Here is a 54086-nt window from a genome sequence, read left to right as displayed (position 1 = left end):
ATCCGGCTGCTGACCGAGGGCTATCTCGAACTGCCGCTCTGGATGCTGCAGCTGCTGCTGCCCGTGGGCGGCGCGCTGCTCCTGCCGGTGGTGGCGCTGCAGGTCGCCCAGACGCTGGCGCTCTGGCGCCGCCTGCCCGCATCCGACCCGCAAGCCGACGAGGCCCGCCCGTGATCATCATCGCCATTCTCGCCACGCTGCTGGTGCTGCTTTTCACCGGGGTGCCGATCTTCGCCGGCCTCACCCTCTATGGCGGCGCGCTGCTGCTAATCACCCAGGGCGGCTTCGGCTCGATCTCCGACATCATCTTCCACGAGGTGAACCGCTACCTGCTGGTGGCGATCCCGCTGTTTGCCTTCATGGCCAACGTCATGATCCGCGGCCGGGTGGTCGACGACCTTTACGACGCCGCCTACACCTTCACCCGGCACCTGCCCGGCGGGCTGGCGGTGGCGACGATCCTCGCCTGCACGGTCTTCGCGGCGATCTCGGGCTCCTCGGTGGCGACCGCGATGACCATCGGCGCGGTGGCGATCCCGCAGATGCTGCGCTTCGGCTACGACGAGCGGCTGGCCTATGGCGTGGTCGCCGCCGGCGGCACGCTGGGCATCCTGATCCCGCCTTCGGGGCCGATGATCCTTTACGGCGTGACCACCGACACCTCGATCGGCGGGCTGTTCATGGCCGGCATGATCCCCGGCGCCATGCTGGCCGGCATCTTCATCCTCTGGGCGGTGATCCGCACCGCCACCGCCGGCACCATGACGCGCGAGCGCATGGCACGCCCCGCCGAGATGCTGGCGGCGATCCGCAAGTCCTTCTGGGCGGTGCTGATGCCGGTCTTCGTGCTGGGCGGCATGTATGCCGGCATCTTCACCGCCACCGAGGCCGCCGCCGCCGGCGCCTGGCTGGCGCTCGCCATCACCACCTTCATCTACCGCTCGATCGGCTGGCGCGACGTCTGGGACTCGGCCGCCGAGGCCGCGAAGATGTCGGGGATGCTGTTCATGATCCTCGCCGGCGCCACCGTCTTCAGCCACGTCCTGACCAAGATGCGCATCCCGCAACAGCTGGTGGAGACGCTGGTCGCCGCCGATCTCGGCACGCTGGGCTTCGTGCTGGTGATGATGGTGATGATCCTGATCCTCGGCATGTTCCTGGAATCCGTGGCGATCATCCTGATCACCGCGCCGGTGATCCTGCCGGCGATGATGCATCTGGGCATCGATCCGATCTGGTACGGCGTGCTCTTGGTGGTGAACCTCGAGATGGCGATGATCACCCCGCCGGTGGGGATGAACCTCTTCACGCTGAAGGCGATCACCGGGGCGCCGATGTCCCGCATCGTCGCCGGCTCGGCGCCCTACGTGGTGCTGATGCTGGGGATGCTGGGGCTCCTGATCGCGATGCCGCAGATCGCCCTCTGGCTGCCCTCGAAGCTGTTCTGACCGCGCCCGCGCCCCGGTCCGGGGCGCGGGGTCAGCCCCCCGCCATCAGGTCCTCGAAGGACAGGACCCGCCCGGCGATGGCGCTCGCCACCACCGTGGGCGGGCTCGCCAGCCAGGTCTTGCCGGGCCCGCCGCGGCCGGGGAAGTTGCGGTTGATGGCCGAGATCGTCACCTGCTCGGGCCGCGTCGAGACGCCCGGCCCGCACTGGCCGCAGGCGCCGCAGGCGGGGCCGAGAAGCTCCGCGCCGATGGCCTCGAAGGTCTCCAGGTAGCCCATCTCCCGGCAGTAGTCGCGCACCTGCACGGTGCCGCATTGCAGGTAGAGCGTGACCCCCGGCGCGACCCGCCTTCCGTGCTCCAGCGCCCATTTGGCGACGCGGTGATACTGGTCGAAATCGGCGCGCTTGCCGGCGGTGCAGGAGCCGCCATAGGCGATGTCGGGGCGGATCTCCTCGTCCAGATCCGCGAGCGCCACGCCGTTGCCGGGATCGCCCGGCCGGGCCAGCATCGGACCGATAGCCGAACAGTCGAGCGTGATCGTCGCGGCATAGGACGCGCCCGGATCCGAGCGCATCCAGTCCTCCAGCACGACCTCGATGCCGCGCCGCTCCTTGAGGAAGCGCACCGTTTCCGCGTCGGGCCCGCAGAGGCCGGTCAGCCCGCCGAGCTCGGCCACCATGTTGGTCAGCGTCGCGCGCTCGTCGATGGACATGGCGTCGATCACCGGGCCGGCGAATTCGAAGATCTTGCCGAGGCCGCCGCCCTCCCGGATGACGTCGGTGGCCAGCAGGGTCAGCACGATGTCCTTGGCGGTGACGCCGGCGGGTTGTGCGCCCTCGAGCCGGACCAGCAGCCCATCGGCCATGGTCAGCCGGATCGCCCCGGTCATGAAGGCATTGGCCATGTCGGTGGTGCCGACCCCGTAGGCAAAGCAGCCGACGGCACCCGAATGCGGCGTGTGGCTGTCGGTGCCGACGACGATGCGGCCGGGCAGCGCGTAGCTCTCGGCCATCATGGCGTGGGAGATGCCCTCCGACCCCTCCTCGCCGACGAGGTAGCCGTGATCCTTCAGCCCGTAGGCCTTCGCGAAGTCGCGATGCGCCTGGCTGAGCGCGCGGACCTGCGGCAAGAGCCCCATGTTGACATGGGTGGGCGAGCGGTGGGCGTAGGAATTGTGGTCCTCGAACAGGATGATCTTTTCCGGCTCGTGCAGGCGCAGTGGCCGGCCGAAGCGTTCGTGCAGCATGTGCGCCGCCATGCCGGTGTAATATTCGTGGATGAAGCGGAAATCGGCCCGCACGAAGCCGCCGGTGCCGGGCGCCATGTCCCAGTCGAGCCCGTCGACGTCGAGCGCGAAGCGCGCCACGATCTTCTGCGCCAGCGTCAGCGGGCCTTCGGGGCTCCGCTGCAGCGGCTTGGCGTCGCGCAGGTAGTCCTGCCCGTAGGCCAGGAGCCCGCCGGCGCGCAGAACCGCCTGCGCCAGCGGGTCGCGGTCCGCCACCAGCTCGTCGAGGGAAATCTCCTCGCCGGCACGGATGCGCGCGACGAGGCCGAGATCGGTCGAGGTGAAGAGGCCGAGATTGTCGCAGTTCTGCCGGTAGATGCGCTCGAAGCTCTCGGCGATGACGAGGCGGATGCCGGCGCTCTTCTCCGCCAGCGGCGAATGCTCGCGCGAGGATCCCTTGCCGTAGCGCTTGCCCCCGACGAGGACCGCGAAGCCGTCGGCCTTGAGCGCGCCTTCTCCGATGGGGCGCTCCTCGCCGAACGTCGTGCCGGTATGGGCGTACTGCCCGAGCCGCGCATCGAAGTTCAGGATCACCGGCAGCGGCGTGATCTCGTCGGTGGAGATGTCGCCGCGCAGCGCTCCGGCCTCGGCAAGCCCGAGATCCTCCCCGGCGATCTGCCGGGCCACCGCGCCTGGCGCGGTGCCGAGGATCAGCATGCGTCCGTCAAACTTCATTCCGCCATCTCCTTCGCGTCGCGCAGCCAGACCACGTGCGACAGGCGCTCGGCCCGGGCCCGCGCCCGGTCCTCGGCGCCCATCGCCGCCGCCCGCCGGGTCAGCGCGTCCTCGCGCGCGGCCAGTTCCTCGGCCATCGCCAGCACCTCCTGCGTCACCGCCGCCGGGATCACCACCGCGCCGTCGCCATCGCCCAGCACCATGTCGCCGGGCGTCACCAGCAGAGTGTCGCCCTCCGGCCCCGGCAACGCCACCGGCAGATCCCAGGCCGCGATCTCCACCCGCCGCGCGCCGTTGGCCGGGATCGCGCCCGCGGCATGGACCGGCAGCGCCGCCGCGACCTCCGCGCGGTCGCGCACCAGACCGTCGGTGACGCAGCCGGCGACCGCCATGCCGGCCAGTTCGTCGGCCAAAAGCCCGCCCAGCACCGCGCCGCCGCGGAAGCCGCCGGTGGCCAGCACCAGCACGCCCCCCGCCGCCGCCAGCCCCGGCAGGGCGTAGAGCGGCCGGAGCGCGCCCGCGGCCGCGCCATTGCGCGTCGCCACCCGGCGCTCGGCCCGGACGCAGATGGCGGGCCCGCAGAAGGCGCGCGCCGGCCCGATGGCGGCAAGCCGCGGATCGAGGGTCTGGGCCGGGAACCCGGCCTCGTCGAGCACGTCGCTTACCACCGCGGTGCCGACCGCGCAGAACCGCTCTGCTAGGCTCATCGCGGCACCTCCCCCAGAAGCAGGTCCGGCAGCCCGGTCGACAGCACTGGCAGCAGAGTCAGCGCCACCAGCACCAGCAGCGCCACCACCACGAAGGGCAGCACCCCGCGGGTGCCCTCGGCGATGGAGATCTGGCCGATCTGGCTGGCGATGGCGAGCACGATGCCGATGGGCGGCGTCACCAGCCCGATGCAGAGGTTGACCGTCACCACCACCCCGAAATGGATCGGGTCGACCCCCAGCTCCTGGCTGATCGGGAAGAGCACCGGCAGCAGCATGACCTTGGCGGCGTTGACCTCCATCACCATGCCGACGACCAGCAGCACCGCGTTGACCATCAGCAGGAAGGCCAGCGGCGAGGCGATCCACGACTGGATCCAGCCGCCGAAGGCTTCCGGCGCGTGCACCCAGGCCAGCATCCAGGCAAAGAGCGAGGCCCCGGCGAGGATCAGCATCACCGCCGCGGTCAGCATCGCGGCCGAGGTCACCGAGTCCCAGAACACCCGCCAGGTCAGCTCCCGGTAGACCAGCCCGGAGACCAGCAGCGCGTAGGCCACCAGCACCACCGAGGCCTCGGTCACGGTGAACAGCGCCGAGAGGATCCCGGCGAGCAGCAGGAAGGGCATGGCGATGGCCGGCAGCGCGGTGACGAACTTGCGCCAGAGCTCCGACAGGCCCACCGGCGCCTGCACCGGGAAGTGATTGCGCCGCGCCACGAACCAGGCCGCGGCCATCAGCGCCACGACCCAGAGCACGCCCGGCACCACCCCGGCGACGAACATCCTGAGCACCGACTGGTCGGTGATGTAGGCGTAGATGATCCAGGCGATGGAGGGCGGGATCAGCGGCGAGATCGGCGAGGACGCGGCGGTGATGCCGACCGAGTAGGCCGCCGGGTAGCCGGCCTTTCTCATCGCCGGGATGAAGGTGCCGCCGATCGCCGAGGTATCGGCCACCGCGGAGCCCGAGATGCCGCCGAACATCACCGAGGACAGCACGTTGGAGATCGCCAGCCCGCCGGTGAAGCGCCCGACCAGCGCATTGGCGAAGTCGATCAGCCGGTCCGAGACGCCGCCGCGCGACATCAGCGCGCCGGCCAGCAGGAAGGCCGGGATCGCCATGAGCGAGAACTTGTCCATGCCGGCGAACAGCCGCTGCGGCGCGATCACCGGGTTGGCGCCGCCATGCACGAAGATCGCCGCCATCGAGCCCGCGACGATGGCGATGCCGAGCGGCACGCCGATGACGATGCAGAAGGCGATGACGCCGATCAGCACGGCGGCGAGAAGCGCGAGCTCCATGCCTCAGGCCTCCGCCGGCGCGGCGCGGCCCAGCCGCGTCAGCAGCAGGATCGCCGCCATCAGCGCCGCGCCCACCGGGATCGCGAGATAGGGCAGCGACATCTTCACGCCGAGCCCGGTGGAGGTCTGGCGCCCGCCGATGCCGACCAGCAGCCAGCCGTAATGCACCAGCAGCCCGCAGACGGTGAGCGTGACGGTGTCGCGCAGCAGGTCGACGGCGCGGCGCGGCCCGGGCGGAAGCAGGACGACGAAGATGTCGATGCTGATATGGCCGTTGCGTTCGATCAGCACCGCCGAGCCCAGCATGGTCAGCGCCACCAGCAGGTAACGCGCCAGCTCCTCGGCCCAGACCGTCGGCGCGCCGATCACGAAGCGGGCGACGACCTGCACCGCGATGGCCGAGATCATCGCCAGCATCAGAAGGTTGGCGAGCAGTCCGGCCGCGGCGGCCAGGACCCGGCCCGCGCGGGCAATGCCTTGCATGTCACACCTCTCTCAGGGCGGGGGTCCGGGCCCCGCGGGCCCGGCAAAACGGCGGGGTGAGCCGCGCCGCGGCCCTCCCCGGCGCTTGCATCACTCGACGGCTTGGATCTTCTCGACCCACGGCGCGAGGTCGGGGAACTGCTCCGCCATCGGCTCCAGCCTGGCGCGGAAGGACACCAGATCGGGCTCGACGAAGGTCACGCCCAGCCGCTCGAGCTCGGCCCGGTGGGCTTCGGCCTCGGCCTGTTCCTGCTCGGTGCCCCAGTGCAGCGCCGCCCGGCCCTGCTCCAGCAACAGCGCCTGCTCGGCCTCGGAAAAGGACTGGAACTTGGCGTCGTCGAAGACGAAGCTGTAGGCGCCGTAGACGTGGTCGGTGACGATCACGTACTCCGCCGCCTCGTGGTATTTCGAGCGCAGATGCGCCGAGAGCGGGTTCTCCACCGCGTCGATGATGCCCGATTGCAGGCCGGTATAGACCTCCGAGGACGACATCGGCGTCGGCGCCGCGCCCAGCGTCTCCCAGGTGACGCGGAAGACGTCGATGTTGGGAACGCGGATCTTGAGCCCGGCCAGATCCTCTACCGACCCGATCTCGCTCTTCGAGGCCATCTGCCGCGCGCCCCGGGCGCCGGGGCCGACGAGGCGGAACCCGGTGCGGCCGGCGATCTCGTCGAAGAGCTCCTCGCCCACGGGGCCGTTATAGACGGCGTCGAAATGCGCCGCGTCGCGCAACAGGTAGGGGTAGCTCTCGATCGCCGCCAGCGGGTCGTAGGCGTTGAGCGAGGCGACCACGGTCATCACCACGTCGTTGGTGCCGATGGTCAGCGCCTCCAGCGTCTCGCGCACCGTGCCGGTGGTGCCCGAGAGCGCCAGCTCGATCCGAATGTCGCCGTCCGAGGCCTCGGCCACGCCCTCGGCAAAGCGCTGCGCCGCCTGCCCCCAGATCGTCTCGGGCGTCTCGACCGAGGCCAGCTGCAGCACCGTCTCGGCCGGGGCCGCGCCCCCATCAGGGCCGCAAGCGCGGTGCCGGCGGCCAGTCGTTTCCATGACTTCGTCATCAGGTTCCTCCCTCAAGTCGGCCCGTCTCCCTGTCGGGCTGTCTACCTATTATACCAAAAGACAGGTAGAGACAATGACGGTTCTTTTCGTTAGCCTCGGGGCAAGGAGGACCCGCCTTGCTCAAAACCGAACCGATCAAGAAGCGCCGGCTCTACGAAGAGGTGGTGGACCGCATCGAGGCCTCGATCCTCGCCGGCGATCTGAAGCCGGGCGAGGTGCTGCCGGCCGAGCGCGAGCTCTGCGAGACCTTCGGCGTCAGCCGCACGGCGATCCGTGAGGCGCTCTTCGTGCTGCAGCAGAACGGCCTGATCGAGCTGGAAAACGGCCGCCGCGCGCGCATCGTGGAGCCCACGGCCGAGCGCATGATCGACGAGCTGGCGGGCCCCGCGCGCTACGTGCTGTCGCGCCCCGACCGGCTGCGCCAGCTGCAGGAGGCGCGGATGCTCTTCGAGGCCTTCCTCGCCCGCAACGCCGCCCGCGAGGCCACGCCCGAGGCGCTCGACCGGATCGGCGCCGCCCTCGCCCGCAACGAGGCAGCGATCGGCGACAACCAGGCCTTCGTCGAGACCAACGTCGCCTTCCACCTCGAGATCGCGCGGGTGTCGGGCAACGTCTTCCTCGATTCGCTGCACAGCGCGGTGCAGAAATGGCTCGAGGAGCACCGCCGCGTGGCGATCCGCAGCCCCGGCGCCGCAAAGCGGGCCTATGCCCGCCACGCGGAGATTTACCGCGCCATCGCCGCCCGCGACCCCGATGCCGCGGAAGAGGCCATGCGCCGCCACCTGCAGGAATCCATTGACGCCTACTGGGACGCCCGCAGCGCCCCCGAATGACCGCCGCGGCCGCGCCGGCGCGGGGGGGCGACGGACTTCGCGGCCGCGCTGTTGGCTGGCCCGCCACCCCGAACACCCCGCATGCGCCGGGGCGTGGCGCGGCCCCCGGCGGGCCGGGCGCCGGGGCGCATTGACCGCCGCCGCCGCGCAAGGCTTTAGTCCGGGCATGACCATGCTGATGGACATCAAGGCGTTTCTCGAAAGCGCGCGGGCGGGCAGCTTCTCCGGCGCCGCCCGGGCGCTCGGCGTGGCCCCCTCCGTGGTCACCAAGCGGGTCGGCCGGCTGGAGGACGAGATTGGCTCGCGGCTCTTCGTGCGCTCGACCCGCAGCCTGGCCCTGACCGCCGAGGCCGAACGGCTGCGGCCGCGCCTGCAATACCTCTTGGGCGAACTCGAGGAGGCGCTGAGCGGCGTGCAGCAGGCGCCCGACGGGCTCAGCGGGCTGATCCGGGTGAAATCGCCCACCACCCTCGGGACGCTCTATGTCGGCCAGTCGATCGCCCGCTTCCAGGCCGCGCATCCCAAGGTCACGACCGAGCTGCTGCTTATCGACCGCTCGATCAACCCGTTGGAAGAAGGCCTCGACATCGCGCTCGGCGCGCTGCCGCAATCCTATGCCAGCGTCAACGAGACGCCGCTCTGCCCCTATCACCGGCTGCTGGTGGCGGCGCCGTCCTACCTTGCCCGCCACCCGGCGCCGGAAAAGCCCGGCGACATCGTCGAACATGACTGCCTGGCCTTCATCCCGGCCGGTCTGGTCTGGTCCTTCCAGGGCCCCGGCGGGCCGGTCTCGGTCGAGGTGCGCAGCACCTTCACGGTCAATGACAGCCGGCTGGTGATGGCGGCGGCGGAAGAGGGGCTGGGGCTCTGCGTGGTGCCCGAGTCGCTGGCGCGGGACTCGCTGGCGGCGGGCCGGCTGGTGCCGGTGATGCAGGGCTTCCCGATCCAGCCCTTGTGGCTCAAGGCGATGGTGCCGCGCACCAAGGCGCGGCGCCCCGAAGTCGCGGCGCTCTTGGAGCACCTGAGACGCGAATTCGAGACGCCGCCCTGGGATCGCTGAGCGCGGGGATGCCGCGCCCGGCTCAGTTCATCGTGTTGGGCAGCCAGAGCGAGATCTCGGGATAGGTCAGGATCAGCGCCATGATCACCACCTCGCAGGCCAGGAACCAGCCGATGCCGCGGAAAATCGTCTCGAGCGGAATGGCGTCGCCGACCACGTTCTTGACCACGTAGGCGTTGAAGCCCACCGGCGGTGTCAGCAGCCCGATCTCGATATACTTGACCACGATCACGCCGAGCCAGATCGGGTCGAGCCCGAGTGCGGCGAACATCGGCTGCACGATCGGCAGGGTGAGCAGCAAGACCCCCAGCGGGTCGAGGAACATGCCGAGGATCAGGTAGATCACCGAGATCGACAGCAGCATGGTCACCGGCGACAGCGCCAGGTCGCCGACCATGTCACCCATCATCGCCGGCACCCCGACGAGGGCCAGGAACTTGGTGTACATCACCGCGCCGTAGGCCACGAAGAAGAGCTGCGCCGTGGTCTTGATCGCCTCGAAGACCGAGTCGCGGAAGACGCTGGCGGTGAGCCTCCGCTGGCTGGCGGCGATCAGGCAGGCGAGGAAGGCGCCGGCCGCGCCGGCCTCGGTCGGCGTGACGATGCCGCCATAGAGCCCGCCGATCATGCCGAAGATCAGCACCAGGAGCGGCCAGACCGGCACCAGCGAGCGCCAGCGTTCGCGCCACAGCGCGTCGCGCGCCATGTCGACGCTGATCCGCGGCGCCACGTTGGGCTGCAGCACACTGCGGCCGATGATCATCAGGGTGTAGACCGCCGCCGTCAGCAGGCCCGGGATCACCCCGGCGATCAAGAGCTTGGTGATCGAGACCTCGGCGAAGACGCCGTAGATGACGAACATGATCGAGGGCGGGATCAGCGCCCCGAGCGTGCCCGAGGAGGCCACGACGCCGGTGGCGAGGCTCGGCGCGTAGCCCGCCTTGAGCATCTCCGGGATCGCCAGGCGGCCCATCGTGGCCGAGGTCGCGACCGAGGAGCCCGAGGCCGCGGCGAAGCCCGCCGAGGCGAAGTTGGTGGCCACCGCGAGCCCGCCGGGCAGGCCGCTCAGCCAGAGCCGCGCGGCCCGGAACATGGCCTCGGATATGCCGGTATTGTGGGCGATGGCGCCCATCAGGATGAACATCGGGATCGCGGAGAGGCCCCAATTGGCAGCCACCTCGAAGGGCGTGTTCTGCATCACCGCGAAGGCAACGCGTTCGTTGCGCAGGATCCAGAAGCCGAGGAAGGCCACCACCCCCAGCGCCACGCCGATGGGCATCCGGATGGCGATCAGCAGCAGCACCAGGCCAAGGCTGCCGAAGCCCAGCAGTTCGGGGCTCATAGGCCGTCTCCCTCGGGGTCGGTATGGGTTTCGGGCGAGTTGGGGTCGGGGCGGCCGGTGACGCCGGCGCGCAGGTCGCGGGCGACGAAGACCAGCACGTAGAGGGCCATCAGGCCGAAGCCCGCCACCACCAGCCAGCGCGACGGCCAGATCTCGACGAAGCCGGTGCCGGCCTCCTTGGCCTCGCGGATATGGGTCTTGTCGATGGCGACCTCGATCGCCTTCCAGGTGAAGACCGCGACATAGACGAAGGTGACGATGCCCACCGCGCCGTCGAGCAGCGTGCGCCAGCGCCATTTCATGCCCTGGGTGAACAGGTCGACGATGATGTGGCCGCGCTCGCGGGCGATCAGCGCCAGCGGCAGGAAGGCCAGCGCCGCCATGTTGTAGGCCGAGACGATCTCGACCGTGCCGGTGAGCGGCCGGTTGAAGAAGGTCCGGCCGATCACGTCGGCGGTGACGTGCAGCATCATCGCGGTCGCCGCGAGGCCGCCGATCCAGGCGGTCACCGTCGTGGCGACATCCAGCGCGCGTCGGACGACGTGCATGTATTCCCCTCCCCGATCAGTTTGGCGGGCCGCGGCGTCCGTGCGCCGCGGCCCCGTGGGCGCTCAGAGCGCGCCCGGATCGACCTTGGAATAGACCTCGGACCAGAGCGCGTCGCGGAACTTGTCGCGGTCGCTGCCGACCTCGCTGTCGATGATGCCCTTCCACTTCTCGAAGGCCGCCAGGTAGGCGTCGAGGATCGCTTCGGGGTTCTCGACGCCGGCCTCGCGGGCGTTCTCGGCGTTGAGCCCGTACTGCATCTTGTCGCGTTCCTGCATCGCCGCGTCGAACGGCGCGCCGCCCTCCACGAAGGCGATGCCGCGCTCCTTGGCGGCCGCCACTGCGGCCTCGTCGACGGCGATCTGCGCGTCGAAGGTGGTCATTGTGACGAGGTCGGGCGCGTGGTCGATATGTGCCTGCTGCTCTTCGGGGCTCATGTCCTCCCAGACGTCGCGGTTGACGTACATCATGATCGGCGGGCCGCCCATGCCCATCGGCGCCTGCACCACGGTGTCGGTGACGTCGATATAGCCGTAGCTGGTGAGCCAGGAGACCGCGCCCAGAACGCAGTCGATGGTGCCGCGCTCGAGCGCCGAGGTGGCCTCGGAGGGCGGCATCGAGACCGGCGTCGCGCCGACCAGTTCGGTCATGTTGACGCCGCCGCCGGAGGCGCGGACCTTGAGCCCCTGCATGTCGTCGATCGACTGCACGTCGCCGCGGCACATGAAGAGGTAGGGCGAGCTGCCGTAGCCGGCGAAGCCGACGGCGTCGTTGCGCTCGTACTCGTCGCGGCATTGCGGGCAGCCGAGCATCAGCATCTCGTTCATCGCGCCGACCGAGGCGAGGTAGTCGGTGCCGAGCAGCGACTGGCTGAAGATCAGGTTGGTCGCCGGCAGCATGCGCGGCTGGTAGGGCGCCATGACGAGCCCGGCATCCATCATGTTGGAGCCGACCGCCTCGGGCGTGGCCGGGCCGTTGGCGAGCTGCGCGCCGCCGACCATCTTCCATTCGATGGCACCGTCGGTGGCTTCGGCGACCATCTCGAAATACGGCTCGAGCGCCTCGGTGTTGGTGGCGTTGCTGGCGCCCAGCCATGAGCCGTAGATCAGCTCGCGGGCCTGCAGCGGCGTCGCCGCGAGGCCGACGGCCAGCGCCGCGACGGTGCAGTTCAGTGTCTTGCCTTGCATGGTCCAGTTTCCTCCCTCTGGATATGTGCCGCGCCGCGGAACGGCGCGCGCTATGGCTCGGCTCTGCGGATCACCTCGACGGTGCCGGCATCGGCATCGACGCGCACGATGTCGCCGTCGCGGATCAGCTCGGTCGGGTCGCGGTCGAAATCGGTCATCGACGGCACCCGCGTGACCACCGCGCCGAGCGCGACCTTGGCGGTGGTGACGGTGAACAGCATCGCCGCAGGGGCGCTGCCCAGCCGGCGCGTCATGTGGAAGTAATGCGACCAGCCCGACGACCCCTTGGCACCCTGGAAGATCAGGATCTTGCCGGCGAAGGACTGGCCGACCTTCTCGTGCCGGCGCTCGGTGATGGTGCCGGTGCGGGCGTCGATGCCGCCCCAGCCGGAGATCGTCTCGGTGGTCACGAAGGCCTCGCCCTCGGCGACGCCGCCGACCACGCAGCGGCCGGTCAGCCGCAGGATGCTCTCGCCCGCCTCGGCCATCACAGACCCCCGCTCCAGCGCCCGGTGAGCGCCGCGTCGATGCAGTGCTCGAGCGAGCCGAACCAGCATTGCTTGCCGGTGATCGCCGGCAGGTAATGCGCCTGCTTGCAGCTGTCGGTGGCGATGACCTCGGTGCCCGGCGGCACCGCGCGGTTGATCGCCGGGCAGCTGTCGGACATCACGTGTCCTCCCGCCGCCTCGATCACCGCGGTATAGCCGCTCTCGTCGCAGAGATGGCGGATCTGGCGCGGCGTGTGGACCCAGAGATGGGTGTTCGGGCTGATCTTGCGGCCGTCGAGCAGGGTGGCGATGCGCCACATCTGTTCGGCCGAATTGTGCGGGCAGCCGAGCATGATGAAATCGACGTCGGGGCTCGACGCGTTGGAATTGATCGCCTCGAAGGCGCGCCGGCGCTCGGCCGCGCCGTAGCTCAGTTCGACCTCCGGGGCGCGGCCGCCGAGCGCGGTGTCGAGATCCGGCGCCTCCGGCGTCACGCCCGGGATGTGGTACATCTCGATCCCGCCCGAGGACGCGCCCGCGGCGCCGAAATGCTTGAGATACATCGGCCGCGGCTGGGAGGTCAGCCCGTCCAGCACCGGCACCTCCTCCATCACCATCTCGCCCAGGGCATAGCCCATCAGGCCCCAATCCATCATCGTGTCGACCTCGGTCTCGATGCGGACGCGCTGCCGGGCGAAGCGGTTCTCGGGGCGGTGGAAGCCGAAATAGGGAATGCGCCCGGTGATCGAGGCGGCGCCGGTGCTCTCGCGCCCCTCGGTGTTGGTGCGCGCGCCAAGCACGGAATTGCAGTAGACCACCGCCGAGCTTTCCATCCAGGCGCAATGCTCGCGCTTCACCGGCACGTTGCCGACCTGGTAGGGCGTGCAGGTCGATTGCCACTGCACGCCGCGCTTGCCGAAATAGGCCTCGGACTTCTTCTGCAGCTCGGCCTGGGCGTCGGAGAAGCCCTGAAGCTTGTAGTTGCGGGTGTCGAGACCGTGGATCAGCTGGCAGGTGGAGACCACCGCCTGCGGCGTTTCCACGGTCTCGTCGCTGTCGAGGTTGAAGCGCGAGAACACGGTGTCGAAATCGTCCGGCCGGTCGAGATCGGCCTGCACGAAGGGCGTGGTCGAGGACCAGGTGCCGGCGACGTTCGAGACCTCGACCAGCCGCTCGGCGCCGAGCGCCTCGCCGTAGCGCAAGAGCAGGTCAATGGCGCGCGCCTTGGCCGGCCCCTCGGCGCCGTCGAGCATCGCGCGTTCCGTGTCGGTCAGCCTCATGCCGTCTCCTCCCAATCCGACCCTACCCTCGCGCGTTCCGTGACAGAACGGCCGAAATAGAGCGATAACCTCTCGCGTTTCGCGAAAGCCGGGCGCCTACCCGGCCATCGCCAGTTCCGGCGCCCGGTTGTCGAGCGTCGTGGTGCGGCGCAGCTCCCGGGGCTCGTCGAGATCGAAGGCGCGGCCGCGATGCAGCGTCGCGCGGTTGTCCCAGATCAGCGTGTCGCCGGACCGCCATTGGTGCCGCAGCACAAACTCCGGCCGCGTCGCATGTTCCAGCAGGTCGAGCAACAGCATCCGGCCCTCGGGCACGGTGAGGTCGCTGACCGCGCGGGCATGCACACCGAGGAACAGGTGCTTGCGGCCGGTTGCCGGGTTGGTGCGCACGATCGGCCACCAGGCCGGCTCCACCGCTGCCTTCTGCTCGTCGGTGTAGCTGTCATCACCCAGCAGGAAGCGCGAATGCAGCGCGTAATGCTCGGCCAGCCGGCCCTCCAGCATCTCCTTGGTGCGCTCGTCGAGCGCGTCATAGGCGGCGCGCAGGTCGGCGAACTCGGTGTCGCCGCCCCAGGACGGGTTCTTCACCGAATGCAGCATGGAATACTTCGCCGCGGGCTTCTGGAAGGACGAATCCGAGTGCCACATCTGGTTGGCGATGTTGTTGAGGATGCGCTTGTCGGTGCGCTTGGCGGGCTGGCCGTCGGCGCCGAGATTGCTGATGTCGCCGACCTCCAGATCGGCCACCCGGGCATCCTTGGCCACCACCTTCTTGAAGCCGATGTCGAGCGGCCCGAACTGCCGGGTGAAGGCCAGCTGCTGGTCGCTGCTCATCGGCTGGTCGCGGATCAGCACCACCGCGTGCTCGTCCATCAGTCGGTCGACCTCGGCGATCTGCTCCGCCGAGAGCGGCACCAGAACGTCCAGCCCCCCGGTGATCTCGACGCCGAAAGGCCCGTCGATGCGGCGCGTCTTCAACATGTCCGTCTCCTCCGTCACGGTGCGACCCCGTCGCTGCGGGTCAGGTTGTCCGACACCCGGGCCTGCAGCGCCGCGATGTCGAGTTGATGGACCGACCCGCTGCCGGCGAGGTCGAGCGCGTTGGCCGCGGCCATGCCCTGGGCCATGCAGGGTCCCATCACCCGCACCGAGGACAAGGCCGCCGGGTCGCCGTCGATGCAGCGGCCGACCGCCACGAGGTTGTCGGCCTCGGGCGAGATCATCGCCGAGAACGGCACGTAATGGACGTGATCCTCGTCGAAGGTCTCCCAGACGAAGCCCTCGGGGGCGTTGTGCAGCTCGATCGGCCAGGCGGTGCGCGCGATGGCGTCCTCGTAGCGCACCTGGCCGATCACCTCGTCGGTGGTGATGTGGTGGTTGGCCTTGATCCAGCGGGTCTGCCGGATCCCCGGGAAGCCGTAGGAGCGCACCGAGATGTTGCCGAAGATCGCCGGGAACTCGTCCTTCAGGAGCTGTACGCCGCGATCCACCTGGTCCTTGCCGATGAGGCCGGTGCGGCTCGCCTCGATCGGGTCGAGCGGCGTCTCCACATGGGTCATGTTGAGCACCGCCACCTCCTTGCCAGGGGTGTAGAAGACCAGCCCGTTGCGGCGCACCAGCCCGTATTCCTCGGCCTTCTCGGCGATCCGCCCGGCCAGCTCCTCGCGGGTGGGCTGGGGAGCGTCGAGGTTCAGCCCCTCGATCACCGCCTGCTGGCTGCCATAGACCATCTCGTCCGGCTCGCGGCATTCGAGCCCGGCGAGATAGGCCAGCGCCGCGTCGCCCGAGCAATCGGCAAAGCTCTCGGCGCGGATCGTGACATCGCCGTAGCGCGTCACCAGCCCGACCGCGCGCACCCGCCGGCCCTCGGTCTCGGCATGGCGCAGCACCGCGCCGGTCACCGGGATCACCCCGGCGGCGTCGAGCGAGGTTTCGACCCAGCGGCTGAGCGCGATCTCGTTGTAATGCACCACCGTGGTCATCGGCCCGTGGCGGTAGTAGCAGGCATCCGCGGCCTCGAGATAGGCCAGCATCTCGTCGGCGATGCCGAAGGTCAGGCGATGGCCGTGGGTGCCGTTGCGGTAAAGCCCGCAGAACGTGCCGATCAGCGAATTGACCGCCTGCCCGCCAAGCGCCGGCAGACCGTCGACGATCGCCACCGTCTTGCCCAGCCGTGCGGCCTCGAGCGCGGTGGTGGTGCCGGAAATCCCCGCCCCGATGACGCAGAGATCGACCTCGAGTTCGCGGTGCAGCACGTCGCCGCTGTGGCGGACGAGGCGGGTTCCGGTGTTGATCGGGCGACCGTGAGACATCGTTTATTCCTTGCGTTCCGTGGCGCGCGCGATCAGCGACGCGCCGTTTCTGAGCGGGGTGACGGTGCGCTCGTAGATCGACAGCCAGCCCGAATCCGCGGTCGGCCCGGGGGCCGTGAAGCCGGCGCGGCGGCGCGCCAGTTCGTCCTCGGCGACCACGAGGTCGAGCCGCTTTCCGGCGACGTCGATCTCGATCACGTCGCCGTCCTCGACCAGCGCGATGGGGCCGCCCTCGGCCCATTCGGGCTGCACCTCGCCCACCACCAGCCCCTTGTTGACCAGCCCCGAGAGCTGGCCGTCGGTGACCACCGCGACCTCGGGGCCGAGCCCGGCGCCCTCGATGGCGAAGACCAGCCGCGAGGCGCCGCCCATGCCGGGCCCGCCGCGCACGCCCTGGCCGCGCAACACCACCACGTCGCCGGCGCGGATGCCGCCGGCGCTGAGCGCCGCCTCGGCCTCGGCCGAGCTGTCGAAGACCCGGGCCGGGCCGGTGAAGGACAGCTTGCGGTCCGCGGTCCGGAGCCCGACCTTGACCACCCCGCTGGCGGGCGCCAGCGAGCCGGTCAGCAGCACGATGGCCGCCTCGCGGCCCCAGGGATCGTCGAGCGGGCGGATGACGTCCGCGTCCGCGTCGGCGACCGCGACCCCGGCGAGGGTGTCGGCGACGCTGCGGCCCGAGGCGGTCAGCGGGTCGGTGTCGAGCAGCGGCTCCAGCCGCTTCAGGATGCCTCGGGTGCCGCCGGCGGCCTCGAACTGCTCGATGGAGAGCGGGCCGATCGGGCGCACCGCGGTCAGCACCGGCACCCGGTCGCTTTCGGCATCGAAGGTCTCGTAGATGTCGATCTCCGCCCCGGCCTCGACCGCGATGGCCTGCAGGTGCTTGATGCAATTGATCGACCCGGCCTGGGCGAGATCGACGCGCACGGCGTTGCGGAAGGCGCCCGGGGTGAGGATCCGGCGCGGCGTCAGGTTCTCTTCGACCATCTCGACGATGCGCTGGCCGCTGGCCTCGACATGGCGCCACATGGCCGGCGAATTGGCCGCCACCGGCGCCGCGCCGGGCAGGCACATGCCGAGCGCCTCGGTCACCGAATGCATGGAATTGGCGGTGCCCATGCCGGAGCAGACGCCGGGCGAGCCGATCGCCACCTCGGTCATGCCCTTCAGCTTCTCGAAGCTGGTGCGGCCCTGGGCGTGGTAGCCGGCATGCAGGAAGACCTCCTCGATGTCGACATGCTCGCCGTCGAGATGGCCCGAGGATTGGTAGCCGCAGATCACCATCAGCGCCGGGATGTCGAGCCGTGCCGCCGCCATGAGCTGGCCCGGCACGGTCTTGTCGCAGGAGGTCAGAAGCAGCATGCCGTCGAGCTGCGCGCCCTCGACCTGCACTTCGATATCGTTGGCGATCAGGTCGCGGGTCGGCAGGATGTAGGTGGCGCGGCGGCCGGCCGAGATGATGAAGTCCGAGGGTGCCGAGGTCCGGATCTCGAAGGGCACGCCGCCGGCGGCGCGGATCGCCTCCTTGGCGCGGGCGGCGATGCCGTCGAGATGCGAGAAGCAGATCGCCATCTCGGACGAGGTGTTGACCACCGCGATCTTCGGCTTCTCCATGTCCTCGTCGGTCAGCCCGAGCGCCCGCCACTGCGCCCGGCGCACGGCCCAGCGGGACGTGCCGGGCTCGAAATTCGACCTGAGCTTGCGCGGCTCTTGCGCCATGGTGCCTCCTCGCGGACCCTGGGCGGCACCGGCGGGATGGCCGGCACGCCTGTCTTGCGGGCAAGCCTCGCCTTATTCGTTTCGGCAAACAATGCACCGATTTCCGCGTTCAACATTCGCGATTCGAGAAAGAAACAGCGCGGCGCCCGGGACCGGCGGGCGCGGGCTTGCCGTAGGGCGCGGCGCGGTGCAGTCTCCGGGGGTTCGATCTCACCCCGGCGCGCCGCACCGGCCGTCCGCCAAAGACCGGTCCGCACCCTGCCCGATCCCGCCCTCGACCCCCTGTTCCGCCGCCTGTCGGGATCGCGCTTCCGCGCCCGCTTCCGGCTCGGCGCGCGCGAGGCCGCCTACCTCGCGCGCTGCGGCGCGGCGGCGATCGAAGGGCATGCGGCAGAGTTCGTGGCCGCCCGGCTCGCCCCGGCGGCGCCGAAGAACGACGGCCGTCAGACGCCGATGCGCGGCCACCCGGTCTTCGTGGCGCAGCACGCCACCGCAACCTGTTGCCGCGGCTGCCTGGCGCGCTGGCACCGCCTGCCCGCCGGGCGCGAGCTCGACGCCGCCGAGCAGGCCCGCATCGTCGCGGTGATCATGGAATGGATCGCCCGGCAGCCGCAGCCCTGACCGGCCGGCGCGCCGGCGGGGGTGTCGAGGGCGCCCGGGCCGGTGGCCCGCGCCGATCTAGCGGCTGAGGTCGGCGACCATCTTGTCGACCAGCGCCGGGGTGACCTCGGGGCGCAGCCCGAACCACAGCTCCCAGGCCGGCGGCCCCTGGTGCAGGAGCATCCCGAGCCCGCCCACGACATGGTGCCCGCGGGCCTTCAGCGCGGCCAGGAAGGGCGTCTCGAGCGGCGCATAGACGATGTCGGCGGCGATGGCCTCCTGCGGTAGCGCCGCGCCGGTCAGGTCGAGCGGCGGCTGGCCCACCATGCCGAGGCTCGTCGTGTTGACCGCCAGCGCCACGCCCTCGAGCGCCGCCTCGCGCGCCGCCCAATCCTCCACCCGGATCGGCCCGCCGAGATCGGCGGCCACCGCCTCGGCCCGGGCGCGGGTGCGGTTGACCAGCCGGATCTCCGGCACCCCGGCCTCGATCAGCGCGTGGCAGACCGCGCGCGCCCCGCCCCCGGCGCCGATCACCGTGGCCGGACCGGCCTCCGCCCGCCAGTCCGGCGCGTTCTGGCGCAGGTTGCCGAGAAAGCCGCGCCAGTCGTTGTTGGTGCCGAAGAGACTGCCATCCTCGCGCACCGCGACGCAGGAGATCGCGCCGATCTTCTCGGCCACCGGGTCGATCTCGTCGACGACGCGCAACGCCTCCTGCTTGTGCGGGATGGTCAGGTTGACCCCGGAAAAGCGCAGCGGGTGCAGGCCGCGCAACGCCGCCTCCAGCGTGCCGGGCCGGACCTCCAGCGGCACGTAGGCGCCGCGCAGGCCCAGTTCCGCCATCCAGTGCCCGTGCATCAGCGGCGAGCGCGAATGCATGACCGGAAAGCCCATCACGCCGGCCAAGTGGAGGGTCTCGCTCATTGTCCGTCCTCCAGCTTGGCGGCGAAATGGTCCCAGGTGCGCTGGAAGAGCCCGGGATTGCGCAGCTTGGTCCGGGCGGCGGCGCATTCCTCGTCCGAGAAGACGTAGGGCGTGCCGATCTGCAGCGCCTGGACCTGCCGCTTGGCGTTCTCTTCCAGATAGGTGATCAGCGTGAAGGCCTCGACGATGTCGGCGCCGACGCAGGCCGCGCCGTGCGACTTCATCAGCGCCGCCGGCCCCTCGCCCAGCACCTCGGCCAGCCGCGCCGCCATCTCGGGCGAATTGATCGAGTCCGGCGTGTCGAGCACCCCCAGCGGATGCACCAGCGTGCCCTGCGCGAAGACCGGCAGATAGGGATGCCCGGTCATCGTCAGGTAGGTCGACCATTGCGGATGCGCGTGCACGATGGCGGCCACGTCCGGTCGCGCGCGGTAGAGCCCGGCATGCAGGTGGAATTCCAGCGGCGGCTTGCCCGCGCCCTCGATCAGCTGACCGTCGAAATCCACGAGGCAGATGTCGGCGGCGGTGAGCCGCGAGCGCTGCGCACTGCCGACGTTGATCAGCATGTACTCGCCCACGCGGATGCTGGCATGACCGTTGAAGTCGATGATGCCCTGCGCCTCCAGCATCCTTAGGCAGAGCGCCAGCCGCGCCTTTTCCGCGTCGATGTCCCTGTCGCCTGCCGTCACCATCCGGTCGCCTCCCGCACCTCTTGCCGCCACAGATCCCAGGCCCGCATGCCGGCGCCCTTGTTGGGCTCGTCGGCGAGCGCCCCCTCCTCGGCCGAGAGCGTGGCCAGATCGCCGCCCCCCGCCAGCGCTTGGGCCCAGTGCTGCACCCGGGCGCTGACCTCGGTATAGACCGCGCGGAACACCGCGACCTGCAGGCTCGGCCCGCAGGCGACGGAGCCATGCGCGCGCATCAGCGCCACGTCGGCCGCGCCCAGCACCTCGGCCAGCGCCACGCCCTTGGTGCAGTCACAGACCAGCATGTCGGTGGCGCCGAAGCGCTCGGAGATGTCGAAGACCGGCACCCCCTTGGCGAGGAAGGCGGCGTTGTGAAAGGTCGCGCGCATCGGCACATCGGTCAGCCCGAAGGGAATGACCGAGGGCGAATGGCTGTGCACCACCGCGCCCACGTCAGACCGCGCGCGGTAGATCTCGCCGTGGATGAAGCGTTCGAGGAAGCCCTTGCGGTCGTCGCCGTCGCAGGCCGTGCTGTCGAGGTCGAACTCCATCAGATCGGCGGGCTCCACCAGCGCGGGCGCCATGGCGCGCGACATCACGAAGCGGTCGGGGGCTTCGGGATGGCGGATCGAGACATGGCCGAAGGCGTCGACCACGCCGCGCGCGGCGAGGATGCGGCTGGCGGCGGCGAGGTCGGCGGCGAGCGCGGGCGACAGCGGTCCGGCGGAGGCGGGCATCAGATGATCACCTTGGTGTTCACGCTGTCGGGGAAGATCTCCTCGGGCGTGAATTGCCGGTGCGCGATGCCCTGCTGGTGCGTGTAGAGGCCCATCATCTCCCAGGTCTTGCGGTTGGGCTCCACGCCGAACGGGAACGGGTCGCGGCCGAAGATGCCCTGCATCTTGCGCCCGTAGGTCGGCAGCCAGGCCAGCGGGTAGCGCGACACCGCCGGGTCGAGAAGACGCGCGACGCTGCGGTCCTTCGACTCGAGAAAGGCGTTGAAGAGGTTGCGCGCGACCCAAGGGTGCGCGTCGTGGACCGATTTCTTCATCGCCACGATGTGCATGATCGGCCAGATGCCGGTCTCGGCGTAGTAATCCTCCTCCATGCCGACGAAGTCGGGATAGAGCCGCTCGACATCCGGGTGATCCTCGAGAAAGCAGGTCGGCGGCCGCGCGATGATGGCGCAATCGAGCTCTCCCGAGGCCAGCATCTCGGACAGCGACTTGTCCTTCACGCGGGCGATCTCGATGCCGTCGGGCAGGTTCAGCTCGACCTTCTCCTCGCGGCCGGGCGCGTTGGCGCCGGCCTGCACCCAGTTGATCTTCGTCAGGTCCATGCCGAGGTCGTTCTGCATCCAGCCGCGGATCCAGACGGCGGCGGAATGCGCCCATTCGGGCGAGCCCACCGACTTGCCGATCAGGTCCTCGGGCCGTGTGATGCCGGCCTTGCGGTTGACGTAGAAGGACGAGAAGCGGAACAGCCGCGAGCAGATCACCGGCAGGCCGATCAGGTCGCTGTCCGGCCGTGTGACCTGGGTGGAGAACTTGGCGAAGGACATCTCCGACAGGTCGAATTCGCGGTTCGCGGTCATCCGGGCGAAGCATTCGTGGTGCCCGAGCAGCAGCCAGTTGAGGTCGATCCCCTCGGGGCGCACCATGCCGGTGCGGATGTCGCGGAAATGGTCGTAATCGGTCGTCGCGATGGTGAGCGGCAGCTGGGTCATGGCGCGTGAGGGATCCGTCGCTTGAGGTTTGGCGCGCGGCGGCGCGGGCGGCCGGCGCCGGCCCCCGGCAAACGCGCCCGTTGGCCCGAGGCTAGGCGGGCCGGCCGGGGGCATTCAAACAAAAGTGGACCGGCGTTCCTTTAGGCAGAACGGCCCGCCTTCCCGGATTGCCTTCCCAACGCACCGCCGCACCCTGTGCGCCAGCCGGGCGCGGCGCCCCGGCGGCGACAGGGGAGGAACGGCATGCAGGTGGGAATCGTCGGTCTCGGCGCGATGGGTCTGGCGATGGCCGGGCATGTGAAACGGGCCGGCCATGCGGTCACCGGCCTCGACACCGACGCGGCCCGGCTGGAGGCGGCGCGGGAGGCGGGGCTCGGCACCGCCGCGGGGCTGGACGAGATCGCCGCCCGGGCCGAGGCCATCCTCGTGGTGGTGGCGACCGACGCGCAATGCCGCAGCGTGGTCGAGGCGCTCCTGGCCGCCGGGCCGCAGCCGGGCTGCGTCATTGCGGTGGCCGCCACCACCCATCCGCGCACCATGATCGATCTCGGCGCGGCCTGCGCCGAACGCGGCACGGGCCTCATCGACGCGCCGGTCTGCTACGGGCTGAAGGGCGCGCAGGACGGCGATCTGGTCTCGCTCTGCGGCGGCGCGGAGGCCGACATCGCCACCCTCCGCCCCGTGCTCGAGGCCTATTCCCGCAGCGTCGAGCATCTTGGCCCGCTGGGCGCCGGGCAGCTCGGCAAGACCTGCAACAACATGATGCACTGGGCCGCCTGCGTGGCCAATTACGAGGTGCTGGCGCTGGCCCGGTCCTGCGGCCTCGACGCCCAGGCGATGCGCGAGACGCTGCTGAAATGCCCAGCCCGCAACACCACGCTGGAACGCTGGGACACCACCCGCTTCACCTGGCACGAGAAGGACCTGGACGTGGCGCTGGAGCTGAGCCAGCAGGCCGGGCTGTCGCTGCCGCTTTTCGGCGCCGTCGACCAGCTGGTGAAGCGCCTCGGCCCCGACCGGGTGCGCGAGCTGCTGCACGAGGACAAGGCGGAATATCTCGGCCTGCCGATCACCGCCCGGCCGCTGTCGGAGGTCACCAGGCAGGGCTGAGCGCCGTTCTGCCATACGAAACGTTGTGCCATTGACGGGAATGGCGCCCTCTCGCTACGCTCGCCCCGAAGTCACAGGGGAGGACACCGGATGTCAGAGACCTCCGAGACCGACGCCGGCGTCGGGCACAACAGCGAGAAGCGCGAAAAGGTCGTCTGGGAGCGCTGGACCAAGAAGCGCACCTTCGTCCGCGCGCTCGAGGGCACCTACGGCCAGCTCAAGGAAGAGCTTTACCAGCAGCCGCGGGTCTACCGGACCTCGGAGATGAAGTGGAAGGGCGGGCCGCAGAACTTCGGCAAGAAGGTCATCAACCCGCAGGCCAACCGCATCGCCCAGTCGATCGAGGCGCATGTCGATGTCTACGCCCCGCACGGCTACGGCCAGACCCACGGCCACATGAACTCCGCGGTGTTCTTCGTGCTGAAGGGCAAGGGCTACGACATCCATGACGGCCGGCGGCTCGACTGGGAGGCCGGCGACGCGCTGATCGTGGAGAATGCCTGCGTCCACCAGCACCTGAACGACACCGACGAAGAGGTCTACGTGCTGGTCCTGAAGGCCAAGCCGCTGTTTCTCTTCATGCACATGATCTTCCAGAAGATGGTGCATTTCCCGCCCGAGGAGCCGGTGCCGGGGCACGAGGACTACACCCCGCCGTCCAGCCTGTGAGGAGAGCGAGATGAGCATGGATCCGACCACCTTCGCCGACGCCATCGAACGCCAGCGGGCCAAGTCGCAGGGCCCCGAGGTCAGCTTCTACAACGACGCGCTGAAGGCCAGCCAGGCGTTCCGCAAGGAATATCCCGAGCGGCTGAACGTGGTGAAGCACGACCAGATGCCGATGGAGCGCTCGGCCGACGGGCTGATCAAGCACGTCATCAACGAGGCGATGGACACCAAGGAATGCTGCATCGACATCTACATGCAGTTCATCGCCGCCGGGAAGGCCACCGGCACCTCGCGGCATCTGTCCGAAGAGATCGCCTTCGTCATCGAGGGCTCGGGCTATGACGAGCATTTCGACGTCCATTTCGAGTGCAAGGAAGCCTTCGAATGGAGCTGGGACACCACCCCCAAGCGCTACGATTGGGGCCCGGGCGATTTCATCTACGTGCCGCCCTACGTGGCGCACAAGCGGTTCAACACGTCCCAAATCGAGGCCCGCGTCATCGTCTGCAACAGCCGGGTGATGAAGGCGATCGGGCTCGACTGGTTCGACCAGCTGGAGCCCGCCGAGGGGTTCGAGGATGTCTGGGTGCCGCCCGCCGACGAGTGAGCCGCCGGAACGGAAGCGATCAGAGCGCGGACCGCGGGGCGGTCCGCGCCCTTTGCGTTTTGGGGCGTCCGCAGATCGGGTTGGTGGGCCGTGCGGGACGAAGCCGCCCGTCGGCCGAAGGGCGCCCGCCACGCAGGATGGCCGGGCACGGCCCTGTGCTGCACCGAGCGCCCTGCCACGGGTCTGGCGGTGGCTCCGGCAACCGCGGGTTCCGAACGCCGCTCACCGGGCGCACGACGTGCCGCAGCTCGATCCGCTGGCAGGTATCCGGCCTCGGAGGAGCGGGCGGCCTGCGGGGTTTATTCCGTCGGGATCATCAGATGGGCATAGGGCGTTCCCGGCCACATGACCCACGGCTGACCTCCGCCTTCCGGAACCTCGGTCGGATAGGCATCGAACAGCGGCCCGGCAGCCGAGCCGACGATCATCACGTGCGGGCCCGCAACCACCCACTGGTTGTCGGCTGTCTCTCCTTCCGCATAGGGGTCCGTGTTGCTCGCCCCCTCGTCGCCCAACAGCATGTAGACGAAGCCCAGGGTGTCCGGAGGATCCTCTTTGGCCATCCAGGCCTGCAGGAAAGTCATCGACGCTTCGTCCGCGCACATCGGATCGGTTCCGGGGTACATGCATGTCCATCCGTTGGTGCCTTCCCGGAGCACCTCGATCTCACCCTCCCCGGTGATGTTCAGCAGCGTGGAGTTTTCGAGCACGGCCGCCGGCGCAACGCCATCGAGTCGGTCCATCAAGCCGTCGACGGTGACATCGGCGGTCTGGCTCATGGCCGAGCTAGCCAGCAGGATGCCTAGTCCGGCGCTCACAGCAATTGTCAGGTTTTCCATGGCAGCGCTTTCCTCTTCTGGGACACGCTATCGCCATCCGGACGCCAACCGCCCGATGGCGGTAGTCCGGGCATCATACGCCTGTCGGACGCATTTATTAAGAAAAGTCCGCGCTGCGGCGAGGCCAGCGCGCGCTCCACCCGGCCCGGCCCGTCCGTTTCGCGCTCGAAGCCCGCGTCGGCGCGCGGTCCGTCGTGACACCGGTTCGGGAACGGGACGGCGCTGCCGATCATCTCCGGCCGCAAAACGAGGTCGAGATCGAAGCACGGGTGTTTTCCGTGACTTCGACCTGCACGGGGCGCAGCGTCTTGCTCTGGAAGGCGGCGACGCGGTCGCGCATGCAGGCGCCGAGAACGCGGCCGGCGACCCTGCGCCTGACGCGGTCACAGCCGCGCCGCTTGCTGTCGATGGCAAGGGTGAACGGCGCGAGATCGCGGAGGTTGCCCGCGCGGATCGCCCCGACCGGCTTTGGCGGGAGTGGGCGTTTCTGGCCGGCGAGCCTGCCACGGCTCCAGCGCCGCGTCGGCCTGGTGATCGGGCGCTTGCTGTCGGCAAGAGATCTCCTCTATCCGCCCCTCCGGCCCAAGCCTCGCCCCCGCGTGACCGCGCCCGTGCAGGCGAGGTCGCGAACGACCGGTGATGAAGCCGAGCGCCGGCGCTCCACCGCCGCGCTGCCGCGGAACGGCTCCGAGTGCGTACCGACCGGTCGTGCGGCGTCCCTGTGCGGCGGGACTGCGCATCTAGCTGACGTCAGACGTGAATTGTGCTATTATGTTTCCATTAAAAATTGCATTTCAGGGGATGAATTATGACACCTTGGGAACTCCATGGCCACGAACTGGCGAATTGCAATTGCGCGACAGGTTGCCCTTGTCAATTCATGGCACTTCCGACACGCGGCAACTGCGAAGCGGTTGCCGCATTTGCTTTCGACAGCGGGCATTACGGCGATGTCGACCTGAGTGGCACGAAGTCGGCACTGGTCGCGCATTGGCCCGGCGCCATTCACGAGGGCAATGGCACGATGCAGTATATCGTGGACGAGGGCTGCACGGCCGAACAGCGGGACGCGCTCTTCAAGATCATGAACGGAGACGACACCGAGGACATGGCGACCATGTGGTGGGTGTTCTCGATGATGTCACCAACGAAGCTGGAAAAGCTGGTCAAGCCCATCGAGCTTGAAATCGACATGGAAGCGAGAAAGGGCAGCGCCCGGGTTCCCGGTGTCTTCGAAACCACGGCCGTTCCGATCACCAACCCAGTGACCGGGGCCGAACACAGGGCGCGGATCAACCTGCCGCACGGCTTCGAGTTCCGAATTGCCGAAATGGCAAAGGGCACGACGACGACTAGCGGGGCCATCGAATTGAAGAACAATCGGGATTCGCACGTGCATATCGTCGAAATCCACCTGTCCAACAAAGGCGTGCTCGACGCCGCCTGAGCGAAGCAAGCCGATGGCGGATCATGGTTTGACGGAACGCCTGCTGCGACGCGACCGCAGCCTGCTGATCGCCATGATCGGCATGCTCATCGTATTGGCGGGTCTCTACACGGTCCACGGCGTGGGCATGAGGATGAGCGCGCTGGAGATGACGGCCATGCGCGGCATGCGCGACATGCCGGGTCCGCAAATCCCCGGCGACTGGACATTGGGCTATGCCGTCCTCGTCCTGCTCATGTGGTGGGTGATGATGGTCGCGATGATGCTGCCCAGCGTGGCGCCCACCGTGCTGCTGCATGCCGGATTGATGCGCCGCAGCGGACACGCGGCCGACGTTCCGACGATGTCGGCCGCGTTTCTCGCAGGCTACCTGTTGATCTGGGGCGTCTTCAGCCTGGCCGCGACGGGCCTGCAATATGGCCTTGAGGCCGTCGGTATCGTCTCGGCGACCATGATGACCCTGATCGGCACCGTGCCTGGCGGGTTGGTTCTGATCGCGGCGGGCCTCTTCCAGTTCACGCCACTCAAGCGGGCCTGTCTCAGCCATTGCCAATCGCCCGCCAGGTTCCTCACGAAAAGGCGGCGACCGGGGCACCGGGGGGCATTCAGGATGGGCGCCGAACACGGGATGTATTGCCTCGGCTGCTGCTGGTTCCTGATGGCGCTACTGTTTGTCGGCGGGATCATGAACCTCTATTGGATCGTGGGGATTGCCGCCTTTGTCGCCTTCGAGAAGCTGACGCCCTATGGCGGTCCGATCGGCAAGCTCGCCGGTGCGGCACTCATCCTCTGGGGCAGCTGGGTCGCAATTTCGGCGCTGTAGCGCCGGCCGATGTCGTCTCCCATTTCGGGTCCGTTTGCCGCCATTGAAGAATACATTGGGGCAAGAGCGGCTGTCCGAACAGCCGCTCCCGCTTGAATGCCGGACGGCGCCCACATCCCTTGCGGCATTCTGCTCATCTTAAAGCGCATCTGTGCTCGGAAGAGACAGCGACCGTCGACATGGGCTCCGCGGCGCGTGCCTCAGCTCGTGCAGAACTCGCAGATCGTTTCCTCGAAGAAGGCGCCCCGCGCGTCCACGGGCAGCGAGGACAGGCCGGCACCGGTCCAGTCGGCCTCGAGCCGGTAAAGCGCCTTGGCATCGATGCCATGCCCGAAGATGTAGGCTTCGACATAGCCCTCGTTCTTCGCTTCGAGCACGATGAAATGGGCGCCGTTGATCTCCACGGCGTCGATCTCGCGGACATCCAACGTCGCAAGCAGGCCCTGGGAGGCGCCGGTCACGGGCTCGTCTGTCCGGATCGCGAACTGGTCCGCCGAAGCGGCGCCGGTCGTGGCAAGGACGAGGGCGATGGCGGCCGGGGTCGGTGTCATGCGTTTCATGTGTCGTTTCCTTTCGGGCACGGGTTCGGTATCATTCCCCCGGCACGGTATCTTCTTTGGACAGGCCAATTCCGACATGCGGGGCGGCGGTGGCCTTGATCGGAGGTCAGGGAGGTGCGTTTCGTCAAACGAAGAGAGGCGAAATCCTCTGAAATCGACCTTGGGACAGCGGTTCTCGACCGCTCCGTCGGGCGGCTTTTTTCCCATGACGACAAGGAGCTGGACCTGCGGCACCAGTCGCGCGAGGTGCTCATGGCGCTGGCCAGGGCGCCGGGTGAAACGGTCAGCCAGGATGCGCTGATCGAAGAGGTCTGGCAGGGCCGCGCGGTAACCACAGACAGCGTCGCGCAATGCATCGCCGAGATACGGCGGGTCCTTGAGGACACCGACAAGCGCATCGTCGAAACCGTGCCGCGCAAGGGGTATCGGCTGGTTCCGCCCGCCCCGGCCGCGCCGGATCGGTCGCCGCGCAGGCGAAAGCTGGCCCTGCTGGCCGTCATGGTGCTCGGCGCCTGCGCGCTTGCCTTCGCCCTGCTGCGCCCCGCAGAGCCGCCAGGGCCGCCGGTGATCGCGGTCCTGCCGTTCGACGACTTCAGCCCGCCGGAATACCAAGGCTACCTGAGCGATGCGGTGAGCGACAACATCACGACCTTGCTGGCACGCTACCCGCAGTTCCTGATCATCTCCCGGAGGTCCAGCTTTACCTTCCGTGACTCCGAGCTTGCCGTGTCGGACATCGCGGAACGGCTCGGCGCCGATTTCGTGCTGGAAGGCAGCCAGCAATACGACGGCACGCATGTGCGCACGACGGCCCGGTTGATCGACGGTGCGACGGAGGCAAACCTCTGGGCCGACGAGTTTGACGTGCCCCTGGACGAGCTGTTGCGCGCGAACAGCCGGATCAGCCGCAAGATCGCCAACGCGGTGGGGGAAAAGGTCGTCGACATGGCCGAGCCCCAGATGTCGGACGGCGATGTCAGCGCCCTGCTGATCGCGAACGCGGCACAAAGCCGGATCATGCGCAATTTCTCCCGGGATAGCCTGCTGGTCAACATCGCGGAGCAGGAGCAGTCCATCCGGGACTATCCCGATTCCGCCTGGGGCCCGGTGGGCCAAGCCCTGTCGCTTCGCATCGGGCTGCGCTACGGCTGGGTCGAAGGCGACGAGACTGCGATCCGCCAGCGGATGGGCGATCTTGCCCGCAAGGGGGTGGAGCTCGACCCCAACAATTTCCTCGCCTTTCACGCCTTGGGGCGCGTGCTGATGTTCAACCGTGATGTCGAGGGTGCCATCAGCGCCTTCCACCGCGCGGTGGAGTTGAATCCGTCCTCGTCATTCGCCCGAAACGCCTTGGCGCAGGCGCTGGCCTTTGTCGGCAAGACGGACGAGGCGCTGGAAGAGATCGCCGATATCGAGCTGATCGATCCGCTTTACGGGCACGACACGAACTGGACCAAAGCACGGATCCAGTGGCAGAAAGGCGTCTGCGACGCGGCGCTGGACACGTTCACAGCCGCGCCGTCGATGCCGGTGGCCGCGAACAAGACGCTGGCCGCGATCCACCTCTGCCTTGGCAACCCGGTCAGGGCGGAGGCCGCGATGGCGGCTTTCCTAGGCGAAAACCCCGACTGGACCGTGGCGCGCGAACGGGCAGTGATCACGGGCATGTGGACGGCGCCGGGGCTGGCAGATCGCTGGCTGGCAGCGCTGGAGGCCGCGGGCATGCCCCTGTGAGATGCGCACGGGCATTATGGCACGGCGTGTCCTGAGGCTCTGGTGACATCCACCGGTCGCATCCGCCGCGGAAAGGCGGATAAATGTCGGCTCCTCGCTCCGAACGAAGTCGTCCCCCGCAAGTTGCGGACACCCCCTTGCGTTTCGGGGGGCCTTGCGGGGGTGCCCTACTCGACCGGGTTCGGGGTGCCGAAGCCCGCGATGAGCCCCACGAGCATCGCCAGGATCCCCGCCGCGAAGGGCACGGCGAGGACCGAGACGGCGCGCAGCCGCAGGAAGGACGCGCCCATCAGCGGCAGCTCGTAGATAAAGATGCGGTGCGCCGCGTAGACCGCCCAGGAGGTCACGAAGGTCACCAGCGCCGCCGGCGCCGCGCCGGCCTTGGCGAAGACCGCGGCGATGGCGAAGGCGATGACCGGCCCGGCCGGCACCAGCAGGCCCGCCGCGGCGGCGACCGGCAGGGCCAGAAGCCCGGCATCGGTGCCGAGATGGGCCGAGATCGCGCGCTGCGGGATCAGCTCGGCGATGAAGCCCGCCGCCACCAGCGCGCAGAGCATCCGCGGCACCAGCTTGGCGAATTGCTCGATCAGCCGCTGCACCACCGGCCCGGCCGCCACCCGCCGACGCACGGCGAGGACCAGGAGGCCCGCCAGCATCGCGAGAAGGACGAGAAAGCCCGCGCTCATGCCCGCGCCGGCCGCCTGTCGCCGTCCCCGGGCGGCTCTTCCTTGAGCCGCAGCGTGAAGGGCAGCCGCCGCGCGAACAGCCCGGCCAGGACCGGCAGCGGCAGGCTGACGAGAATGCGCAGGAAGGCGAATTCGGCCCCCATGAAGGGCACGTCCCAGACCAGCACGCGCTGCAGCCCGAGCGTCGCCCAGGAGGTGATGTAGGCCACCATGGCGCCGCGATCGGCGCCCGAGGCGGCCAGCACGGCGAGCAGCGCATAGGCCGAGGACGGCCCGCCCGGCGTCACCGCGCCGGCGGCGGTGGCGATGACAAGGCCCATGATGCCGCTCTCGGTGCCGACCAGCGCCGAGATGCGGTCGCGCGGCAGCAGGAACCAGATCAGCGCGGCGATCGACAGCGCCACGATCACCCGCGGCATCAGGTCGACGACCAGCGCACCGTCATGCAGGATGGCGCGCATCACCGCCTCGGGCCCCTTGACCGCCCAGCACAGCGCGCCGGTGCCGACGGCGACCGCCGCGAAACCCCAGAAGCCCTTGCCGAACCCGTCGATCAGCACCTCGCGGCGCCAGTCGGGATCGGACAGGAAGGCAAAGCGGGGCACGGCGGGGCGGCCTCCTTCAAAAATCGATCAATGATGGTGGTGGGAATGGTCGTCGTGGCTGTGGCCGTGATGGTGGTCCTGTTCGGCGCGGTGCGCCGCGGCGAGGCGCTGCGGCTCGGCATGGCCGGCGCTCACCGCCTCGATCAGCGCGCGGAAGAGATCGGCCTCGGGCGGCAGTTGCCCGGCGAGGTAGCCCGCCAGCCGCGCCAGCGCGATGGCCTGGGCGGCCAGCGCGTCGACCGTCTCGTCCTCCTCGGCGGCGGCGATGTCGGCCATGGCGCGGGCCAGCCCGTCGCGGAAGACGGCTTCCATGTAGGCGGCGCGGCCCTCTGCCTCGGCGAGGCCGCGGGGCGCGGCGCCGGGCGCTGTGCCCGGCTCCAGCCCCTGCCGGCGGGCCATCACCCGCATCTGCTCGAGCAGGTCCTGTCCGACCTGCACCTGTTCGTCGATCTCGCCGCACATGGCCCTGACCCTTCTATGGGGCGCGCCCTAGAGCGCGCCGAAGCTTTCGACGGCGAGGCTGCCGCCGACCCAGACCGCGAAGACGCCGATCCCGGCCATCGCCACGGGGCGCATCCAGCTGGCGCCGCGCTCCAAGAGGCCGAGCGGCAGGCTGGCCGCGGCGCTGAGCGCCGCCATGCCGGCCAGCGAGCCCAAGCCGAAGATGGCGCAATAGGCCATCGCCTGGGCCAGGCTGTCGGTCGCCGCCACGGTCAGCACAAGCAGGCCCGCGGACCCCGCCGCGCCGTGCACGAGGCCAACCCCGACGGTGCCGAGATGGCCCGGCGCGCGGTGGCTGTGGCCGTGCGGCGAAGCGGCGTGCTCGCCCGTCTCGCCGGCATGGCTGTGGGCATGGATGTGGCGGCGGCCGTCATGCTCGTGCACGTGGATGTGCACGCGGTCGCGCCGCAGCCGCCACAGCATGCGCAGGCCGAGCCCCGCGATCATCAGCCCGACGGCGAATTCCAGCCCGGCCTCGAGCCGGCCCGAGATGGTGAGCCCGAGCGCGATCACCGTGGCACAGATCGCGAACAGCGCCAGCGTGTGACCGGCGCCCCAGGCCATTCCGCGCAGGATCAGCCGGCGCGGGCCGTCCTCGCGCCCGGTCATCGCCGCCACCGCGGCGAGGTGGTCGGCCTCCAACGCATGCGCCATGCCGATGACGAAGCCCAGCCACAGCACGGCCCAGCCGCCCCACAGCCCGAGTGCCGCGCCGGTCCCGGCGATCAGCACGCCGCCCAGGATCAGGGCGGTCTTTCTCCCCACGCCGCTCATGCCCGGAGCGCCGTCAGCATGGCGGGGATGAAATCGTCGTCCTGCGCCACCACCAGGACCCGCGCGAAGCGGCGCATGGCGTTGACCACCGCCGAGACGTCGCGGTCGCCGCGGCCCTGCGCCAGGGCCAGGCCCGCGCACATGATCCGCCGCTCGAAGCATTCGCGCGCGATCACCTCGGCCGCGCCCTCGCCGCTGCCCTCGGTGGCCAGCAGCACCACCATGTCGGCGCCCTCCAGCTCCTCGATCAGCGCCGCGGCGGAGCCGTCGGGGTGGCTGAGCGGCAGGTCGGCGGCTCGGGTCTCGGGATCGACCGCGGTGGCGCCCAGCGTCAGGAAATGCGCGTCGTTCCACGGCGCCTCGGTGACGCCGTACATCGCTTCCGCCGCCGCCGGGTCGAGTGCGAAGATGCGGCTCGACCGGGTGCGCGAATTCGGATGCTGGATGCGGAAGCGGGCCTCCTCGGCGGTCGCCGCGCGGGCGCAGGCATGCAGCATGGTCGGATGGTCGACCGGGCCGCGCCCTTCCCGCGTGGCGTTGTCCGCCTCGAAGATGTCGTCTGAATCGTGCGGCATGCGGGGGGGCGTCCTTACACCGAGGTCTGCTTGACGCCGTGGCGGACCGTCAGATCCTCGGCCATGGCGTCCTGGAAGGGCTCGTCCTGCGGCAGCACCCGCGCGGCCGAGCGGACCATCTGGTGCTCGGGCACCCGGCCCGGCGGGTCGATGCCCTTGTCGCGCAGCGCGGTGACCGCCTTCTTCAGCCGGTGCCGCGCCATGATGATGCCGTTGTCGGTCGACACGAGGTTCTCCTTCGTCCGGTCGACGATCGGCCCCATGCTTTCCTGCAGGCTGGCATCCTGCATGGCAATGCCCCAGATGCCCGAGAAGCTCTCGCCGCTCTTCTGCGCCTCGCGATCCATCAGGTAGTCGTTGTCCTTGTTCTGGAGCGGGCGGAAGGTGCCGGGCACGTACTGGTTGTGGATGCCGTAGCCGTCGATCATCGCCTGCCGCTCCTCGTCGGTGAGCGCGCGGGTCGGGTGGTAGTCGAAGGACCAGGCCCAGCAATTGTGATCGTCGATCGGGATCCAGAAATGGCCGTGCACCGGGTGGTCGCCGCGCGGCGGCACCATGGTGAAGGACGGCATGACCCAGGGCGTCACGCGCCAGTAGTAATGCCCCTCCTCGGCCATGCGCCGGGCTCCGATCATCAGGCCGCCATCGGACTGCACCACCTCGAAGACCGGCTTCTTGTCGTTCTGGTTGTACTGGTTGCCCTTGGCGCCCTTGAAGAGCGGGTCGCTCTTCAGCCCGCCGGAATGCAGGAAGGAGACGTGCGAGCTGTCGATGCCGCCCTCCATCGCCTGCAGCCAGTTGCATTCCTGCCAGCGCTTGGAGGTGTAGGTCTGCTCTTCGGGAACGGTGGCAAACTCCCAGGTCGGCTCGGGCGGCCGGTCCTCTTTGTCGCCCATATGGGTCCAGAGCACGTCGCCGATCTTGATCAGCGGGTAGGCCCGGAGCTTGATCTTCTCGCAGAAGCCCGATTCTTCGGGCTCCGAAGGCACCTCGATGCACTGGCCGGTATAGTCGTATTTCCAGCCGTGATAGGGGCAGCGCAGCCCGCCCTCCTCGTTACGGCCGAACCACAGCGACACGCCGCGATGGGCGCAGAACTCGTCCATCAGGCCGTAGCGGCCCTTGCTGTCGCGGAACGCGATCAGCCGCTCGCCGAGGAGCTTCACGCGCACCGGCGGGCAATCGTCCTCGGGCAGCTCCCGCGCCAAGAGCGCCGGGATCCAGTATTTCCGGAACATGTCGCCCATGGCGGTGCCCGGGTCGGTCTGGGTCAAGAGATCGTTGACATCCTTGCGCAGCATGGCGCTCGCTCCTTCCCTAAGTCCTGCGCGCCCGCGGCGGCGCGGGGCGCTGTGCCCGGCCGCCGCGGCGCCCGTGTGATCCGGTCCCTCGGACCGCGCCGCCTCAGCCCTTGGGCGGCAGGTCGGCCTTTTCGGCCTCGTAGGCCGCGTCCATCTTCGAGGACAGGCCGTTTTCCTTCAGCGCGTCGGCGAACATGGTGCGCACCAGGTCGCTCTCGTCGGCATAGTCGATCTGGTCGCCGCCGATGCGCTGGCTGATCCACGCCTTCGGCACGCCCTGCTCGTTGCGGATCGCCACGCCCTCGTACTTGAAGGCCAGATAGCGCGCCGGCGTGGTGCCGGTGTTGAAGTGCTGGTGATACCACATGTTGGGCGGCACGATCATCGAGCCCGGCTTCCAGTCGTAGCGCTTGGGCTCGGCGCCCTCGGGCCACATCAGCGAATAGCCCTCGCCCGACAGGATGATGACATGCGCGCCGGGGCCGTGGCGGTGGCACTTCTTGTAGGTGCCGACCGGGAACTGGCTGATATGGCTGTTCATCGAGCACTTGGCGAGCTGGAAGCGGATATGCCCGCCGCCGGCGCCGCGCTCCTTGGCCTCGACGAGCGGCAGGTTGACCGCGTCGGCGACGTAGTTGGTCTCGAGCAGCAGGCCCTGCATCTCCTTCTGCTCGGCGAAGTAGTCGGGCTCGCCCGAGAACCGGCCCTTGAAGTCGTGCGACGTGTTGAAGATGAAGTCGGGCTCTTCGTAGACGTTCATGATCGGCGGCATGTTGGTGACGCCGATATAGCGCGCGGGCTCCGAGCCCGAGCCGTTGAAATGCTGGTGGTTGGCGTTGAGCGGGATGCCGAAGATCGCGCCCGGCCCCCATTCGAAGCTCACCTTGTTGCCGGCATCGTCCCAGACCACGGTGGAGCCGCGGCCCGACAGGATCAGCACCGTCTCCTCGAAGAGCTGGCGGTGCGGCGCCAGCTTGCCGCCGGCGGGGATCTCCATGACGTAGCAATCGTTGGTGGTGCGGCTGGCGTCGTGGTTCATGAACACCGCGTTGCCGCCGCGCCGCGCCCAGGGCTTCAGCTCCACCTCGTGCAGCGACGGCACGTAATTGCCGTTGATGATGTCGAGCCCCTCGGCCTTCAGGAAACGCGTATAGGGCGTCTCCTTCTCGGTCTTGAACTTCTCGGCCAGCTTGTCGGACACCCGTGCATGCGTGTTCATCGTCACTCCCTCCCCCGGTGCCTGCCCGTCGCGGGCCCCGGACTTTTTCGGTTGCATGAACGATAGGCTCCCGGCTACGGTCGCGTCAATGGACCACCGGTCCACATAAAGGAACGCGTGATGGCCGACGAGAAGCGACCCGAGAGACACACGATCGACGATCACATGTTCGGCGATTTCTACCCGCACGAACATGGCCCGGACGCCGATCACGATCACGACGACATCGATCCGGGCCCGCTCGAGGAGAACCCGATCTGGCAGCGCGACAACGTGGCGCTGACCAGCGTCGGCATCGATATCGGCAGCGCCGGCACACAGGTGATCTTTTCCACCATCCATCTGCAGCGCGTCGCCGACAGCCATGCCTCGCGCTACGTCATCGTCGACCGCAAGACCGCCTATGAGAGCCCCGTCGCCTTCACCCCCTATGCCGGCGAGACCGAGATCGACGCCGCGGCGCTCGGCGCGATCATCGATGCCGCCTATGCCGAGGCCGCGGTGCGCCCCGCCGACATCGACACCGGCGTGGTGATCCTGACCGGCGAGGCGCTGCGCCGCGCCAACGCCGAGGCGATCGCCGGCGTGGTCTCGGAAAAGGGCGGCGATTTCGTCACCGCCACCGCCGGCAACCACATGGAGGCGATGCTGGCCGCCTACGGGTCCGGCGCCGCCAAGGCGAGCCATGACGGGCAGTCGCGCATCCTCAACGTCGATATCGGCGGTGGGACGACGAAGCTGGCGCTCTGCGTCAAGGGCGAGGTCGTCTGGACCGCCGCCATGGGCATCGGCGGGCGGCTGATCGCCACCGAGGACGGCGCGGTGCGCCGGCTGGAGCCCACCGGGCGCCACCACGCCGCCGCTGCGGGGCTCGACCTGGCGCTCGGCGCGCCCTGCCCGCCCGACGCGCTGGAACGCGTCGCGGCGCACATGGCCGACCTGTTGGTCGCCGCGGTGACGCGGCGGCCCCTGCCGCCGGAGGTCGCGGAGCTGTTCCTGACCGACATTCCCGACGACATCGGGCAACTCGACGCGATCATCGTCTCGGGCGGGGTCGGCGAATACGTCGCCGGGCGCGAGGACCGCGATTTCGGCGATATCGGCTTCCATCTCGGGCGCCTCCTGCGCGCCCGGCTCGATGCCGGCGACTTCGGCGCACCGCTGCGCGAAGCCGCGGCCTGCATCCGCGCCACCGCGCTCGGCGCCTCGGAATATTCGGTGCAGCTCTCGGGCCAGACCTCGACCATCACCCGCCCCGGCAAGGTGCTGCCGCGGCGCTCCATGCAGGTCCTGAAACCGGCGCTCGACCTCACCGGCGAGCCAACGCCGGACGAGATCGCCGAGGCCATCCGCCACCATTTCGAGGCTTTCGACCTCGCGCCGGCGACCGACGAGGTGGCGCTCGCCTTCGAGTTCGACCGCGCGCCCGAATACGGCGCCATCCGCCGCCTCGCCGACGGCATCGCGTCCGCCCTGCGGCCGCGGCTCGACGCCGGCCACCCGCTGCACGTGATGATCGACGGCGACATCGCGCAGACCCTGGGCGGCATCCTGCGCGACGAGATCGGGCTTGCGAACGACCTGCTGATCCTCGACGGCATCGCGCTGCGCGATTTCGACTATATCGACCTCGGCAAGGTGCGGCTGCCCTCCTTCACCGTGCCGGTGACGGTCAAGTCGCTGCTCTTCTCCGAGGATCCGCGCGGGCCGCGGCGGCAGGAGCGCATCCAGTTCCAGCCGGCGCACGGCCACAGCCACCCGCACGGCCATCACCACCACCAAGGCCACGACCATCACCACGGCCACGGCCACGGCCACGGGCACGCGCACGATCACGGGCACCATCACCACGATCCCGACGCGGAGCGGTCGTAATGGCGGGGATGCGATTGACAGGTAACGCCGCCGTCCCGAAAACTGGAAAGCGGTTCTATCCAGCGGAACGGAGCGCATGATGTCGGACGAAGTCGAAGCCAAGCCCGCCGGGCGGAAGGAGATCAACCGCAACCCCCGGCGCGACAGCTCGCGGCTGTCCTCGGTGGCGACCGCGATCCATCTCCTGAAGACCTTCACCGAGGAGGATACCGAGCTCGGCATCTCCGAACTCGCCAAGCGGCTCAACGTCGCGAAAAGCACCGTGCACCGGCTCGCCGGCACGCTGCTCGACGAGGATCTGCTGCAGCAGAACCCCGAGAACGGCCGTTACAGCCTCGGCGTCGGGCTGTTCTCGCTGGGCGCGCTGGTGCGCTCGCGGCTCGACGTGACCTCGGAGAGCAAGCTGATCCTCAACGAGCTGCGCGACGTCACCCAGGAGAACACCCGCCTCGCGGTGCTGGAGCGCGACCGGGTGGTCTTCCTGCACGATTTCGAAAGCCCGCAGACCCTGCGCCTGCGCTCCGGCACCGGCCAGCTCAAGCCGGCCTATTGCACCGCCGAGGGCCTGTGCCTGATCGCCGGGCTGCGCGAACCCGAGCTGGCCAAGTTCCTCGCCATGCCGCGCACCGCGCGCACCGACAAGTCGGTCACCGACGAGGACGAACTGCGCGCCCGCATCCGCAAGACCAAGCGCCAGGGCTACGCCGTCGAGGACGAGGAATGCGACGAGGGCACGCGCTGCATCGCCGCGCCGATCCACAATGCCGACGGCCGCGTCATCGCCGCGGTGGGCATCGCCGGCCCGCGCGTGCGCATCCGCAAGAGCATGTTTCCCAAGCTCGGCCCGGTGGCCATCGAGGCGGCGGCCAAGATCTCCGAACGCCTCGGCTATATCCGCCGCCAGCCGATCTACGTCTGATCCCGACCCCAGGAGCACCCCAGCCCCATGCCCACGATCACGCTTCAGTCCGACGGCACGCAATTCCCCTGCGCCGAAGGCGACACGATCCTGCGTGCCGCCCTCCGCGCCGGGCTCGGCGTGCCCTATTCCTGCAACGTGGGCGAATGCGGCAATTGCAAGTTCCAGCTGATCGAGGGCGAGGTGCGCCACCAGCGCGCCGAGCCGCCCGCCTGGTCGGAGAAGAAGGACGCCAAGCGCGCCCGCTGGCTGGGCTGTCAGGCCGAGCCGCTGACCGATTGCACGATCAAGCTGCGCCCCGACGCCGACGCCGCACCGCGCGACCGCCCGGCGAGGCAGCAGGCGGAACTGGTGCGGGTGACGCCGCTGACCCACGACATCGCCGCCTTCAGCCTCCGGCTCGAGGGGACGGACGGCTTCCGGCCCGGGCAATACGCGCTGATCGCCCCCGAGGGCGTCGAGGGCGGGCGGGCCTATTCCATGTCGAACCTGCCCGGCGAGGGGCTCTGGGAGTTCCTGATCAAGCGCAAGCCCGACGGCGCCGCCACCGGCGCGCTTTTCGACGCGCTGACGCCCGGCGACCGGGTGACGCTGGACGGCCCCTACGGCACCGCTTGGCTGCGCGAGGACAGCCCGCGCGACATCGTGCTGCTGGCCGGCGGCTCGGGCCTGTCGCCGATGGTCTCGATCGCCCGCGGCGCGGCCCGGGCGGGGATGCTGGAGGACCGCAAGCTGCACCTCTTCTACGGCGCCCGCGGCGAGGCCGACCTGTTCGACCCCGCGGCCGCGCTGGGGCCGGAGCTCGCCGGCCGCATCGCCTTCACCCCGGCCCTGTCGGAGGCCGGCGCCGGCTGGACCGGCGCACGCGGCTTCCTGCACGAGGCGGTGCAGGCCGAGATGGGCGCGGCGGTGGCGGAGTGCGAGCTCTACTTCGCCGGCCCGGCGGCGATGAGCCAGGCCGTGCAGCTGATGGCGCACGAGGCCGGTCTGCCGCCCGAGCGGGTGCATTTCGACGAATTCTACTGATCCCCCGGCCCCGCTTGCGGCACCGCGCGCCCGGCCCCGGCCGGACGCGCCGCCGCCTGCGCCGGTCCCCCATCGAGGAGAGAGCCGCATGAGCGTCACCATCCCGCAGCTGCACCAGATGAAGCGCGATCGCGAGAAGATCTTCGGCGTCGTCGCCTGGGACACCCACATGGCCGCCATCGCCGACCGGGTCGGGGTGGAGATCGTGTCGGTCGGCGACACCGTGGGCAAGAACCTCTGGGGCCGCGACACCATGTTCGAGATCAGCATGGACGAGATGGTGATCGTGACCAAGGCGGTGCGCCGCGGCGTCAAGCGCGCGCTGGTCTCGGCCGATTTCCCTTACGGCCCGCTGCAGGAAGGCGTCGATGCCGCGGTGCGCGCCGGCATCCGGCTGGTCAAGGAGGCCGGCATCGACCTCTTGAAGCTCGACGGCGCGGCCGAGTACCCCGATGCGGTGACCGCGCTGGCGCGCGCCGGCATCCCGGTCTGGGCGCAGTTCGGCCTGACGCCGCAGACCGCGCTCGCCATGGGCATCCCCTACGAGAACCAGGCCAAGGCCGGGTCCGACCTGGTGGCCGGCATGGAAGACCGGATGATCGCCGAGGCGAAGATGCTGGAAGAGGCCGGGGCGGTGCTTCTGGACTTCACCAATTCCGGCCCGGTCGTGGGCCCCAAGGTCGTGGAGGCGGTCTCGATCCCAGTGATCGGCGGTTTCGGCGGCGGGCCCTGGCTCGACGGCCGGGTGCGGCTGGCGCAGGCCGCGGTGGGCTACGACGCTTCGCTCGTGGGCCAGGAGGCCAAGGGCTACGCCAACGTGGCGCAGGTGATGCACGATGCGCTGGCCGAATGCGCCGGCGACGTGCGCGGCGCGCGCCAGATCAAGGGACAACCGGGGAGGTAAGGCGATGCCAGTCGCGGAAACGGACGGGATTTCCACCCGCTACGAGGTCATGGGCTCCGGCCCGCCGCTGTTGATGTTCTCGCCCGGCGGGTTCGATGCGCGGATCGAGAAATGGAGCGATCTGGGTGTCTACAAGCGCATCCGGCTGCTCGAGCATCTGCCAAAGCACTTCACCTGCATCCTCTTCGACCGACGCGAGAACGGGCAATCGGGCGGCCGGGTGGAGCGCATCACCTGGCAGAATTTCGTGCGCCAGGCGGCGGGGCTGCTCGACCATCTCGGGCATGAGCGCGCGCATCTGATGGGCGGCTGCATGGGCTGCTGCCCGGTCGCGGCCTTCGGCGTGGCGCTGCCCGAACGCACGCTGTCGATGGTGCATTACTGGCCGGTGGGCGGGGCGAATTACCGGATCTCCGGCCACCAGCGCTTCGCCCGCCACCTGGCCTTCGCCGAGGAGAACGGGCTGGGGGCGGTGGTCGAGCTGGCGCGCAGCCACGACAAGAACTTCTCCGCCGATCCCCGCCCCGGCCCCTGGGCGCAGCCGATCCGCAATTCCGACGCCTTCGCGGAGGCCTTCGCGGCGCTCGACCTGAAACGCTACCTGCTGACGGTTACCGGCATGGTGCGCGGGCTGATCGACCGCGACACCGCGCCGGGGGCCGAGCCCGAGGACCTGATGCGGCTCGACATCCCGGCCCTCGTGGTGCCCGGCGCAGACGGCTTCCACGCCACCTCGGCGGCGCGCTACCTGCAGGAATGCCTCTCGGGTTCGGAATACTGGGACGTCGCGGTCGACGACCAGACCGAGGAGACCGCGCCGGCGCGGGTGATCGAGTTCCTGACCTCGGTCGGCTGAAGGGTTGGCGACCCCCCGTAACGGAGGGCCACGGACAGGGGGCTGTCTGCCCCCTCTGGGCCTGCGGCCCATTCACCCCCGAGGATATTTGGCTCAGAAGAAGCGGGGCCGGGGTCAGCCGGCGCGCTCCAGAAGGTCGCGGGCGAAGAGATCCGCGAGCGGCAGCGGGCGGTCGACGATCTTCTGCGCCACCACATGGGCCATCAGCGTGTCGAGCACTTCGCGGTTCGGGGCGAGGCCGTAGGGCAGCGGGTCGCGGCCCAGGTCGCGCACCGCCTGGTGCACCTTGTCGGTGGCGGCGGGCGCGGCGATGCGGCCGGCGCCGAGATCGTCGAGATAGAGGCGCTTCGAGGCCACGAAGGCGTCGAAGAGCTGCTCGGCCAGGCCGGGATGCGCCTCCAGCACGTCGTCGCGCACCACGATGAGATGGTTGATCGGGTAGAAGCCGCGGTCGCGGCAGGCGGCGAGCCCGGCCGCTAAGGCGTCGGGGATGAGCGGCGCCAGCCCGTCCGCCTTGGCGGGCAGGCCGACGCCCGCCACCGGGTCGCCGGCCTGGATCTGCTCTTCCAGCGTGCCGCTGCCGCCGAGTTCGGTGACATTGGCGGGCGGCACATACTCGGCCACATGCTCGTCGTCGGAGCGCGCCCAGGTGACCTGGTCCAGATCGAGCCCGTGCTCCTCGGCGAGGATGGCGCGGGCCCAGACCCCGGTGGTCACCGTGTAGCCGCGCATCACGCCGACGCGGCGGCCCTCGAGATCCTTCGGACCCGCGAGCCCGGCCCGGGCATTCATCGCCATCGATTTGTGGTGGAAGTCGCGCACCAGGAAGATCGGCAGCCCGGTGAGCTTCGCGCCATGGGCGCGGGCGCAGAGGAAGGTGGTCAGCGCCATTTCCGACACGTCGTAAGCGCCCTCCCGCACCATGCGGCGGAAGGCCCGGGGCAGCGGGTTCACCTCCTCGAAATCGAGCTCGAAATCGGGCAGCGTCACCGCCCCCTCCTTCAGGGCGCGGTTGTTGCCCTGGGTGCGGCTCACGGCGGTCAGGCGGGTCTTGGGCATCGTCGTCCTTTCGAAAGATCAGCAGCAATCGGCCTCGCCGTCGTCGCGCAGGCTCGGCAGCAGCCAGGCGACCGGCAGATCGGTCTCCGCGACTTGGGCCGCGGGGGTGAAGAGGGTCAGGCGGTAGCGCTCAGGCCCGATCCAGAAGCGGATCACCGTCTGGCGCGGCGGGAAGCCCGGCAGCCGCCCCGGCTCCTCGCGCACGAGCACCAAGGATTCCGCCGGCAGCCCGTAGCGGACGCGCAGGGCCGCCTCGATGCGCCTAAGATGCGCGAGGTTGCCGGGATCGCCCGAAAGCCGTCCGAACATCGCCTGTGCCGCGCTCCGCCTGAATTCGTGACTTGCGTTTGGATCGTTCCCATATATGGAACATCGTTCTTGATTGCAGTCTGGCCCTTTGCTACCCCTGTCGTCAACAGCGAAGCGCGAGGGGAGGATCGCCGATGTCCGAGAAAGTGGTTGCCGCGGTCCGCACCGGCCCCGAGATCACCGAGTTCCGCGAGTTCGACATGCCGGACGTGCCCGACGATTGCGCGCTGCTGAAGGTCGAGGTGGCGGGCATCTGCGGCACCGACGTGAAGTTCTATGCGAAGCCGCCGATCGACGAGCCGGTGATCATGGGGCACGAGAATATCGGCACCATCGCCAAGGCCGGAAAGACCTTCCAGAAGCGCCGCGGCCTGAAGGAGGGCGACCTGGTCTTCGCCGAGCATTACGTCGGCTGCATGGCCTGCGAGCATTGCCACCGCGGCGATTACCGGCTCTGCATGGCCACGGACTGGCGCAAGAACCCCGAGGGGCTGCGCTTCGGCTACACGCCGATGACCCGCGCGCCGCATCTCTGGGGCGGCTTCGCGCAATACATGTTCCTGCCGTGGAACGCGGTGCTGCACAAGGTGCCGAAGGGCTTGTCGCCGGAGCTCGCCGGCGTGGTCACGCCGATGGCCAACGGCATCCAGTGGGCGCTCTTCGATTGCGGCGTGGGCTACAACACGCGGCTGCTGGTGCAGGGCCCGGGCCAGCAGGGGCTGAGCCAGGTGGTGACCGCGAAACAGGCCGGCGCCTCTCTGATCATCATCACCGGCACCGCCAAGGACAAGAAGCGGCTCGAGGTGGCGAAGCGGCTCGGCGCCGACGTCACCATCAATGTCGACGAGGAAGACCCGCTCGAGGCGATCATGCAGGCCACCGGCGGCGAGGGCGTCGACGTCGCGCTCGACTGCACCGCCGGCGCCGGCACCATTCCGACGCTCCTGGGCATCGAGGCGCTGAAGCGCAAGGGCGGCACGCTGCTGATCCAGGGCGAGGGGCTGGCCGAGTTCCCGAACTTCCCGTTCGGCAAGATCGCCAACAAGTACATCACCGTGAAGGCGGCGCGCGGGCACAATTACCAGAGCTGCGAGCTGGCGCTGCAGCAGTTGAACTCGGACCGCTTCGAGCTCGACCTGATCACCACGCACCGCTTCGGGCTGGAACAGACCCATGACGCGATCAAGGCGGTCGGCGCCAGCGGGGAGGCCATCCACGTCTCGCTGATGCCCTGGGAGTGAGGCCATGGCCGATCCCCGCCTGCCCGTCACCGTGATCACCGGGCATCTCGGGGCGGGCAAGACCACGCTGATCAACCATCTGCTGCACCAGACCGGGCGGCGCCTGGCGGTGATCGTCAACGAGTTCGGCGATGCCGGCATCGACGGCAGCCTGATCGAGAGCGGCGACGAGGAGCTGGTAGAGCTGAGTTCGGGTTGTCTGTGCTGCGTGGTGCGCGGCGACCTGATCCGGACGCTGCGCGGGCTTCTCGACCGCGGCGACGCGCTCGACGGCATCGTCATCGAGACCACCGGCCTCGCCAACCCGGCCCCGGTGATCCAGACCTTCACCGCCGACCAGGTGCTGGCGGCGCAGCTCCGGCTCGACGCCGTGGTGACGGTGGCCGACGCGCTGCACATCGACGCGCAGATCGACGCCAGCGCCGACGCCGCTTCGCAGGTCGCTCTGGCGAGCGTGCTGCTCCTGAACAAGTCCGACGAGGCAGCCGGCATCGAGGCCACCGAGGCACGGCTCGCGGCGCTGAACACCAGCGCGCCGATCTACCGGATCAACCGCGGGCGCGCGCATCCCGACCGGGTCTTCGGCGCGCGCGGCTTCGATCTCGAGGCGGTGGCCGACCGGCTGCCGGAGGCCGACGGCGCCGGGCATCATCACCACGACCACACCGCCGGCATCGGCTCGGTCACGCTGACCTGCCAGGGGCCGCTCGACGCCGCCGCGGTGGAGCGCTGGCTCACCGACCTGCTGACCGTCCGGGGCGAGGACATCCTGCGCACCAAGGGCATCCTGTGGGCCGCGGGCGAACGCCGGCGCCTCGTGGTGCAGGCGGTGCACATGCTGCTCGAGGGCGATCTGGTGACGCCCTGGCCGGGCCCGCCGCCGCACCGCAGCACCCTGGTCTTCATCGGCCGCAACCTCGATGCCGAGACCCTGCGCCAAGGCTTCCTGGCCTGCCGCGCCCCCGTTCCCGCCTGAAGGAGCCACCCATGCCCGTCTGCGTCACCGACATCACCCGCGCCGACCGCGAAGCCGCCGATGCGCTGGCGCGCTACGGCGTGGCCACCGTGCACGAGGCGCAGGGCCGCACCGGGCTCATGCACCAGCGGCTGCGGCCGATCTGGCGCGGGCCGGCGATCAGCGGCACCGCCGTGACCTGCACCCTGCCGCCGGGCGACAACTGGATGATTCACGTCGCCGCCGAACAGTGCCGCGAGGGCGACATCCTCGTCGCCGCCGCCATCGGCGAGGCGCATGCGGGTTATTTCGGCGACCTCCTGGGCACGCTCTACCAGACGCGCGGGGTGCGCGGGCTGGTGATCGATGCCGGCTGCCGCGACGTCGACGACCTCGAGAAGATGGGCTTCCCGGTCTGGTCCCGCTCGATCTGCGCCCATGGCACGGTGAAGGAGACGCTGGGCGACGTGAACGTGCCGGTCTCCTGCGGCGACGAGCTGGTCCATCCGGGCGACGTGATCGTCGCCGACAATGACGGCGTCGTGGTGGTGCCGCGCCGCGACGCGGCCCGGGTGGTCGAGCTGGCGCAGGCCCGCATCGACCGCGAGGAGAAGATCCGCGCCCGCTACGGCGCCGGAGAGCTCGGCATCGACATCAACAACATGCGCCCGCGTCTGGCCGAGAAGGGCCTGACCTACATGACACAGGCGGAATACCGGGAGACTTGCGGATGATCATCGACTGCCACGGCCATTACACCACCGAACCCAAGGCCTTCATGGACTTCCGCAAGGCGCAGGTGGCGCATTACGAGGATCCGAAGGCCAACCCGAAGCCCGACCTGGCCGAGATCTCCGACGACGAGATCCGCGACAGCATCGCCAACAACCAGCTCAAGGCGCTGAAGGACCGCGGCGGCGACATGACGATCTTCTCGCCGCGCGCCTCGGGCATGGGACACCATGTCGGCGACGAGGCGGTGTCGAAGGAATGGAGCCGCGCCTCCAACGACATGATCCACCGCGTCACCCAGCTCTTTCCGGAGAACTTCATCGGCGTCTGCCAGCTGCCGCAGAACCCGCAGGCGCCGATCGCCAACGCCATCGAGGAGCTGGAGCGCTGCGTCGATATGGGCTTCGTCGGCTGCAACCTGAACCCCGACCCGTCGGGGGGCATGTGGACCGGCGTGCCGCTGACCGACCGCGCCTGGTATCCGTTCTTCGAAAAGATGGTGGAGCTCGACGTGCCGGCGATGATCCACGTCTCGGGCTCCTGCAACCCGAACTTCCACATGACCGGCGCGCATTACATCAACGCCGACACCACCGCCTTCATGCAATTCCTGCAGGGCGACCTGTTCTCCGACTTCCCCGACCTGCGGCTGATCATCCCGCATGGCGGCGGCGCGGTGCCCTATCACTGGGGCCGCTACCGCGGGCTGGCCGACATGATGGGCAAGCCGCCGCTGTCCGAGCACGTGATGCGCAACGTCTATTTCGACACCTGCGTCTACCACCAGGCCGGCATCGACTGCCTGTTCGAGGTGATCGACGTCGACAACATCCTGTTCGCCTCCGAGATGTTCGGCGCGGTGAAGGGCGTGGACCCGGAGACCGGGCACAATTTCGACGACACCAAGCGCTATATCGACGCGCTCGATCTCAGCGACGCGGACCGCGCCAAGGTCTTCGAGGGCAATGCGAGGCGCGTCTATCCGCGGCTCGACAAGGCGCTGAAATCGCGCGGTCTCTGAGGGGTCTCGCGGAGGGTTGCACCTTTCGCATGGCGGTTGCCCGGTCCCGGATCGGGCGTTGATTTCTCAACTCCCCTGCTTATGTTGCACTGCAGCAAAAGGGGAAACCGTTATGACCATGTTGACCAGCAACTCCCCCGCCCGGCCGTTCCGTCTGCGCGACCTGGCGGGCTCGATCACCCCGCGCGCCGTGGCGCGTTATCTCTCCGGCCTGACGGCGGGCTACCAAGCCTACCTCGTCTACGCGCGCCTCTCCGCCGAGAGCGATGCCGAGCTGGCGCAGCGCGGCCTGACCCGCGCCGACGTGCCGGGCGCCGCGATGGACGCGATCCGCGCGCATCCCGCCGCCTGATCGTGACCGCGGCGCCTCAGAGGCGCCGCGTCACCGGGCCCGACGCGGCGTGCAGCCGGTCGGCCACCGCATCCACGAAAGCATCGATCTCGGGCCCCAGCCCGGCCGCCGCGCGGTCGCGCGGGGTCAGGAAGGCCAGCGTGCGCACCACCGCCGGCGCGGTGATCGGCCGCGCGCGGAAGAGCCCGCTGCGCAATTCGCCCTCGGCCGCGCCATAGGGCATGATGGTGGCGGCGACGCCCTTGGCCACCAGGTCCTTGACCGCCCGCAGCGACTGCACCTGATAGGCGACGTTCAGCCCGATCCCGAGCCGGCCGGCGATCTGCTCCACGGCGCGGGTCACCACGTCCTGCTTGGCGGTCAGGGCGAGGTCGTAGGGCGCGATGTCGCGGAAGGCAATCGGCGCATCGCCGGCGGGATCGTGCGCCGGCACCATCAGGAACAGATCCTCCTCCAGCAGCGCCCGGCGGTCGTAGCGCGGGTCGAGCTCGGGCGAGAAGCTGAGCGCGCAGCAGAGCTCCCCGCGCGCCATCTGCTCGGCCAGAACGAAGCTGAATTCCTCGATCAGGATCAACTCGGTCCCCGGCAGCATCCGGGTCAGGTCGGTCAGGATGGCGTCGCCCACCAGCCGTACGATGGAGGGCGTGAGGCCCAGCCGGACGGTCGCCGCCGAGAGCCCGGCCCGGGCCCGCACCGCGGCCTTCGCCGCCTCGATCCGCTCCAGGATGTCGCCGGCATGGCGGTTCAGGATGCCGCCCGCGGCGGTGGCGGTGACGCCCCGGGCGTGACGCTCCAGCAGGGTGACGCCCAGCTCCTCCTCGAGGTTGCGGATCTGCAGCCCCAGCGCGGTCTGCGCCACGTTCAGCGCCTCGGCCGCGCGGGTCAGGTTGCCGGTCTCCAGCGCCTTGCGGAAATAGATCAGCTGCTTGAGGTTGATGGCACCACCCTCCCCGCGTGCGGCCTCAGACCAGCGGCGCCGCCAGCTGCAGGATCAGCGCCTCGGGCAGGCCGAGGATGGTGAGCAGCATCGTGGTGTCGCCGGCCAGCGCCACCGCGCCCAGCACGGCCAGCAGGATCGAGCCCACCACCCAGGCGTCGAAGACCTCGTGCTCGCGGTTCAGCATGGCGTTGAAGATCAGCCGGAACACCACCGACAGGCGCTGGATCGGCACCACCACCGCCACCGGCGCCACCGCCAGTGCGAGGTAGCGGAAGAGCTGCGACAGCGCCACGAAGAGCGCCGAGGCCAGGAACCAGCCGCGCGAGCCCGCATCGAGCCCGCCCATGTAGCTGCGCCCGCCGGCGAGCATCACCAGCACCGCCACCAGCACCGTCGCCGCCACGTAGGAGACGAGCACCCCGCCGACGCTGTCGGCGAGCCCGCCGCCCGCCGCCTCGAGCCCCAGCGCGATGAAGAGCGGCGAGGCGCCGTATCCCAGCGCGCAGACCGCGCCCCAGGCCATGCCGGCCGGGTAGTCGGGGTCGAACCCCTTGGCACCGCCGGTCCTGGTGGCGGCGCGGCGGCGGCGCATCACCATCATCGGCCCGACGATCACCAGCACGATGCCGGCGAGGTTCACCGCGTTCACCGTCTCGCCCAGAAAGGCGAAGCCCAGCCCCAGCGCGATCAGGATCGAGACCTGCTGGATCGGCGTCGACAGCGTGGCGCCAAGCGCCTGGGTGGCGCGGTAATTGCCGTAGCGGCCGATGACGAAATGCACGAGCCCCGCCGCCACCATCCAGCCGAAGGTCGAGACCGGCCAGGCGGCCATCGCCTCGAACCCGCCCATCAGCAGCGCGAAGCCGAGGAACAGCGGCACCCCCAGCGGCACGGTGATCGCCATGCCCTGCAGCACCGTGGACTTGAGCACGCCGCGCCGCACGGTGGCGTTGTTGAGGCCGAAAAAGGCCGCCGAAGCAAAGGCCAGCGCCGCGCCGAACATGGGCAAATCCGTCTGTTGTGAATACGTCGAAGGCGCCGCCCCGGCGCGGCTCGGGCGTCCGGGGCGGCTTCAGGCTCAGCGCGTGCCGCGCAGGAAGTCGCGGATGATCTCGGGCGTCAGGGTCAGGCCGGGCTGGTATTCCGGCGCGTCCTCGATCTGTTCGAGATCGTTCAGGCCGCATTGCTTGAAGATGCGGTTGATGGTCGAGATCAGCCGCAGCGGCCGGTCCGGATCGGCGTTGAAATGCTGGTGGATGGTGTTGGGCGGCACGTAGATCACGTCGCCGGCCTCGTATTCGAACTTCTTCACCTCGTCCTGCGGCTTCCAGAAATACTCGTCGGTGATCTCGACGTCGCAATCCTGGTGCAGGTCGTAACCGCGGCCCTCGAGCACGTAGAGGCATTCCTCGGCGAGGTGCCGGTGCTTGCCCGATTTCGACCCCGGCGGGATGATCTGCATGTAGGCGTCGACGGTCTCCATCCGGGTGTTCATCGCCTCGTTGATGAGGTGCTTGAGCAGCCCCTGCCGCGACATCTCCCACGGCATTTCCTCGGGATGAATGACCTTCTTGCGCTTGGCGTCGCGGGCGGGCCGCGCCGCGGCGTCGTCCAGCAGGTCCTGGTAGAGCGGCGCGTTCTCGGTGCCGTCGATCCAGACGGAGGTTTCGCCCCAGGCCATCAGTAGCCCCCCTCGGGATGGTTGTGATCGTCCTCTTCCTCGCGCACCTCGAAGCCCTCTCCGCCGGGCGCGGGCTCGGTCGAGCGCGGCTCCACGGTCTTCTGGAACAGCATGTTCATGAAGACGAACATCGGCTTGGTCTTCAGCACCAGCGCGCGCGCCGGCTTGGTGTCGGAGGCGTTGAAATGCTGGTGCACGCAATTGTTGTGCACAATCGCCACGTCGCCGGCCTTCCAGTCGTAGCGCTGCTCGTCGTGGATCTCGTAGCCCTCGCCGTCGAGGATGTAGAACGCCGCCTCGTTGACGTGGCCGTGCTTCTGGCTCTTGCCGCCGGGGCCGTATTCCTCGAGGTGGATGTGGAACAGCTGGGTGATGTTGTCCTTGGGCTCGACATAATGCCGGCTGTAGGCCTGCGGGCCGTCGACGAACTTGATCTCGCTGGCCTTGCGGACCCGCGGCTGCGCGCGGAGCTCGTCGAGCTTCTGCTGCAGGTTGTACTCGCCCTGGATCGCCCGGACGAAGATGCGGTTCTTGTTGGAATGGTAATAGCCCTTGGGACCGATCTCGGTGCCGTCCTCGGCGGTCTCGGTCTCGGGGGCGCTGTCGGTTCGCTTGTCCATCGTCTGACCTCCCGTGTCCCCCGATCTGTAGCAACGGGATTTCGCCAAAACAACATTCCCGCATGCGGAACGGCGGTCGGTTTCGGGGCGGATCGGCGGGCGATCCGGCACGCAAGTAATTGATTTTATTTGTATGCGTTCGGGGCGCGTCGGGAACTGCGCCCGCGCGGCGCGTCCCGTAGAGCGGAAAAAGCTCTCGTCATTTCTTGCATATGGAACGTCGTTCCTACATTTTCTCCCGAAAGACCGAATGAGGATGGATGATGTCCGACACCGAAAATCTGATCGAACTCTGCGCCAAGGACGAGATCCCCGAGGGTGAGGTGATCCGCGTCGACACCGACGACCTTGAGCTGGCCGTCTATCATGTGGGCGAGCATTTCTACGTCACCGACAACCAGTGCACGCACGGGCCGGGCGAGCTCTCCGAGGGCTATCTCGAGGGCCACGTGATCGAGTGCGACTTCCATGCCGGGCAGTTCGACATCCGCAACGGCGAGGTCGTGGCGCCGCCCTGCATCCTCAAGCTCAAGACCTACAAGGTCGTGCCGCACGACACCGCCGTGGTGATCGAGGCGCCGCAGGACTGACGCCTCAGCGCGCCAGCACCGCCTCGAGCGCCGCCGCGGCGGCGCTCAGCGGCATCGCCGCGCCGTTGGCCGCCGGCACCAGCGCCGCGTCGTGCGGCGGGCCGGGTTCGGGTTCGCCGGGCCGCCACAGCGCCGCCTCTGCCAGTGCCCGGGGGGCCGCGGCCTCGGGCCGGGCGGTCAGCCGCGGCGCCAGCCCCAGCGCCCAGAGCCGCGACGCCACAGCGTCGGGGATTGCCGCCGCGTCGGGCGCACCAATCGCCGCCGCCAGCTCCGGGGCGATATGCGGCCGCGCCGCCAGCGCCGCCGGCAGCGTCACCGGCAAAAGCGCCGCGATGGCGGCGCCGTGGCTCGCCCCCGTGGCGCCCTCGAGCGGCCGTGCCAGCCGGTGCGCGAGGCCCAGCCGCGCCTGACCGCAGGCCATGTTGGCCAGTGCCGAGCCCAGCAGGCAATCGATCCGCGCCGCAGGCTCGCCGGGATCGAGCGCCGCCGCCGCGGCGCCCGCCAGGAGCCGCAGCGCCCGCAGCGCCAGCGCGTCCGAGACCGGGGTGGCCTTCTGCGAGGTCGCGGCCTCGAGCGCGTGCGACAGCGCATCGGCCATCGCCGCCGCCGCCACACCGCGCGGTGCGCCGTCGAGCGCCCGCGGGTCGAGCAGCGCCACCCGGGCAAAGGCCGAGGGCCCGCCGATGGTAAACTTGCCGGCCGCGTCGCGCAGGATGGTGTAGGGCGAGACCTCGGTGCCCGACCCGGCGGTGCTGGGGATCAGCACCATCGGCAGCGGCGGCGCCGGCAGGTCCGGCGCGCCCTCGAGCCGCCGCAGGTCGGTGCCGCAGGTGGCGGCGATCGCCGTGGCCTTGGCGGTGCAGAGCGCCGAGCCGCCGCCCAACCCCAACACGCCGTCGCAGCCCGCCGCGCGCAGGCGGTCGCAGGCCGCGGCGATGTCCTCGGCCCGCGCATCGACGCCGCAGCTATCATGCAGCGCCGCCTCGGGCAGCGCCGCGCGCAGGAGCCGCCCCGCGGGCCCGGCGAGGATCGCCGGGTCGCTGACGATCAGCGGCCGGGTGATGCCGGCATAGGTCAGGCATTCCGCGAGGTGGGAGAGCGCCTCGGCCCCCCAGATCAGCCGTACCGGGCAGTGGAAGCTGCCGGCGGCGCTCATGCCGCCGCCCGGCGGAACAGCTTCACCTTGCGCAGCGACGGCAGCAGCAGCGTCAGCACGATCAGCGCGATCAGGATCAGCGATTGCGGCCGCGCCGCCATGAAGCCCAGCATCTCGCCGTCCGAAATCATCCGGGTCTGGTGGAAGGACCGCTCGGCGGTCTCGCCCAAGACAAGCGCGATGACCAGCGTCAGCCGCGGATAGTCGAAGCGCAGCATCAGGTAGCCGACGATGCCCATCACCATGGCGAGGATCACGTCGCCCATCCGCCCGTCGAGCACGTAGACCCCGGTGAGCGACACCGCGACCACCACCGGCACCAGGAAATGCACGTTGATGAAGGTGATCAGCACCAGCCAGCGGGCGAAGATCAGCCCGAGGATCGAGGCGCCGATGGCCGACAGCGTCAGCGCCACGATCAGGCCGTAGACCTCGCGCTGGTTGTCGAGAAGGATCGTCGGCCCCGGATCGATGCCGTGCAGCACCAGGATGCCGAGGAACAGCGCCGTCTCGGCACTGCCGGGGATGCCGAAGGCCACGGTGGGCACGAGGCTGCCGCCGTCCTTGGCGTTGTTGGCGGCCTCGGGCGCGATGACGCCGACGATGTTGCCCTTGCCGAAGCTTTCGGGGTCGCGCGAGGATTGCACCGTCGAGGTATAGGCGATGAACGAGGCCACGGTGCCGCCGAGCCCCGGAATGGCGCCGATCAGCGTGCCGATGGCCGAGCCGCGAAGCAGCACTGTCCAGTGCCGGAACACCGCCGCGGCGCCGGCCCAGACGCCGGTGATGCGCTTGCGGCCCTCCTCCACGGAGCCGGCGACCGAGCCGCCCTTGAGGCCGAGCTCGATCATCTGGCTCAACGCGAACATGCCGGTCAGCGTCGGCACCAGCGGGATGCCGTCCCAGAGATAGTCGCTGTCGAGGGTGAAGCGCAGCTCGCCCGACACCGTGTCGGAGCCCACGAAGGCCAGCATCAGCCCGACGCCACCGGCGATCAGCCCGCGCAAGAGCTTGCCGCGCGCCGAGACCGCGATGGCGGCGAGGCCCAGCAGCGTCAGCAGGAAGAACTCGGCCGGGCCGAAGGCCAGCACCAGTTCGCGCGCCACCGGGATCACCAGCAGCAGCGTGAAGAGCCCGATCAGCCCGCCCATGGCCGAGGCGGTGGCCGAGGCGCCGATGGCGAGCCCCGCCTTGCCCTGCCGCGCCAGCGGGTAGCCGTCGAAGGTGGTGGCGGCGTTGGGCGCGGTGCCCGGCGTGTTGAGCAGGATCGCGGTCAGCGACCCGCCGAAGGAGGTGGCGCCCATGACCCCGCCGGCGAGGTACATCGCGTCGAGCGAATCCATCGCGAAGGTCACCGGGATCAGCAGCGCCAGCGCCGTGGTGCCGCCCAGCCCCGGGATCACCCCGAAACAGAGCCCCAGCATCACGCCGAGCGCCACGTAGATGGCCGATCCGCCGGTAAAGACCGTCAGCAGCGCGTCGAAGAGAACGTCGAGTCCCATGATCCCCCACCTCTGGGCTGCGGTCCGGGGCCGCGCGCGGCGGCCCCGGTCCCTGTCCGGCCGATCACTCGGCCAGGATGTCCTTGTACTGGCTGTAGAAATCCATCAGCTCGGCCATCTCGGCCGCGGCCTCGTCGGCGCCGATCGGATCGAGCGGCCGGTTCGAGCTGGCGGACCATTCCTGCACCGTCTCGGAATTCGCCGCTTCGATCAGCGCGTTCGAGAGCTTCTGCTGGATCTCGGCCGGGATGCCCGGAGGGCCGCCGACGATGCGCCGCAGGTTGAACTTGGCGAACTGCTCGTAGCCCAGTTCGGTGGAGGTCGGCACATCCTCGAGCGAGCGCTCGTCCTCGAGCGTCATGAGCAGTTCCACATCGCCCGACTCGACGTATTTCATCAGCGAGGCGATGGGCTTGATGGTGGCGTCGACCTCGCCGCGCATGAGCCCGATGATGGTGTCGGTCGAGCCCTTGTAGCCGGTGACGTTCTGGATCGGGCAGTCGATCAGGGTCATGGCGATCTTGGCCGTCACCGACGAGGTCGAGGCCGGACCGGTATCGGAATGCTTGAACGGCTCGCCCTGGCTGCACAGCGCCTCGAGGCTGTCGAACTCGCTGCCCGACTGCACCGCCAGCGCGTAGTTGGAGCTGGCGAGGTTGCCGATCCAGGTCACGTCGGTCAGGTCGTAGCCCGAGGACTGGCCCAGAAGCTGCGGCACGGTCAGGCCGGGCACGTTCCAGATGCCGATCGTGTAGCCGTCGGGATCGGCGCGGTAGACCGTGGAGGCGCCGCGCTGGCCGCCGGCGCCAGGGATGTTCTCGACCACCACCTCGGTGCCGAGGATGCGCTCCATCTCGGGGGCGACGGCGCGCACGTAGCTGTCGAAGCCGCCGCCGGGGCTGTAGGGCACCACGAAGGTGATCGGCTCGGACGGCCAGTCGTCCTGGGCCAGCGCCGGGCCGGCGGCCAGCGCCGCCAGCGCCGCCGCCGCGAGGGCGCGATGGGGAATCTTGGTCATTGAGGTCTCCTCCTCTCTATACGGAACGGCCGCCTGCCACGGCTTCTTGTGTTGTGATCGGATCTCGCCGCATCCTGCCGCCCATGACGGACACTCAGGATTTCGAGGCGCTCTGGCGCGCCTATCTCAGCGACACGGACCGCGCGGTGCGCGATGCGGCGGGCTACGGCGCCACCGGCGCCGCGCCGCTCCGCCCGGCGCTGCTGGTGATCGACATGACGCGCGATT

Annotated in this window: 57 protein-coding genes (1 of these 57 cut by a window edge); 22 read left to right on the top strand and 35 right to left on the bottom strand. The window is 69.4% G+C overall.

What is annotated here, in order from left to right; all coding sequences use genetic code 11:
- On the top strand, nt 1-174 hold the 3' portion of the coding sequence (locus ACXYMW_RS02850) for a TRAP transporter small permease (RefSeq protein WP_459033777.1). The gene continues 423 nt to the left of window position 1, outside the view; only the last 174 of its 597 coding nucleotides appear in the window; its start codon lies beyond the left edge, outside the window; it ends in the stop codon at nt 172-174.
- A complete protein-coding gene (locus tag ACXYMW_RS02845; protein WP_459033776.1) occupies nt 171-1448 on the top strand; it encodes a TRAP transporter large permease in 1278 nt (425 codons plus the stop codon). Before ACXYMW_RS02850 ends, ACXYMW_RS02845 begins: the two co-directional genes overlap by 4 nt.
- Before the next feature lie 31 nt (nt 1449-1479).
- Here ACXYMW_RS02845 and ACXYMW_RS02840 read toward each other — a convergent pair whose 3' ends face one another.
- The 5 genes from ACXYMW_RS02840 to ACXYMW_RS02820 form a co-directional block, all read right to left on the bottom strand.
- On the bottom strand, nt 1480-3408 hold the full coding sequence (locus ACXYMW_RS02840) for an aconitase family protein (RefSeq protein WP_459033775.1): 1929 nt from the start codon (nt 3406-3408) through the stop codon (nt 1480-1482).
- Nucleotides 3405-4115 carry an RraA family protein gene (locus tag ACXYMW_RS02835; protein WP_459033774.1) on the bottom strand — a complete coding sequence of 237 codons (711 nt, stop codon included), beginning with the start codon at nt 4113-4115 and terminating at the stop codon, nt 3405-3407. The genes ACXYMW_RS02840 and ACXYMW_RS02835 overlap by 4 nt, the downstream gene beginning before the upstream one ends.
- The gene (locus ACXYMW_RS02830) at nt 4112-5416 is read right to left on the bottom strand and encodes a TRAP transporter large permease (protein WP_459033773.1); all 1305 of its coding nucleotides are present in this window, start codon (nt 5414-5416) and stop codon (nt 4112-4114) included. The genes ACXYMW_RS02835 and ACXYMW_RS02830 overlap by 4 nt, the downstream gene beginning before the upstream one ends.
- A gap of 3 nt (nt 5417-5419) precedes the next feature.
- Nucleotides 5420-5899: a TRAP transporter small permease gene (locus ACXYMW_RS02825; protein WP_459033772.1), complete on the bottom strand. Its 480-nt coding sequence runs from the start codon at nt 5897-5899 to the stop codon at nt 5420-5422.
- Between the two features lie 90 nt (nt 5900-5989).
- Nucleotides 5990-6946, bottom strand: coding sequence for a TRAP transporter substrate-binding protein (locus ACXYMW_RS02820; protein WP_459033771.1), 957 nt, complete (start codon nt 6944-6946; stop codon nt 5990-5992).
- Between the two features lie 128 nt (nt 6947-7074).
- Here ACXYMW_RS02820 and ACXYMW_RS02815 point away from each other — a divergent pair, with 128 nt between their 5' ends.
- Complete coding sequence (locus ACXYMW_RS02815; protein ID WP_459033770.1) at nt 7075-7791, top strand: FCD domain-containing protein; 717 nt, start codon at nt 7075-7077, stop codon at nt 7789-7791.
- Nucleotides 7792-7957: 166 nt separating this feature from the next.
- Entirely contained in the window at nt 7958-8851 is an 894-nt protein-coding gene (locus ACXYMW_RS02810) for a LysR family transcriptional regulator (protein ID WP_459033769.1), read from the top strand.
- Nucleotides 8852-8873: 22 nt separating this feature from the next.
- Here ACXYMW_RS02810 and ACXYMW_RS02805 read toward each other — a convergent pair whose 3' ends face one another.
- The 8 genes from ACXYMW_RS02805 to ilvD all read right to left on the bottom strand — a co-directional run bounded on the left by ACXYMW_RS02805 (nt 8874) and on the right by ilvD (nt 17719).
- Nucleotides 8874-10193, bottom strand: a complete 1320-nt coding sequence (locus tag ACXYMW_RS02805; protein ID WP_459033768.1) for a TRAP transporter large permease — start codon at nt 10191-10193, stop codon at nt 8874-8876.
- The gene (locus ACXYMW_RS02800) at nt 10190-10741 is read right to left on the bottom strand and encodes a TRAP transporter small permease (protein ID WP_459033767.1); all 552 of its coding nucleotides are present in this window, start codon (nt 10739-10741) and stop codon (nt 10190-10192) included. The genes ACXYMW_RS02805 and ACXYMW_RS02800 overlap by 4 nt, the downstream gene beginning before the upstream one ends.
- A gap of 63 nt (nt 10742-10804) precedes the next feature.
- Nucleotides 10805-11926: a TRAP transporter substrate-binding protein DctP gene (dctP, locus tag ACXYMW_RS02795; RefSeq protein WP_459033766.1), complete on the bottom strand. Its 1122-nt coding sequence runs from the start codon at nt 11924-11926 to the stop codon at nt 10805-10807.
- A gap of 50 nt (nt 11927-11976) precedes the next feature.
- Complete coding sequence (locus ACXYMW_RS02790) at nt 11977-12414, bottom strand: aconitase X swivel domain-containing protein (RefSeq protein ID WP_459033765.1); 438 nt, start codon at nt 12412-12414, stop codon at nt 11977-11979.
- A complete protein-coding gene (locus ACXYMW_RS02785; RefSeq protein ID WP_459033764.1) occupies nt 12414-13694 on the bottom strand; it encodes an aconitase X in 1281 nt (426 codons plus the stop codon). The genes ACXYMW_RS02790 and ACXYMW_RS02785 overlap by 1 nt, the downstream gene beginning before the upstream one ends.
- A gap of 96 nt (nt 13695-13790) precedes the next feature.
- Nucleotides 13791-14672, bottom strand: a complete 882-nt coding sequence (locus ACXYMW_RS02780; RefSeq protein ID WP_459033763.1) for a TauD/TfdA dioxygenase family protein — start codon at nt 14670-14672, stop codon at nt 13791-13793.
- Nucleotides 14673-14686: 14 nt separating this feature from the next.
- Nucleotides 14687-16003 (bottom strand): FAD-dependent oxidoreductase, encoded by a 1317-nt coding sequence (locus ACXYMW_RS02775; protein ID WP_459033762.1) that lies wholly within the window; start codon nt 16001-16003, stop codon nt 14687-14689.
- Between the two features lie 3 nt (nt 16004-16006).
- Entirely contained in the window at nt 16007-17719 is a 1713-nt protein-coding gene (gene ilvD, locus ACXYMW_RS02770; RefSeq protein WP_459033761.1) for a dihydroxy-acid dehydratase, read from the bottom strand.
- A gap of 36 nt (nt 17720-17755) precedes the next feature.
- On the opposite strand from ilvD, the gene ACXYMW_RS02765 reads away from it, so the two are divergent.
- Nucleotides 17756-18340, top strand: coding sequence for a DUF4186 domain-containing protein (locus ACXYMW_RS02765; RefSeq protein ID WP_459033760.1), 585 nt, complete (start codon nt 17756-17758; stop codon nt 18338-18340).
- A gap of 57 nt (nt 18341-18397) precedes the next feature.
- On the opposite strand, the gene ACXYMW_RS02760 is transcribed toward ACXYMW_RS02765, so the two are convergent.
- Genes ACXYMW_RS02760 through ACXYMW_RS02745 form a run of 4 tightly spaced genes read right to left on the bottom strand, consistent with a single transcriptional unit; the run spans nt 18398 to nt 21652 of the window.
- Nucleotides 18398-19240, bottom strand: a complete 843-nt coding sequence (locus ACXYMW_RS02760; protein ID WP_459033759.1) for a shikimate dehydrogenase — start codon at nt 19238-19240, stop codon at nt 18398-18400.
- Nucleotides 19237-19932 carry a class II aldolase/adducin family protein gene (locus tag ACXYMW_RS02755; RefSeq protein ID WP_459033758.1) on the bottom strand — a complete coding sequence of 232 codons (696 nt, stop codon included), beginning with the start codon at nt 19930-19932 and terminating at the stop codon, nt 19237-19239. The genes ACXYMW_RS02760 and ACXYMW_RS02755 overlap by 4 nt, the downstream gene beginning before the upstream one ends.
- Nucleotides 19926-20663 (bottom strand): class II aldolase/adducin family protein, encoded by a 738-nt coding sequence (locus ACXYMW_RS02750; protein ID WP_459033757.1) that lies wholly within the window; start codon nt 20661-20663, stop codon nt 19926-19928. The genes ACXYMW_RS02755 and ACXYMW_RS02750 overlap by 7 nt, the downstream gene beginning before the upstream one ends.
- Nucleotides 20663-21652, bottom strand: a complete 990-nt coding sequence (locus ACXYMW_RS02745) for a substrate-binding domain-containing protein (protein ID WP_459033756.1) — start codon at nt 21650-21652, stop codon at nt 20663-20665. Before ACXYMW_RS02745 ends, ACXYMW_RS02750 begins: the two co-directional genes overlap by 1 nt.
- A 243-nt stretch (nt 21653-21895) precedes the next feature.
- On the opposite strand from ACXYMW_RS02745, the gene ACXYMW_RS02740 reads away from it, so the two are divergent.
- The 3 genes from ACXYMW_RS02740 to ACXYMW_RS02730 all read left to right on the top strand — a co-directional run bounded on the left by ACXYMW_RS02740 (nt 21896) and on the right by ACXYMW_RS02730 (nt 24038).
- Nucleotides 21896-22762, top strand: a complete 867-nt coding sequence (locus tag ACXYMW_RS02740) for an NAD(P)-dependent oxidoreductase (protein WP_459033755.1) — start codon at nt 21896-21898, stop codon at nt 22760-22762.
- Nucleotides 22763-22852: 90 nt separating this feature from the next.
- Nucleotides 22853-23431 carry a cupin domain-containing protein gene (locus ACXYMW_RS02735; protein ID WP_459033754.1) on the top strand — a complete coding sequence of 193 codons (579 nt, stop codon included), beginning with the start codon at nt 22853-22855 and terminating at the stop codon, nt 23429-23431.
- A gap of 10 nt (nt 23432-23441) precedes the next feature.
- Nucleotides 23442-24038, top strand: a complete 597-nt coding sequence (locus tag ACXYMW_RS02730) for a cupin domain-containing protein (RefSeq protein ID WP_459033753.1) — start codon at nt 23442-23444, stop codon at nt 24036-24038.
- A gap of 299 nt (nt 24039-24337) precedes the next feature.
- On the opposite strand, the gene ACXYMW_RS02725 is transcribed toward ACXYMW_RS02730, so the two are convergent.
- A complete protein-coding gene (locus tag ACXYMW_RS02725; RefSeq protein ID WP_459033752.1) occupies nt 24338-24877 on the bottom strand; it encodes a hypothetical protein in 540 nt (179 codons plus the stop codon).
- Nucleotides 24878-25685: 808 nt separating this feature from the next.
- Between ACXYMW_RS02725 and ACXYMW_RS02720 the strand changes: the two genes are divergently transcribed.
- Together ACXYMW_RS02720 and ACXYMW_RS02715 are read left to right on the top strand one after the other, a co-directional pair.
- The gene (locus ACXYMW_RS02720; RefSeq protein WP_459033751.1) at nt 25686-26324 is read left to right on the top strand and encodes a DUF1326 domain-containing protein; all 639 of its coding nucleotides are present in this window, start codon (nt 25686-25688) and stop codon (nt 26322-26324) included.
- Between the two features lie 13 nt (nt 26325-26337).
- A complete protein-coding gene (locus ACXYMW_RS02715) occupies nt 26338-27147 on the top strand; it encodes a DUF2182 domain-containing protein (RefSeq protein WP_459033750.1) in 810 nt (269 codons plus the stop codon).
- A 200-nt stretch (nt 27148-27347) separates the two neighbouring features.
- Here the strand turns inward: ACXYMW_RS02715 and ACXYMW_RS02710 are convergent, their stop codons facing one another.
- Nucleotides 27348-27707 (bottom strand): hypothetical protein, encoded by a 360-nt coding sequence (locus tag ACXYMW_RS02710; protein ID WP_459033749.1) that lies wholly within the window; start codon nt 27705-27707, stop codon nt 27348-27350.
- 114 nt (nt 27708-27821) lie between these two features.
- Between ACXYMW_RS02710 and ACXYMW_RS02705 the strand changes: the two genes are divergently transcribed.
- The gene (locus ACXYMW_RS02705; RefSeq protein WP_459033748.1) at nt 27822-29441 is read left to right on the top strand and encodes a winged helix-turn-helix domain-containing protein; all 1620 of its coding nucleotides are present in this window, start codon (nt 27822-27824) and stop codon (nt 29439-29441) included.
- A 167-nt stretch (nt 29442-29608) separates the two neighbouring features.
- Here ACXYMW_RS02705 and ACXYMW_RS02700 read toward each other — a convergent pair whose 3' ends face one another.
- From ACXYMW_RS02700 to ACXYMW_RS02670, 7 genes are all read right to left on the bottom strand, one after another.
- Nucleotides 29609-30127 carry a hypothetical protein gene (locus tag ACXYMW_RS02700; RefSeq protein ID WP_459033747.1) on the bottom strand — a complete coding sequence of 173 codons (519 nt, stop codon included), beginning with the start codon at nt 30125-30127 and terminating at the stop codon, nt 29609-29611.
- A complete protein-coding gene (locus ACXYMW_RS02695) occupies nt 30124-30732 on the bottom strand; it encodes a hypothetical protein (protein WP_459033746.1) in 609 nt (202 codons plus the stop codon). Before ACXYMW_RS02695 ends, ACXYMW_RS02700 begins: the two co-directional genes overlap by 4 nt.
- A 27-nt stretch (nt 30733-30759) precedes the next feature.
- The gene (locus ACXYMW_RS02690) at nt 30760-31194 is read right to left on the bottom strand and encodes a hypothetical protein (protein ID WP_459033745.1); all 435 of its coding nucleotides are present in this window, start codon (nt 31192-31194) and stop codon (nt 30760-30762) included.
- Nucleotides 31195-31221: 27 nt separating this feature from the next.
- On the bottom strand, nt 31222-32007 hold the full coding sequence (locus tag ACXYMW_RS02685) for a hypothetical protein (protein ID WP_459033744.1): 786 nt from the start codon (nt 32005-32007) through the stop codon (nt 31222-31224).
- Entirely contained in the window at nt 32004-32582 is a 579-nt protein-coding gene (locus tag ACXYMW_RS02680; protein ID WP_459033743.1) for a hypothetical protein, read from the bottom strand. Before ACXYMW_RS02680 ends, ACXYMW_RS02685 begins: the two co-directional genes overlap by 4 nt.
- Before the next feature lie 14 nt (nt 32583-32596).
- Nucleotides 32597-33883: a Rieske 2Fe-2S domain-containing protein gene (locus tag ACXYMW_RS02675; protein ID WP_459033742.1), complete on the bottom strand. Its 1287-nt coding sequence runs from the start codon at nt 33881-33883 to the stop codon at nt 32597-32599.
- A gap of 103 nt (nt 33884-33986) precedes the next feature.
- Nucleotides 33987-35102 carry a cupin domain-containing protein gene (locus ACXYMW_RS02670; protein WP_459033741.1) on the bottom strand — a complete coding sequence of 372 codons (1116 nt, stop codon included), beginning with the start codon at nt 35100-35102 and terminating at the stop codon, nt 33987-33989.
- Between the two features lie 120 nt (nt 35103-35222).
- On the opposite strand from ACXYMW_RS02670, the gene ACXYMW_RS02665 reads away from it, so the two are divergent.
- From ACXYMW_RS02665 to ACXYMW_RS02645, 5 genes are all read left to right on the top strand, one after another.
- Nucleotides 35223-36977, top strand: a complete 1755-nt coding sequence (locus ACXYMW_RS02665) for an ethanolamine ammonia-lyase reactivating factor EutA (RefSeq protein ID WP_459033740.1) — start codon at nt 35223-35225, stop codon at nt 36975-36977.
- A gap of 79 nt (nt 36978-37056) precedes the next feature.
- Entirely contained in the window at nt 37057-37896 is an 840-nt protein-coding gene (locus ACXYMW_RS02660; RefSeq protein WP_459033739.1) for an IclR family transcriptional regulator, read from the top strand.
- Between the two features lie 27 nt (nt 37897-37923).
- Complete coding sequence (locus ACXYMW_RS02655) at nt 37924-38922, top strand: 2Fe-2S iron-sulfur cluster-binding protein (RefSeq protein ID WP_459033738.1); 999 nt, start codon at nt 37924-37926, stop codon at nt 38920-38922.
- Between the two features lie 88 nt (nt 38923-39010).
- Nucleotides 39011-39826: a 3-methyl-2-oxobutanoate hydroxymethyltransferase gene (locus ACXYMW_RS02650; protein WP_459033737.1), complete on the top strand. Its 816-nt coding sequence runs from the start codon at nt 39011-39013 to the stop codon at nt 39824-39826.
- 4 nt (nt 39827-39830) lie between these two features.
- Nucleotides 39831-40682, top strand: a complete 852-nt coding sequence (locus ACXYMW_RS02645; RefSeq protein WP_459033736.1) for an alpha/beta fold hydrolase — start codon at nt 39831-39833, stop codon at nt 40680-40682.
- Nucleotides 40683-40796: 114 nt separating this feature from the next.
- Here ACXYMW_RS02645 and ACXYMW_RS02640 read toward each other — a convergent pair whose 3' ends face one another.
- Nucleotides 40797-41741 carry an ABC transporter substrate-binding protein gene (locus tag ACXYMW_RS02640; RefSeq protein ID WP_459033735.1) on the bottom strand — a complete coding sequence of 315 codons (945 nt, stop codon included), beginning with the start codon at nt 41739-41741 and terminating at the stop codon, nt 40797-40799.
- 18 nt (nt 41742-41759) lie between these two features.
- Nucleotides 41760-42050, bottom strand: coding sequence for a hypothetical protein (locus ACXYMW_RS02635; RefSeq protein ID WP_459033734.1), 291 nt, complete (start codon nt 42048-42050; stop codon nt 41760-41762).
- A 134-nt stretch (nt 42051-42184) separates the two neighbouring features.
- Here ACXYMW_RS02635 and ACXYMW_RS02630 point away from each other — a divergent pair, with 134 nt between their 5' ends.
- From ACXYMW_RS02630 to ACXYMW_RS02610, 5 genes are all read left to right on the top strand, one after another.
- Nucleotides 42185-43291: a zinc-dependent alcohol dehydrogenase gene (locus ACXYMW_RS02630; protein WP_459033733.1), complete on the top strand. Its 1107-nt coding sequence runs from the start codon at nt 42185-42187 to the stop codon at nt 43289-43291.
- A gap of 4 nt (nt 43292-43295) precedes the next feature.
- Entirely contained in the window at nt 43296-44267 is a 972-nt protein-coding gene (locus ACXYMW_RS02625; RefSeq protein ID WP_459033732.1) for a CobW family GTP-binding protein, read from the top strand.
- 11 nt (nt 44268-44278) lie between these two features.
- A complete protein-coding gene (locus tag ACXYMW_RS02620; protein WP_459033731.1) occupies nt 44279-44980 on the top strand; it encodes a 4-carboxy-4-hydroxy-2-oxoadipate aldolase/oxaloacetate decarboxylase in 702 nt (233 codons plus the stop codon).
- A complete protein-coding gene (locus tag ACXYMW_RS02615; protein ID WP_459033730.1) occupies nt 44977-45999 on the top strand; it encodes an amidohydrolase family protein in 1023 nt (340 codons plus the stop codon). The genes ACXYMW_RS02620 and ACXYMW_RS02615 overlap by 4 nt, the downstream gene beginning before the upstream one ends.
- A 112-nt stretch (nt 46000-46111) precedes the next feature.
- Complete coding sequence (locus ACXYMW_RS02610; protein WP_459033729.1) at nt 46112-46351, top strand: hypothetical protein; 240 nt, start codon at nt 46112-46114, stop codon at nt 46349-46351.
- Nucleotides 46352-46367: 16 nt separating this feature from the next.
- Here ACXYMW_RS02610 and ACXYMW_RS02605 read toward each other — a convergent pair whose 3' ends face one another.
- The 4 genes from ACXYMW_RS02605 to ACXYMW_RS02590 all read right to left on the bottom strand — a co-directional run bounded on the left by ACXYMW_RS02605 (nt 46368) and on the right by ACXYMW_RS02590 (nt 49592).
- Nucleotides 46368-47270 (bottom strand): LysR family transcriptional regulator, encoded by a 903-nt coding sequence (locus ACXYMW_RS02605; RefSeq protein ID WP_459033803.1) that lies wholly within the window; start codon nt 47268-47270, stop codon nt 46368-46370.
- Nucleotides 47271-47313: 43 nt separating this feature from the next.
- Complete coding sequence (locus ACXYMW_RS02600; protein ID WP_459033728.1) at nt 47314-48294, bottom strand: EamA family transporter; 981 nt, start codon at nt 48292-48294, stop codon at nt 47314-47316.
- 75 nt (nt 48295-48369) lie between these two features.
- Nucleotides 48370-48972, bottom strand: coding sequence for a cupin domain-containing protein (locus ACXYMW_RS02595; protein ID WP_459033727.1), 603 nt, complete (start codon nt 48970-48972; stop codon nt 48370-48372).
- Entirely contained in the window at nt 48972-49592 is a 621-nt protein-coding gene (locus tag ACXYMW_RS02590) for a cupin domain-containing protein (protein WP_459033726.1), read from the bottom strand. Before ACXYMW_RS02590 ends, ACXYMW_RS02595 begins: the two co-directional genes overlap by 1 nt.
- Before the next feature lie 263 nt (nt 49593-49855).
- Between ACXYMW_RS02590 and ACXYMW_RS02585 the strand changes: the two genes are divergently transcribed.
- The gene (locus ACXYMW_RS02585) at nt 49856-50182 is read left to right on the top strand and encodes a non-heme iron oxygenase ferredoxin subunit (protein WP_459033725.1); all 327 of its coding nucleotides are present in this window, start codon (nt 49856-49858) and stop codon (nt 50180-50182) included.
- Between the two features lie 4 nt (nt 50183-50186).
- Here the strand turns inward: ACXYMW_RS02585 and ACXYMW_RS02580 are convergent, their stop codons facing one another.
- The 3 genes from ACXYMW_RS02580 to ACXYMW_RS02570 form a co-directional block, all read right to left on the bottom strand.
- On the bottom strand, nt 50187-51338 hold the full coding sequence (locus ACXYMW_RS02580) for an iron-containing alcohol dehydrogenase (protein WP_459033724.1): 1152 nt from the start codon (nt 51336-51338) through the stop codon (nt 50187-50189).
- Complete coding sequence (locus ACXYMW_RS02575; RefSeq protein WP_459033723.1) at nt 51335-52840, bottom strand: tripartite tricarboxylate transporter permease; 1506 nt, start codon at nt 52838-52840, stop codon at nt 51335-51337. The genes ACXYMW_RS02580 and ACXYMW_RS02575 overlap by 4 nt, the downstream gene beginning before the upstream one ends.
- 64 nt (nt 52841-52904) lie before the next feature.
- Nucleotides 52905-53858, bottom strand: a complete 954-nt coding sequence (locus ACXYMW_RS02570) for a Bug family tripartite tricarboxylate transporter substrate binding protein (RefSeq protein WP_459033722.1) — start codon at nt 53856-53858, stop codon at nt 52905-52907.
- Nucleotides 53859-54086: the final 228 nt, after the last annotated feature.

It is taken from the genome of Roseivivax sp. CAU 1761, from assembly GCF_054482755.1.
The sequence above is the reverse complement of the archived record's forward strand: the minus strand, read 5'-3'. Positions and strand labels throughout refer to the sequence as shown.

Coding starts and splice junctions, on each gene's coding strand:
- ACXYMW_RS02825 (WP_459033772.1), bottom strand. CDS start 5,899: ATGCAAGGCATTGCCCGCGCGGGCCGGGTCCTGGCCGCCGCGGCCGGA.
- ACXYMW_RS02670 (WP_459033741.1), bottom strand. CDS start 35,102: ATGAACACGCATGCACGGGTGTCCGACAAGCTGGCCGAGAAGTTCAAG.
- ACXYMW_RS02785 (WP_459033764.1), bottom strand. CDS start 13,694: ATGAGGCTGACCGACACGGAACGCGCGATGCTCGACGGCGCCGAGGGG.
- dctP (WP_459033766.1), bottom strand. CDS start 11,926: ATGCAAGGCAAGACACTGAACTGCACCGTCGCGGCGCTGGCCGTCGGC.
- ACXYMW_RS02650 (WP_459033737.1), top strand. CDS start 39,011: ATGAGCGTCACCATCCCGCAGCTGCACCAGATGAAGCGCGATCGCGAG.
- ACXYMW_RS02800 (WP_459033767.1), bottom strand. CDS start 10,741: ATGCACGTCGTCCGACGCGCGCTGGATGTCGCCACGACGGTGACCGCC.
- ACXYMW_RS02755 (WP_459033758.1), bottom strand. CDS start 19,932: ATGGTGACGGCAGGCGACAGGGACATCGACGCGGAAAAGGCGCGGCTG.
- ACXYMW_RS02835 (WP_459033774.1), bottom strand. CDS start 4,115: ATGAGCCTAGCAGAGCGGTTCTGCGCGGTCGGCACCGCGGTGGTAAGC.
- ACXYMW_RS02640 (WP_459033735.1), bottom strand. CDS start 41,741: ATGCCCAAGACCCGCCTGACCGCCGTGAGCCGCACCCAGGGCAACAAC.
- ACXYMW_RS02655 (WP_459033738.1), top strand. CDS start 37,924: ATGCCCACGATCACGCTTCAGTCCGACGGCACGCAATTCCCCTGCGCC.
- ACXYMW_RS02570 (WP_459033722.1), bottom strand. CDS start 53,858: ATGACCAAGATTCCCCATCGCGCCCTCGCGGCGGCGGCGCTGGCGGCG.
- ACXYMW_RS02730 (WP_459033753.1), top strand. CDS start 23,442: ATGAGCATGGATCCGACCACCTTCGCCGACGCCATCGAACGCCAGCGG.
- ACXYMW_RS02665 (WP_459033740.1), top strand. CDS start 35,223: ATGGCCGACGAGAAGCGACCCGAGAGACACACGATCGACGATCACATG.
- ACXYMW_RS02690 (WP_459033745.1), bottom strand. CDS start 31,194: ATGTGCGGCGAGATCGACGAACAGGTGCAGGTCGGACAGGACCTGCTC.
- ACXYMW_RS02680 (WP_459033743.1), bottom strand. CDS start 32,582: ATGCCGCACGATTCAGACGACATCTTCGAGGCGGACAACGCCACGCGG.
- ACXYMW_RS02765 (WP_459033760.1), top strand. CDS start 17,756: ATGGCCGGCACGCCTGTCTTGCGGGCAAGCCTCGCCTTATTCGTTTCG.
- ACXYMW_RS02745 (WP_459033756.1), bottom strand. CDS start 21,652: ATGACCCAGCTGCCGCTCACCATCGCGACGACCGATTACGACCATTTC.
- ACXYMW_RS02780 (WP_459033763.1), bottom strand. CDS start 14,672: ATGTTGAAGACGCGCCGCATCGACGGGCCTTTCGGCGTCGAGATCACC.
- ACXYMW_RS02675 (WP_459033742.1), bottom strand. CDS start 33,883: ATGCTGCGCAAGGATGTCAACGATCTCTTGACCCAGACCGACCCGGGC.
- ACXYMW_RS02710 (WP_459033749.1), bottom strand. CDS start 27,707: ATGAAACGCATGACACCGACCCCGGCCGCCATCGCCCTCGTCCTTGCC.
- ACXYMW_RS02810 (WP_459033769.1), top strand. CDS start 7,958: ATGACCATGCTGATGGACATCAAGGCGTTTCTCGAAAGCGCGCGGGCG.
- ACXYMW_RS02660 (WP_459033739.1), top strand. CDS start 37,057: ATGTCGGACGAAGTCGAAGCCAAGCCCGCCGGGCGGAAGGAGATCAAC.
- ACXYMW_RS02715 (WP_459033750.1), top strand. CDS start 26,338: ATGGCGGATCATGGTTTGACGGAACGCCTGCTGCGACGCGACCGCAGC.
- ACXYMW_RS02725 (WP_459033752.1), bottom strand. CDS start 24,877: ATGGAAAACCTGACAATTGCTGTGAGCGCCGGACTAGGCATCCTGCTG.
- ACXYMW_RS02775 (WP_459033762.1), bottom strand. CDS start 16,003: ATGTCTCACGGTCGCCCGATCAACACCGGAACCCGCCTCGTCCGCCAC.
- ACXYMW_RS02820 (WP_459033771.1), bottom strand. CDS start 6,946: ATGGAAACGACTGGCCGCCGGCACCGCGCTTGCGGCCCTGATGGGGGC.
- ACXYMW_RS02580 (WP_459033724.1), bottom strand. CDS start 51,338: ATGAGCGCCGCCGGCAGCTTCCACTGCCCGGTACGGCTGATCTGGGGG.
- ACXYMW_RS02685 (WP_459033744.1), bottom strand. CDS start 32,007: ATGAGCGGCGTGGGGAGAAAGACCGCCCTGATCCTGGGCGGCGTGCTG.
- ACXYMW_RS02595 (WP_459033727.1), bottom strand. CDS start 48,972: ATGGCCTGGGGCGAAACCTCCGTCTGGATCGACGGCACCGAGAACGCG.
- ACXYMW_RS02625 (WP_459033732.1), top strand. CDS start 43,296: ATGGCCGATCCCCGCCTGCCCGTCACCGTGATCACCGGGCATCTCGGG.
- ACXYMW_RS02720 (WP_459033751.1), top strand. CDS start 25,686: ATGACACCTTGGGAACTCCATGGCCACGAACTGGCGAATTGCAATTGC.
- ACXYMW_RS02600 (WP_459033728.1), bottom strand. CDS start 48,294: ATGTTCGGCGCGGCGCTGGCCTTTGCTTCGGCGGCCTTTTTCGGCCTC.
- ACXYMW_RS02735 (WP_459033754.1), top strand. CDS start 22,853: ATGTCAGAGACCTCCGAGACCGACGCCGGCGTCGGGCACAACAGCGAG.
- ACXYMW_RS02840 (WP_459033775.1), bottom strand. CDS start 3,408: ATGAAGTTTGACGGACGCATGCTGATCCTCGGCACCGCGCCAGGCGCG.
- ACXYMW_RS02585 (WP_459033725.1), top strand. CDS start 49,856: ATGTCCGACACCGAAAATCTGATCGAACTCTGCGCCAAGGACGAGATC.
- ACXYMW_RS02610 (WP_459033729.1), top strand. CDS start 46,112: ATGACCATGTTGACCAGCAACTCCCCCGCCCGGCCGTTCCGTCTGCGC.
- ilvD (WP_459033761.1), bottom strand. CDS start 17,719: ATGGCGCAAGAGCCGCGCAAGCTCAGGTCGAATTTCGAGCCCGGCACG.
- ACXYMW_RS02805 (WP_459033768.1), bottom strand. CDS start 10,193: ATGAGCCCCGAACTGCTGGGCTTCGGCAGCCTTGGCCTGGTGCTGCTG.
- ACXYMW_RS02830 (WP_459033773.1), bottom strand. CDS start 5,416: ATGGAGCTCGCGCTTCTCGCCGCCGTGCTGATCGGCGTCATCGCCTTC.
- ACXYMW_RS02790 (WP_459033765.1), bottom strand. CDS start 12,414: ATGGCCGAGGCGGGCGAGAGCATCCTGCGGCTGACCGGCCGCTGCGTG.
- ACXYMW_RS02700 (WP_459033747.1), bottom strand. CDS start 30,127: ATGAGCGCGGGCTTTCTCGTCCTTCTCGCGATGCTGGCGGGCCTCCTG.
- ACXYMW_RS02575 (WP_459033723.1), bottom strand. CDS start 52,840: ATGGGACTCGACGTTCTCTTCGACGCGCTGCTGACGGTCTTTACCGGC.
- ACXYMW_RS02750 (WP_459033757.1), bottom strand. CDS start 20,663: ATGCCCGCCTCCGCCGGACCGCTGTCGCCCGCGCTCGCCGCCGACCTC.
- ACXYMW_RS02740 (WP_459033755.1), top strand. CDS start 21,896: ATGCAGGTGGGAATCGTCGGTCTCGGCGCGATGGGTCTGGCGATGGCC.
- ACXYMW_RS02635 (WP_459033734.1), bottom strand. CDS start 42,050: ATGTTCGGACGGCTTTCGGGCGATCCCGGCAACCTCGCGCATCTTAGG.
- ACXYMW_RS02645 (WP_459033736.1), top strand. CDS start 39,831: ATGCCAGTCGCGGAAACGGACGGGATTTCCACCCGCTACGAGGTCATG.
- ACXYMW_RS02630 (WP_459033733.1), top strand. CDS start 42,185: ATGTCCGAGAAAGTGGTTGCCGCGGTCCGCACCGGCCCCGAGATCACC.
- ACXYMW_RS02760 (WP_459033759.1), bottom strand. CDS start 19,240: ATGAGCGAGACCCTCCACTTGGCCGGCGTGATGGGCTTTCCGGTCATG.
- ACXYMW_RS02590 (WP_459033726.1), bottom strand. CDS start 49,592: ATGGACAAGCGAACCGACAGCGCCCCCGAGACCGAGACCGCCGAGGAC.
- ACXYMW_RS02615 (WP_459033730.1), top strand. CDS start 44,977: ATGATCATCGACTGCCACGGCCATTACACCACCGAACCCAAGGCCTTC.
- ACXYMW_RS02620 (WP_459033731.1), top strand. CDS start 44,279: ATGCCCGTCTGCGTCACCGACATCACCCGCGCCGACCGCGAAGCCGCC.